The sequence below is a fragment of the Budvicia aquatica DSM 5075 = ATCC 35567 genome (assembly GCF_000427805.1).
Lineage (GTDB): Bacteria > Pseudomonadota > Gammaproteobacteria > Enterobacterales > Enterobacteriaceae > Budvicia > Budvicia aquatica.
The window spans coordinates 90,005-147,675 of record NZ_KE386592.1; the positions used below are offsets into that span (position 1 = coordinate 90,005).

Sequence of the window (57,671 nt, forward strand, 5' to 3'; positions counted from 1 at the left end):
CAATGTTCTCAATAAGCAGCGTTCCGCCCGCTGCGAAATCAAACAGCGTATCGTTAATGGCATCTTGCTGAGATATTGTGACTACTTTAGGCGACTTATCTGGCTGGGTAATAAATAACGTCATGGTCTCAGCATAAAGCGCCGCAAGCGGCTTATCAGGCTGATTGAATAACTGATGAATATGGTGAGCTAAGCGGGATTTACCGGTACCTTCCTCACCGTTAATGACTATCGGCTGATGGCTTTGAGATATTGCAGGCAATTGGCTCAGTAAGGCAGAAATAGGACTGTTCTGTGCGGCAATAAATCCGGGGGGCAGTAGCTCTTTCGGCTGAGAAGCATGATGTGAGGTATGAGAAGAGTAACGGGTATGCTTGTTCTCTTCACTAATCAGCCCCAGATGTAATAACGCACGGGATGCCAATAGCGAGAATGGGCCGCGCAGCGACTCAACCAGTGCCGCGTGCTGCGGCTGGAAGGCGTTGACCTGATAGCTAAAAAATACTACGGCACCTAAGCGGGTATCATCCACTTTAAGCCGCATGACAATAGCTGACTTCACTTTGCGAAAGTGAGTTTTAACCACGAAATCAGTCAATGGTTCATCGGATAAACGGTTCAGAATGACGGTAGTAAAGTTATCACTGACAATAAAATTAGACAGAACGTGTTGCGGGATAGAAAGAACGTCCAGCTTCAGGTGGCTGCGATTTTGCGTGGCGAGTGCTAAGAACTGAATGCTCTGGATATCATCGCGATAATAATTCAGGAATATTCCATCAATAGGAAAGCTTTTCGGTGCGGCTTTGACACAGGCCGAAATGGCTTTATCCAAATGAAGAGTACTGCACAACGCTTCATGCATAGTAAGTATCCCTGTTATTTAGCCATGCCTCATGGGTTGTTTATTAGACTAATATTCTTAAATGTAAACTTTTGTATAGAGGCATGCCCTGATTTATCTCAATCTAATTAGGGTATTCATATTTATTTAAATATCAGTTTGTTATCTAGATTAATCACAGTGTGTTAAATGGTTAAAATATTGGGTTAGATGTTTTATATTTTGAACCAATATGTTCTCAATAAATTGAAATCAGATAATTAAAATAGAAAACCCCTTTTATCGATAAACCGATAAAAGGGGTTGGATGACGGCTAATAAACAACTACGTTGTCATTCTAATCAGTGCTTATCACCTTTGCTTTTATAACGGTGATAACCATCAACCATACCTTTAAACAGTGCGCTCAAGCTATCACCGGTAGTGCAAAGATACAGATGCACCAGCAAGAATAGCAGGGAGATTGCCGCCAGCCCGTAGTGGGTATAAGCCACAACCAGCTTGCCCGGAAGGCCAAATAAAGTTGCTGGCGTATAGTCGGAATAGAGCATCAATAATCCGGTAACTATCAGTAGCGGCACGACCAAATACATGACGGCGACGTAGCCTAGCTGCTGTAATGGATTAAATTTATTGTTCGCCGTCGGGTGCTCGGGGTGCTCCGCGCCGGTGAATATGCCATACAGATAGTATCTGGTTTGTCGATATATTCTGCCCAATAGCCCTGAAATCCTGATGATATAATGGTGACCATTTCCTAGCAGGTTTATCAGGATAAACATTAGCCAGATAATGCAGAGCGCGATACCAACGAAATTATGCAGATCAACCCAGGTTGCAAGTTCTCCCTGAGCGAAATGCATGCCAACGCCAGAGACCAATAACAAAATAAAACACAGGGCATTCAGCCAGTGCCACACCCGGACCGGTAGGGTATACAGGTAGGTTTTATGCCATGACATTGCTGCGGTTAATGACCTGCGTTTCGAGGCCGTCACTAAACGAATCAGGCCGTGCCCGAACAGTAGTAAGAATAGCCCTCCGGTGAGGGTGATAATGGTTTTATCCCAACGAATATCGCCGTTAGCACCAATCATATAGCTGTTGGTAAATAGCGTACCCTTAACCCACTGGATCTGTTTTTCTGCCGGAATGCCGCCCAAAGCATTGAGCTTATCCTGAAGCGCTTTGTCATCAAACAGCCCCTGATTAAGCAGGCTGCCGGCCAGGTTCTGTTCTACCGGCGTGAAGTTTTGTCGCTGAATTAACAGTGACTCTTCGGAGTGGCATTGCTTACAGGTTAGGCTCTCTTTAGCCGGTGCAATATTATGCAGGGTGGTGTCCTGACTGCTGGCATGACAATCGATGCAGCGCAGTGAGCTTAAGTGCAGTGGCGGATTGGGTAATGACTGATGCGTCAGGTCTTGCTCAGTGACTTTCTTACCTCCGGACAGGGTTTTATATACCGTTGGTCGGGTATGGCAGTCGGTACACATCGCGTTCGATGCTGTGATTTGCTGTGCAGTTGGTTGAGTGATAATACCCGCCTGCATGGTATGAGCGTCATGACAGGATTCACAGGTGAACTTCCCCTGATCTATCTTGGTTGCATGTACGCTCTTTTTATAAGCATCGGTAATCTTATGCTGGATCAGTCCGTGGCAGCTTTCACAACTGTTGGATGCCACGGTGGTTTGAACATGAGGCAGGGCCTCAAATCCGGCATTGCCGTTGACACTTTGGTGGCATGCTACGCAGGGAACTTTTGCGTGGACGCTGTCCTGATAGCTTTCATCCGTAATCAACAGCTTAGCTCCGGACTTATCCGGCGTAACGGCATGAATATCACTGTCACTATGGCAGCGCTGGCACTGGGCGTTAATGTCTCCGGCGGCCTGAGTATAAAGAGCAAAGGTGAGTAAGCCCAATATCCCGGCGGCACGGAAGATATACCCCAGCCATTTTCCTATTGATACTGTCTTCATCATATCCTCATCATGGTTTCATATTGGGGTATTTGAACAGGTGACAGCTATTGCAATAGACCTTGGATGGTTGATGCTCGCTATGGCATACACTACAAGGCACATCTTTACCGTAGTGAATTGAGTTGTGCGGGTTTGGCTCTGGGTGTGCCTCATCCGATTTTGGCTCGGTCATAGCGGCTATCTGGTCAGTACTTCCGTGACAGGTCAGACAGTTATCGTCGTTAGGTGGCGTGGTTGGGGTTTTAGCGCCGTGGCAGAGCTGACAACTGGCCTGATTACCGGTTGCTTCCAGTGGTTTATGGTAAGGTTTAATAGTGATATCACTGAGCTTTTGCTGAAAGGCTTTACCGTCATTGGCTGGCTCAGCCGTATTCTGAGCCCAGACGGTAAAGCTGAACAGCGCAAGTAAAACAATAGCGATACGTTGATAAATAGACATAGCTTCTCCCGTTGCTTAGGCGTTGTCTGATGCTGACGTGTTAAACAAAGGGTCGGCAGGTCTGGTGGCAATATGCGCTCCGGCAATCCTCCCCAGCACTAGTCCATCGGCGACGGCACAGCTGCCCAATCGGCTGGCACCATGCGGCCCGCCGGTGACTTCTCCGGCGGCATATAAACCATTAATTGGTTGCCCTGAAATGGAATCGATAACCTGTGCGTTAACGTTGATTTGAACGCCACCCATGGTGTAATGCACCTTTGGCCAGACTCGGACGGCAACATAAGGTCCTTGCTCTATTGATATCGCCCGGCTCACATCTTTGCCCATCGGATCTCCGCTGCCTTTCTTTACCGCAGCGTTATAGACATCGACTTCTTTTTGCAGGTTTTCATAGGGAATAGCGAAGTGATCCGCCAGCTCTTTCAGGGTGTCGAACTGCCAGGCTACGTTATATTTGAGTGCACCGGGCAGGCTTTGAGCCTGCTTAGCGCCTTCAAGATTGGTAAAGCAGACCGGATAGACCGGTTTACCTTCAGCATCTCGTTGCGCAAGAATGGCATCTTCTCTGGCTTTGCGGTCAGCCAGTTCGTTAGTGAAACGCTTTCCGGTACGGACATCGACGATGATTCCCTGTGGGTAGCCGGCAATGGTATTAAATTGGGAAACGTATCCGAAGCCTTTTTCATCAGGAGAGGACCAAGGCCCCAGTTGGATCAGATCCAGCTGTACCGGGGTTGCGCCGATTTTTAACATGGCCAGCATGGCTTCTGCCGTTGCCCCTTCATGGTTAGTGGTATCGACATCGGTATTTAGCTGCGGGTCTTGCAGCATACGAAAGCGTAAGTCATTACCAAAACCACCGCTGCACATGATAACTCCGTGGCGGGCCGCATAGTTTCTGGATGTACCTGACGCTTCATCCGGGAAGCGGTAATCTTCCTTAACCTGAATGCCGATAACGGTTTGTTTGTTATCCTGAATAAAGGATTCAAACTTGCAGCGTGTTTTAAATATCACCCCTAATTTTTGAGCGGATTCACGCATTGGCATAATGATGCCAGCGCCAGAGCTCTCAACGGTTTGTAAGGTCCGAGGAACCGTATGCCCGCCAAAGTGTTGAACAAACGGCTTGTAACGTACGCCATGTTTTAAGGTGAATTCATAGGCCTCCAGCGTGCCATTAACTAATACGTGGAGGATATCCTGATGATTCAGCCCGCGTCCGGCCTTGAGCATATCTTTAAACATCAGTTCCGGTGAATCTTCAATGCCGGCCTCTTTTTGCAGCGGTGAACCGGCGACGGCAAATGCGCCGCCGTTAATAGTCGAGTTGCCACCGAATACTGGCATCTTATCAATCACCAGTACGCTCAACCCGTGTGATTTTGCCTCCAGTGCGGCGGCCAGACCGGCAAAACCACTGCCGACGATAATCACATCATAAATTTGATGAAAGCGGGTTCTTCCGCCGGACAGGGTTTCCGGTACATTAATTGTCACTGGAGCAGCATGCCCTGCCTGACTCATTGCCAGCGACATCATGCCACCGGTTGCTAACAAAGCACTTTTGGTTAAAAAGCGCCGGCGGGTCGGGCTATTAACTTCATCAGGTGGTAATACTTTTTTATCATTACTCATTATCATGTCCTTCAGATCTTTATTTCTGGCCGCGGTAACCGGCAACAATTTCTGCGCTGTGTTTGATGTCGTCAGTGTAAATTCGGTCCTGATCGACAAAAGGAACCACTTTGCGATAGGTCTGATAAAGAGCCTGAGTTTGCTTACTTTGAGCAAGTTGCGGCACTATCTCTTTACGTAAATCGATAGCTTGAGTTGAATGAAGCAGTTCAAGGCCATAAATCACGGCAATGTTATCGACGATGTGCTGTAAACGCTGAGAGGCATACAGATTGTTGGTGAAGGTATCTTCAATGGTACCGGCCATAACCTGACCATCCAGCGAGACCGGGTTAGCCAGATCAACGATTTCTGAGTGAAGTGCCACCTGAGGTTTTTGAATAGCGCCGAAAGCGTGCCCGGCGTTGTCTTTAGCGGTTAGAAAACGACTCAGGCCGGTAAAGTGATCGTCTGACAGGTGCAGTGTGCGTTGGACGCTGTTATGAGAAAGATGAGCTAACGACAGAGACAGATGTTCAACGGCCAGTGCCAGCGGTAACGGCTCAAAATTAGCACTCGGGTAAATGGCGCCTTTAATATCTTTGCCCTGTACGTAGTACTGTTTTACCTGACTGTTATCAGCATATTCCTGTGAGGCATCCAGAATAACCGCCGGGTTATCATCAGAGCTGTTCATCTGTATGGAGAGCATTTGCTGAGCGTTGGCCAGATCGCGTTTAGCTTCGTTTAAAGCAAAGACGGTGGTGCGGAAGGAGAGAGGATCCTGAAGCGGACGGGTATCATTTTTTTCCCACAGATAGGAGCCGGATAAGGTATCGCGAATATCTTTCGCGCTGTCAGCCAGACCGGGGAACGGGCGAACGGCAATGTTCTGTGGTAACACCGGAGAAATATTGCCGTTCAGTCCTTCGAGACTCATGGCGAACACGAGCGGAGTGATATCGATAATCTGCTGAGCATTCATAATCGCTTTAGCAGAATAGGCGGTCGATATAGCATTGGTCGATAGGATTGATAGCGCATCTTTGCCTATCGGATCCAGCGGTGTAATTCCTGCTTTGTTCAGGGCTTCGGCCGCGGGGATGACTTTGTCATTCACTATTACTCGCCATTCACCCATCATGGCATCACCAATATGAGAGGCCAGAGTAATATCGGCTTCACCGACAGAGCCACGGGAAGGGACTACCGGCGTGATACCTTGATTAAGGAACTTCTCATACAGTTCAGCCACGTAGGGTTGGGCTCCCGTCGCGCCAGTCAGCATGGTGTTTAAACGGATCACCATGGCTAAGCGCACCATATCAACCGGCATATCGGGTCCAACACCGGCACCGTGAGCGCGTAATGCATTACGGTTAAAGGCTTTTGACGCCTCCATCACTTCCGGGCTGAGCTTTCCATGGGCATCAAACAAGGATTTGTCTTTGTTTAAGCCAACGCCGACGGTTAATCCATACACCGGAACGCCTTGTTCAGCCGCCAGCATCAGCAGCTGATTTGATTTTTTCATCCGTTCCATTGCGGCCGGATCGATACGAACATGTTTCCCCTGTGACGCAACGGCCCACGCATCGGTAACGGTGAGATTGTGGCCGTTGAGGACCAGTGATTCCTGTGCCATTAGGCAGCCGCTAAATAACGAGCCGGCAATAAGTGTTATCGCTGTATAGTTTTTCATTTTTATTTCCCATAATAAAGTTATGGGTATTCTAAGTATTTATAGGTAGACGGACTTAGAAGCAGTGGGCACATCAGAGGGGCGGATTTTTGATATATCGTAAAAAAAAGATAAGGCTAAATAATCATCACATGTTTGTTAATGATTGTTGGCACAATGGTTATTGAGTATGAGGAAATGAGCGGGGGGCGATTTTGTTATTGCGTTATCCCGCTATGGTACGGGATAACGCAGACCATAATAAATGAGTTGAGGAAGAGTTACTCTTCTATATTCTCGGCTAACTCGCGCAGATAATGAAAAATCTGGCGATAGGTTTTTGGCGGTTTATTCGCCGAACGCTCTTTCTGAGCCTGACGCACCAGTGAACGTAATTGTTGACGGTCAGCGTGAGGATAAAGCTCCAGCACGGTGGTAATGGCATCATCTCCGCCATCCAGCAGGCGGTCGCGTAAATTTTCCAGTTTATGGAACAGGGAAATTTGCTGGTTATGGCGGTTATTTAGCTTATCCAATGCCGTCTGAATAGGTTCGACATCGCTGGAGCGCAGCATTTTACCAATCAGTTGAAGCTGACGACGGCGGCCTTCTTTTTTAATACGTTGGGCTAGTTCGACGGCAGCACGTAGATCTTCATCCAGCGGAATACGGTCCAGTGCATTTTTCCCCAGATCCACTAATTCAGCACCAAGATCTTTTAGGGCTTCAGCATCGCGTTTAATTTCACTTTTACTGACCCAAATAATCTCGTCATCTTCCTGTTCATCTTTAGGGAGATCGTTATCTTGCCATTCGCTGTCGCTATCGAATTTATTCATATGTTTACTTAACCTAAATAGGGTATACCTGTCATATTCCAAGTTGCAGGTGCGCTGGTCGCGTTCCTACAATGGGTATTAATTAATCTGTTTTTGTTCTATCCGTTATATCTTTCGTCTTTCACATTGTCGCTCTCTTACTGCAAATTCAATGACTTTGGATATACCATTAGACAGACAAGGCCTAAACAAGCTCAAGTTACTGCCAGAAGCCGTTATTTAGGATCGATATATTTACTATTAATCTTAACAGGTAGTTGGCTTTCTGCGAAATCATGTCTCTGATTCTCCGCATTCTGTTGCCTGCTGTAACGCCAATTACTTTAGCAGCAGATCCTGTTAAACTTTGTTCAATCTTTTTTATTGATGATGGCAGAACCCAAGACAATGAATATAGTTACCCAAGTTACAGAGCAACGCAAAATGCTTGAGCAGGCCGTTGCTCAGGCACTGGAGCTCGCAGGAGCCGCATCTGATGCTGCCGAAGTTGCAATTACTAAGTCTACCGGTATCGGCGTCACTACTCGTTTCGGCGAAGTTGAAAACGTGGAGTTTAACAGCGATGGTGCTTTAGGCATTACTGTTTATTATCAACAACGCAAAGGGAATGCGTCATCAACTGATTTAAGCCCCGATGCCATTGCCCGTGCGGTTCAGGCTGCGCTGGATATTGCCCGCTATACGTCACCGGATCCCTATTCAGGGCTTGGTGAGCGCGAACTGATGGCTTTTGAGGCTCCCGATCTGGATCTTTTCTATCCGACAGAGCTGGATGCTGAAAAATTTATCAAACAGGCATCTATTGCTGAGCAAACTGCGTTGCAGATTGATAAGCGTATTACTAACAGTGAAGGCGGCAGCTATAACAGCCATTATGGCATTAAAGTTTATGGTAACAGCCACGGTATGTTACAGAGCTATTGTTCCAGCCGTCATTCTCTCTCATGCTGCGTAATTGCTGAACATAACGGCGAGATGGAGCGTGATTATGCGTATACCATCGCCCGTGATGTGAATGATTTAGAGACCGCAGAGTGGGTCGGACAGGAGTGTGCCCGCCGTACGCTGTCCCGTTTAGATGCGCGTAAGTTACCGACAATGAAAGCGCCAATTATGTTTTCGTCTGAGGTAGCAACCGGGCTGTTTGGACATTTAGTTTCGGCTATCAGCGGCGGTAATATTTATCGTAAATCGTCCTTTTTACTTGACCACCTAGGTCAGCAGATTCTGCCCGACTGGCTGACGATTACTGAGTATCCCCATTTATTAAAGGGCCTGGCTTCAACTCCGTTTGATAGCGAAGGTATTCGTACTCAGCAGCGTGATATTGTCAAAGCCGGTGTTTTAGAAACCTACTTGCTGACCAGCTATTCTGCCCGCAAGCTGAATATGACAAATACCGGTCATGCCGGCGGTATTCATAACTGGCGGATCCCGGGGCAGGGTAATGACTTTAATGCGATGCTGAAGCAGATGGACCGCGGGCTGTTGGTTACGGAGCTTATGGGGCAGGGCGTGAGTACTGTGACGGGCGATTATTCTCGCGGCGCAGCCGGTTTCTGGGTTGAGAACGGTGAGATTCAATATCCGGTGAGTGAAGTGACCATTGCCGGTAATCTCAAAGAGATGTTACGAAACATTGTGACGATGGGTAATGATATTGAAACTCGCAGTAATATCCAATGTGGTTCGGTGCTGCTTGAAGAGATGAAGATAGCCGGTGAATAAAACGCTTTATTTTGGATAGGGTGTGAGTTATTTAAACGGTGAAATAAAAAACAGACTTCAATAACCGAAGTCTGTTTTTTTATGCTGAAATGAAAAGCATCTTTAGCTATCAAATATCCGTGTCAGGATAGATTAGCGATACTCACCGGCAGCTTCCGGCTGATACAGTAACTCCAGTACTTTAATCTTAGCAACGGTGTCATTTGGCAGATGCCAGCTGATATTGTCACCAACGCGCAGGCCAAGCAGCGCAGCACCAATGGGTGCCATAACTGAAATTTGTTCACTGCTGTCTTTCAGTGCATTAGGGAATACAAGAGTTCGCACGCGCTCTTCCTGATTACTCAGGTCAATAAAGCGCACTCGGCTGTTCATTGTGACGACATCAGCCGGAATTTTTTCAGGCGCAACGATTTCTGCCCGATCGATTTCTGAATTGAGCGCTTGTGCCACCGGTGATGAAGCGAATTCAGGGTGTTCAAGCAACATATCGATACGCTCTGCATCCAGTTCATTGATGATTATGGCGGGTTTAAGCATACATCACTCCGATATTATCTTTGATTAGAAGAATCCCATCTAATTTTGTTTTTCCACTCCGCCGATCTCCAACGCATTTGGCTATCAGCGGCTCATATAAAAAATCTATCGAACAAAACAAAACCCCCGCAGGTAAAATGCGGGGGCTTAAAAACGTTTATTGCCCGATATTAATAGAAATAATATAAAAGAAAGAGATCTGGATCACGACCTGCAATTTCTATTTTTCGACATTAAGTACAAATATCAGACTACATGTCGTCAATCATATCAGCAAAGTTACAGGATAGCCAATAGCCGGTCTCTATCCGTTATTAGCTGTTTTTACCGTCATTTTTTCGTTTTTCTAACGTACGGTGACGCGATTGCACGTTTTTACCCCGAGAACGGAAGTAGTCAGCCAGCTGTTCTGCAACGTAGACAGAACGGTGTTTACCGCCGGTACAGCCAATAGCCACGGTCAAATAGCTGCGGTTGTTGGTTTCCAGCATCGGTAGCCACTGTTCAAGGTAGCTTCTGGTCTGATAAATAAAGTTATGTACTTCAGTATGGCGATCGAGGAATGAAGCCACCGGTTTATCAAGGCCGGTCATCGGACGTAGTTTCGGATCCCAGTGCGGATTGGGCAGGAAACGTACGTCAAACACGTAGTCGGCATCAATAGGAATACCGTGTTTAAAACCGAAAGACTCAAACACCATCGTCAGTTCACGTTCGCGCTTACCTAACAGGCGAGTTCTTAGCATTTCAGCTAACTCATGAACCGACATCTCAGCGGTATCAATGATTAAGTCAGCCCGTGAACGCAGCGGTTCAAGCAACAGGTTTTCTTCATCAATCGCGCTTTCTAATGAGAGGTTTTTATTAGATAGCGGATGCAAACGCCGGGTGTCGCTATAGCGTCTGATTAAGGTATTACGGTCAGCATCAAGAAACAGTAACTGTGGAGAGAAGTTACTCGGTAAGTTATTGAGTACTTCTTCCAGAATTTCTGGTGTTTCAGGCAGATTACGTACGTCAACGCTGACCGCCGCTGAGATATTGCGCTCAGCTAAGGTTTCGGCCAATTGTGGCAATAAGACAACCGGTAAGTTGTCGACACAGTAGAAGCCCATGTCTTCTAATGCGCGTAATGCAACAGATTTTCCTGAGCCTGAACGGCCGCTGACAATCATCAGCACCATGTTGCTACTCCCCTTGATAATCGCTATACGATCTTAAATTCTAAATTCAATTTATGCTGGCAATGTTGGATTTCGGCTTATGTTATCAGGTTATGTCGATTCTAGTTATTACCAGCCTAATCAGCAGTCACAACAACGTCCATTGCGCGTTCATGTTCACAACATGGTAATGACGTTAACATGAACCTTAATTTTTAAACAGATTGATTTTCTGCTGTTTCACTTTCCGTGCCATTGGATGGTTCTTTGGTAATGAGCTGGTAAAGCTCATCGTCAGTCTTCGCCATTCTCAACTGGCGGCAAAGAGATTTATCGGCCAATCGTTGTGCAATGGCCGATAAGGTTTCTAAATAAGACTGACACTCTTCTGCCGGGACTAAAAGAGCAAACAGAATATCAACCGGTTGGTTATCGACGGCATCAAAATTTACCGGGTGTTCCAGGCAAATAAATACTCCCACGGCCCGGGTGGTATCTTCGATTAGCTTACCGTGGGGAATGGCAATTCCGGCACCAATGCCGGTGCTGCCCATACGTTCACGGTTGAGTATGGCCTCAAATACAACGGCTGTAGGAATATTCAGCTGGCTGGCAGCCAGTTCGCTGACGATTTCAAGAGCACGTTTTTTACTGGTGCAGTGAACGGCACTGCGCGTGCTTTCTAATTTTAAAATGGAGCTTAATTGCATAGTGGGTAGACTGTTCATCATGTAGATGCCATTGAATCAAATCAATTGTTTCCGTTGATTTGATGGGGGGATTGATAACGACTCCCTGTACTTTGCTACCGTCCGTCTGGCAACAATAATCCCTTGGTCGGTCAGCATGCTGGCAATTTTACTGTCGCTTAGCGGCTTCCCGGGGTTCTCTGCTGAAATCAATTTTTTAACTAAAGCCCGGATTGCGGTTGATGATGCTTCACCACCGGAATCTGTATTAACGTGGCTGGAGAAGAAGTATTTTAGCTCAAATATTCCCCGCGGGCTATGTAAGTACTTTTGTGTCGTTACCCGAGAGATAGTGGACTCATGCATATCTACCGCCTGAGCAATATCTGCCAGCACCATCGGGCGCATATATTCAGCGCCGAGCTCAAAGAACTCTTCCTGTCGCTCAACGATGCATTCAGTGACGCGCAGTAATGTATCGTTGCGGCTTTCGAGGCTTTTTATCAGCCACTTGGCATCTTGCAAATTAGTGCGGATATATTGGTTATCGTTGGCATTATGGGTATTAGTCATCGAGGCATAATGCTGGTTAATCTGCAGTCTGGGAATACTTTCTGTGTTTAATTCAACTGCCCACTTACCTTGGATTTTACGCACCAAAACATCAGGAATAACATACTCGGGTTCACCGGCATGAATAGACTGGCCGGGGCGAGGGTCTAAGCTTTGAATCAGTTGCATTGCTTCTTTTAGTGATTCTTCTTTAATGCGACTGAGTTTAAGCAGTGAACGGAAGTCGTGGCTACCGAGCAGCGCTAAGTGTTGGTCAACGATTTGCCGAGCTTCGGCTAAATAAGGCGTTTTTGTATCCAACTGAGAAAGCTGGACCAACAGGCATTCACGTAAATCTCGCGAGGCTACGCCAACCGGATCGAATCGCTGTATGCGTTTAAGAACGGCTTCAACTTCATCGAGGTCAATATTGTCGTGGCCCAGACCTTCTAATATCTCTTCAAGAGGAACCGTGAGATAGCCGGTCGTATCTACGGCATCAATAATGGATGTGGCAATGGCCTTATCAATATCAGAGAACGGGGTTAAATCCATCTGCCACATAAGATGGTCTTGCAGCGTTTGGATGGTTTCGCCCTGAAAGATCGGCAATTCATCACTACCGTAATCATTGCTGGTACCGGACGGTGTCCCGGCAGAGTAAATCTCATCCCAAGTCGCATCCAGCGGCAGGTCTTCAGGGATATCTGACTGTTGCAGCGCTTCACTGGTATCAAGTTGCTCATTGTTTTGTTCTTCTCGAGCATCGATCTCTTCATGAAGGTCTGTCTGTTCAAGCAGTGGGTTACTTTCCAGCGCGAGTTGAATCTCTTGCTGTAGCTCAAGCGTCGACAGTTGCAACAGGCGGATAGCCTGCTGTAACTGAGGTGTCATCGTCAATTGCTGACTTAACTTGAGTTGTAAACCTTGCTTCATAATGACGTATTACGCTTCTTTTATTAATTGTTGTTGCAGTTTGCCGATAAAAAGCGGCTACAGACGGAATTCATTGCCTAAATAAACCCGTTTTACGTGTTCATCTTCTAAAATTGATTCCGGCGTTCCGTGAGCAATCAGATGGCCTTGGCTGACGATATAGGCCCGTTCGCAGACGTCCAGCGTTTCACGGACGTTATGGTCGGTAATCAGTACACCAAGCCCGCTATCGCGAAGGTGTTCAATGATCTTTTTGATATCAATGACCGATATCGGGTCAACGCCGGCAAAGGGTTCATCCAGCAAAATAAATTTAGGGTTAGCCGCTAAGGCTCTGGCTATCTCTACGCGACGGCGCTCACCGCCTGAAAGAGACTGGCCCAGGTTTTTGCTTAAATGGCTGATATGAAACTCTTCAAGCAGCTCATTGGCACGATCTTCCCGTTGTTCACTCGTCAGATCTTTGCGAATTTGCAGTACCGCCATAAGATTGTCATAAACGCTAAGGCGGCGGAAGATAGACGCTTCCTGAGGAAGATAGCCGATTCCCCGACGTGCACGGGCATGAAGCGGTAGCAGGCTGATATCTTCATCATCGATGAAAATAGAACCGGCGTCCCGTTGGACAATGCCAACAACCATATAGAAAGTCGTTGTTTTTCCTGCGCCGTTTGGACCGAGTAAACCTACAATTTCACCCGAATTGACTGTCAGACTAACGTCTTCGACGACCCGACGGCCTTTATAGGCTTTAGCTAAATTCTCTGCTGTTAACGTTGCCATTCGCTGTTGTTTACTCTTTTGTATTTAGATTGCTATTTGAATTTGGGGTGAAGCTAGTTTTTTTTCTGTAATTGGGACGGTACTAATATTGTAGTAACTCGTTTTCCCTTGTCACTGAAAGCTTCCATTTTTTGTTGTTTCACCAGGTAGGTAATGCGGTCGCCCTTAACATTACTGTCCAACTGCTCCAGATATGCATTTCCGGTTAGATCAACAAAATCATTTGCCAGCTCATAGCGAAGTTTGGCCCCGTGACCTTTAACCGGCTTACCGCTGTCTTGCATTTGATAGAAGGTTACCGGGTTACCGAAGGCTTCAACCACTTCGTTACCTTTTTCTCCGGTACGGGTGACAATCACTTTATCTGCACGAATATCGATAGTGCCTTGCTTAACAATAACGTCACCGGTAAATGTGACAACATTGCCTTCCATATCTAAAGACTGTTGGGCTGAAGTGATATTAATCGGCTGATTAGTATCATCTTTCATTGAAAAAGCAGGGGCGCTACTAACCAGAAGAATACCGGCTATAACCGCGCCTGTAATAAGACTTTTAGAATTATTGATTGGTTTCATTGCCTGCTCTTGGTTGAACTTCATAATAGGTTTTTACCTTTTCAATCAGCTTCGCTGTTTTACTGCGCAGGTTACCACGCATCTTCATTCCTTCGGAGGTAAAGTTAGCCCCGTACAGAGTTACCTGATCATCGGAGCTAATGTCTTGTGTGATCAAATTGATCTCAGCATTATCCGTTTTGATCTTTTCCAGTTGTGACGTTGTCGTCAGGCTGTTTACTTCTACATTTTTATAAAGATACAACATCCGGCTTTTGGTCAGCTTTGCCGTATCGGCACGAACGGACCACGTTGCCGTGGCATCTTTATCAAACATAATCATCACCGGATTAGTAAACCAAGTCTCTTCCGATGCGTTGTAGTACTTAACATCATCTGCCGTCAGCTTATAGTTTAACTGACCTTCAGGATTGTACACTATCGTGACCATTTGTTGGCTTTGATAAGTCGGTTCTTTATCATCCGGCGGTATAGCCGCTTTCTGTTCGTCTACATCGGCCATATTCCAGCCAATCAGGGCGACGGCGATTAAGGTTAATAAGACGGTAAGGGTGAGTTTTGTTCTGCTCATATTGACAGCCCCTGTGCGCCTTCCAGTTTACCCTGAGCCTGTAATATTAAATCACATAGCTCACGAACTGCACCTCGACCGCCGGCGATACGCGTCACGTAGTGTGCTTTTGGTAACAGTAATGGGTGAGCATCGGCAACGGCAACGGATAAACCCACTTTCTCCATCACTGGCCAGTCAATCAGGTCATCACCGATATAAGCAACCTGACTCGGAGAGAGCGATAAGTCGCTGAGTATCTTTTCAAAGGCGACCAGTTTATTAGATTGCCCTTGATATAAATGGGTAATACCTAATGTCTTGGCCCGGTTCTCGACCAGTTTAGCGTTTCGTCCGGTAATAATTGCGACTTCAATATCTGACGTTATCAGACAGCGGATCCCATAACCATCACGTACATTAAATGCTTTTAACTCTTCGCCGTGATTACCCATATAAATCAGGCCATCAGACATCACGCCATCAACGTCGCAAATCAGCAGGCGGATATTTGCCGCTCGCTGAAAAACGTCTTTACTTACAGAGCCGTAGCACGTGTTAATCATGTTTATTACTCATCCAAAACTCTTAATTCGTTTATACCGGTCATACTTCAAGTGGCATCTTTGTTGGCCGCGCTCACTCACCCGAATCACTGACTTGAGTAAGCGCATCGGAACTCGCTCTCTTGCCGCCGCGATGCCACTTAAATTATTTTGGTATATTAAATGGTTGTGCCTTAAATAACACCTGCGCGCAGCATATCATGCATATGGACGATGCCATGTAATTGATCGCCTTCCGCAACCATAACCGCGGTAATATGGCGAGATTGCATTAAGTTTAATGCTTCCACTGCCAGCATGTTGGGCGGTACTCGGATGCCGCCTTTCGTCATTAGATCGGCAATTTTAGCGTCATTAAGTTCAATGCCTTGATCGAATACTCGACGTAAATCTCCGTCGGTGAAGATCCCCTGAATAATCAGGTCATCACCGCAAATAACGGTAAGACCAAGATTTTTACGGGTAATTTCAATCAGCGCTTCGCGCAATGAAGCCGTTTTCTTCACCCGAGGGATCTCATCACCAGTGTGCATGATATCACTGACTCTCAGCAGCAACTTGCGGCCCAGTGCGCCACCCGGATGGGAGAGGGCAAAATCGTCGGCGGTAAAGCCTTTGGCTTTCAATAGGGCAACGGCTAACGCATCGCCCATAACCAGCGTAGCCGTTGTGCTGGTTGTCGGGGCCAGGCCGAGAGGACAAGCTTCTTCCGGAACGTGGATACAAAGGTGAACGTTGGCGGCTTTTCCCATCGAGCTATTAGGATTACCCGTCATGCAGATTAATGGGATCTGTAGCCGCTTAATTACCGGGATAAGTGCCATAATCTCATTGGACTCGCCGGAGTAAGAGATGGCGATAACCACGTCATCTGCGGTAATCATACCTAAATCGCCATGGCTGGCTTCACCGGGATGAACAAAGAAAGACGGAGTACCGGTGCTGGCAAACGAAGCTGCCATTTTACAGCCAATATGCCCGGACTTTCCCATTCCCATAACGACAACTTTGCCTTTGCAATTGAATATCATATGGCAGGCTTGTTCAAAGTCCTGATTGATATATTGATAGAGTTGTTCAAGTCCTGCTCTTTCAATATCAAGTACTTGTTTACCTGCTTGTTGAAAATCAAAATTAGACATTACTTACTCTCACTCTATTCAATATGTGCTTAGCGCATTTTATGCACTCAGGCGAAAAAACCAACCCTTGAGCGTTTGAAGATTTCATCAACACGCCAATATAAGGATAAAATCGGTTAATAGTACGATCTTTTTATTGGGTACATATTACCGTTATTCTGGGGCTAACGCCCAGCATTACCTCGTTATCCATCAGTCGCAGTAGCACCAAAAACTAAACGTTTTGGGTGATAAACCAGCAAAATGGGCCTCTTGCGGAATAATATTAAGATGATTAATCTATTTTGCGCTTAAGTTAGATGAACTTTAGCCTTGTTCTGCCCGTCTTACCTCGGGTTAATCTAACACTAGGTTGTGATTGTATTGGCTTTGGCGTTACTGCATTATCACAATAGTTTCCCGCCGGATGTTGAACATTGACCCATTGATATGTGTTAATTTTGACTGGCGTAGGGTGAAAAGTAAAACGCTGGCTGAAATAGTGGCTTAGGCTACTTGGATAATGAACGGTTGAGCCGGAGTATCTAAATACTTATGATGGACGGAATAAGTATTTCATCCTGAATAGTTAAAGGACGTTATGAATAAAACGACAGATAATTTGGTCGAAGTACGGGATATGTCATTTTCCCGTAGCGGTCGTCCAATTTTTCAGGATATCAATATGACGGTACCCCGCGGTAAAGTCACCGCGATTATGGGGCCTTCGGGTATTGGTAAAACAACATTATTACGGCTTATCGGTGGTCAATTGGCTCCGGATAGCGGTGATATCTTTTTTGACGGCGATAATATCCCGACGCTTTCCCGCCGACGTTTATATGAAGTACGTAAGAAGATGAGCATGTTATTCCAATCCGGAGCGCTGTTCACCGACTTAACCGTATTTGAAAATGTGGCCTATCCCTTAAGAGAGCATGCTCGACTGCCGGAGAATTTACTCCGCAGCACGGTCTTGATGAAGCTTGAGGCCGTCGGTCTGCGAGGTGCGGCAGAATTGATGCCCAATGAGCTTTCTGGCGGAATGGCGAGGCGGGCGGCATTGGCTCGGGCTATCGCTTTAGAACCAGACCTCATTATGTTTGATGAACCCTTTGTCGGGCAGGATCCAATTACCATGGGCGTTCTGGTTAAGCTGATTGATGAGCTTAACAGTTCACTCGGCATTACCTGTATTGTGGTTTCCCATGATGTGCCGGAAGTCTTAAGTATCGCCGACTATGCTTATATTGTTGCGGATCACCGAGTCATAGCAGAAGGTACCCCCGAAGCACTACGAGCGAATCCCGATCCCCGTGCCAGACAATTTTTAGACGGCGTTGCTGATGGACCGGTACCTTTCCGTTTCCCCGCGGGCGATTATAAAACGGAGTTATTAAGTTAATGTTGCTACAGGCATTGGCGTCTTTAGGGCGTCGTGGTATCCACTTCACTGTCTCTTTCGGGCGGGCAGGAATGATGCTTTACGGAGCGGTGGTTGGAAAACCAGATTTCCGCAGGCAGTGGCCGTTACTGATCAAGCAACTGTATGTTGTCGGAGTACAATCCTTATTGATTATTATGGTCTCCGGATTATTTATTGGCATGGTACTGGGCTTACAGGGTTATATCATTCTGACAACCTATAGCGCCGAGGCCAGCCTTGGTATGATGGTGGCGCTATCGTTGTTGCGGGAGCTGGGGCCGGTTGTTACCGCCCTGTTGTTTGCCGGCCGGGCGGGTTCGGCACTAACCGCAGAACTTGGTTTGATGAAAGCCACCGAACAGCTCTCCAGCTTAGAAATGATGGCGATAGACCCATTACGGCGAGTGATTACCCCGCGTTTTTGGGCTGGTATTATCAGCATGCCATTACTGACGGCCATTTTTGTTGCGGTTGGTATTTTGGGTGGTGCCATGGTCGGGGTTGACTGGAAGGGGATCGATGACGGTTTCTTCTGGGCTGCGATGCAGGATTCTGTTAGCTGGCACACCGATTTACTGAATGGTTTAATTAAAAGTATTGTATTTGCAATCACGGTGACTTGGATTGCTCTTTATAACGGCTATGACTGCATTCCGACCTCTGAAGGAATTAGCCAGGCGACTACTCGTACCGTCGTACATGCATCTCTCGCCGTACTCGGCGTGGATTTTGTGCTGACAGCAATGATGTTTGGGAATTAAACCGATGCAAAGTAAAAAAACGGAAATCTGGGTAGGGATATTTATGGTCATAGGATTATGCTCGCTTTTATTCCTATGTTTGAAGGTTGCTGATGTAAAATCGTTAGGCAGCGAGCCGACTTACCGGCTTTACGCCAGCTTTGACAATATCGGCGGTTTAAAAGAGCGTTCTCCGGTCAGGGTCGGCGGAGTCTTAGTCGGACGAGTTGCTGAAATATCTCTCGATCCGAAAAGTTACTACCCTCGGGTAACGATCGATATGCAACAGCGCTATAACCATATTCCGGATACAAGTTCCCTCTCAATCAGAACGTCAGGCCTGTTAGGGGAGCAGTTTTTAGCCCTGAATATTGGCTTTGAAGATGAAGATATGGGCACCAAAATTTTAGCGGACGGTGATACGATTAAAGATACTAAGTCTGCGATGGTGCTTGAGGATCTTATCGGCCAGTTTTTATATAAAAGCGGTGGTGATGAGAAAGAGCCAACGCCTGCACCTAATGAAGTTGCTCCAGCAGCACATTAATTTCACGTTACGAATTGAAGTTAGATAAGAGGAATACCTATGTTTAAGCGATTCATTATGGCGGCATTGTTGGTGATTACGCCTCTGGCAGCTAATGCCGCGGACGCGTCTAATCCTTATAAGGAAATGCAAATTGCAGCGGATAAAGTATTTACCCGACTGAAAGATGAGCAGCCTAAGATCAGGCAGGATCCTAACTATTTACGCACCATTGTTAAGCAAGAATTATTGCCTTACGTCCAGATTAAATATGCCGGTGCGCTGGTGCTAGGCCGTTATTATCGTGACACCACTCCGGCACAGCGTGATGCTTATATGCCTGCATTTGAAGCCTATTTAGAGCAGGCTTATGGTCAGGCATTAGCCATGTATAATGGTCAAAGCTACACCATTTCACCAGAGCAGCCGCTGGATGGAAAAGATAATATTGCTATCCGTATTACCATTAACGATCCTAATGGCCGCCCTCCGATTCGTTTAGATTTCCAGTGGCGTAAAAATAGTAAAACCGGTGAATGGCAAGCTTACGATATGATTGCTGAAGGTATTAGCATGATTACGACCAAGCAAAATGAGTGGGCAGAAACGTTGCGTCGCGATGGTGTTGATGGTTTGACTAAACAACTTATCGCTGCGGCTAACCAGCCGATTAAACTGGACGATAAAAAATAATGTCCGATTCTCTGAATTGGCGTATTGAGAACGGAACGGTGGCTTTCGATGGCGATTTGAATCGTGAGACGCTGTTGCCGTTTTGGAAGCAAAGGCAGCAAATTTTAACGTCAGATATTCATACGCTGAACGTTGCTCATTTAGTTCGGGTAGATTCGGCCGGTTTAGCGATGTTAATTCACCTGTTGGCTGACGTTACGCAGCGACCGCAGTCGCTAAAGCTTGCGGGTATGACGGAAAAACTGCAAACCCTTGCCGCATTATATAATCTGCAACAAATAATTGAACCTTATCTGGTGAGTCCTCCTGATGTGGTGTGATAATATTGTTAGCAGACTGATTTGATATAAGTCGCGGAGGTGTGAATACATCTCCGCGATATTTTTATCTGGTATAGAGGGCGATGTCCTGAGGGCACAGCCACAACTTTTGACTCTCTGGGGTTAAAATACGACTGTTTTCTATCAGTAATAGAAAGCGGATATTCACGTTTTAGTTAAATGAAGACTTTGAAAACCATGGATAATAGTGAAATTCAACAAATCTTAATCAGTGCACTGAATCTGCAAGATGCGCACGTCACCGGTGATGGTAGCCATTTTCAGGTCATTGCGATTGGCGATGTCTTTGCCGGCATGAGCCGTGTTAAACAGCAGCAAACTGTTTATGCTCCTTTAATGGAATATATTTCAGATAATCGCATTCATGCTCTTTCCATTAAAGTGTATACGCCCGAAGAGTGGCAGCGAGATCGTAAACTTAACGGTTTTTGATCCTGAGTTATAACGGCCCGGTATGCTTATAAGCGTATTGCTATTTGCTGGATCGAACTCAAATAAAAATCCCCACTGGCTGAAGCAATATCATCATTTACTTGTTGTTTTTAAGAGAGATTAGGTTATGGATAAATTTCGTGTACAGGGCCCGACGACGTTAAGTGGTGAAGTCACCATTTCCGGGGCTAAAAATGCAGCGCTCCCGATCCTTTTTGCTGCTCTTTTAGCAGAAGAGACCGTCGAGCTGCAAAATGTTCCAAAACTAAAAGATATCGATACCACCATTAAGCTGCTCAGTCAGCTAGGTGTGAAAATTGAACGCAATGGCTCTATTTTTGTTGATGCCAGCAATGTGACTGAACTTTGTGCACCTTACGACTTAGTGAAGACCATGAGAGCATCTATTTGGGCGCTTGGTCCGTTGGTTGCACGCTTTGGCTACGGTCAGGTTTCATTACCGGGCGGTTGTGCTATCGGTGCCCGTCCTGTTGATTTACATATCAGCGGCTTAGAGCAGCTAGGCGCAGAAATTAAGCTGGAAGAGGGCTATGTTAAAGCCTCGGTTAATGGTCGCCTGAAAGGCGCCAATATCGTGATGGATAAAGTCAGCGTCGGTGCGACTGTGACCATTATGAGCGCGGCAACGTTAGCCGAAGGGACGACAGTGATTGAAAATGCTGCCCGTGAGCCAGAAATTGTTGATACCGCTAACTTCCTGAATACTTTAGGCGCTAAAATTACCGGAGCCGGTAGTGACCAAATTACTATCGAAGGCGTTAAGCGCTTAGGCGGCGGGGTTTATCGCGTACTGCCTGACCGTATTGAAACCGGTACTTTCTTAGTCGCAGCAGCCGTTTCCGGTGGTAAAGTTACCTGCCGTAATACTCGCCCGGAGACATTAGATGCGGTATTGGCTAAGCTACGCGAAGCCGGGGCTGAGATTGAAGTCGGTAGCGATTGGATCACGCTTGATATGAAAGGTAAGCGTCCTCACAGTGTGAATATCAGAACGGCTCCGCATCCGGGTTTCCCTACTGATATGCAGGCTCAGTTCTCTCTGCTTAATTTAGTGGCAGAAGGAACCGGCGTGATTACTGAAACCATCTTCGAAAATCGCTTCATGCATATTCCTGAGCTTATTCGCATGGGGGCTCATGCTGAAATTGAAGGTAATACGGTAATTTGCCACAGCGTTGATCATTTATCTCCGGCTCAGGTTATGGCAACCGATCTTCGTGCATCAGCCAGCTTAGTCTTGGCGGGGTGTATTGCGAATGGCGTGACAACGGTAGATCGTATTTATCATATCGATCGTGGCTATGAGCGTATCGAAGAAAAGCTGAATGCATTGGGTGCCAACATCCAGCGAGTGAAAGACGAATAAAGATTTGACCATCTTTAACGCAATAAAAAAGGATGCTATGCATCCTTTTTTATTGGCCACCATTGTGAAGCTAGTTAATCGGGGTTTCTTGTGCTGCCGGATATTCGCTGACCGTTAAGGTCATATTTAGCCTCTGGCCCTGACGCAATACGGTTATCGGGATGCTGGTTCCTGGCCTGATTTCGGCGACCTGATCCATCACTTCAATCGCAGAAGTTGCCGGCTTATTGTTGACGTTAACCAGGATATCACCGACTAACAGTCCTGCATGTTCCGCAGGGCCATCGGGGGTAACTGCGCCAACTAATATGCCCTGCATACGATCGAAAGGACTACCCTGATTCTGCATTTGGCTAAACTCCCGGCCTTCAATGCCCATATAGCCACGAATAACCCGGCCATCACGAATTAATTTATCCATGATCTTAGTGGCTAATTCCGCAGGAATCGCAAAGCCAATGCCTTCAGGCGTGTCACCGTCAGTTCGTTTATCGAGTGAAAGCGTATTGATACCCACCAACTCGCCCAGCGAATTGATTAAGGCTCCGCCGGAGTTACCGTTATTAATTGATGCGTCTGTTTGCAGCAGGTTTTGTCGGCCATAAGGGCTGAGCCCGATACGACCAGTAGCACTGATAATTCCTTGGGTGACGGTTTGACCCAAATTATAAGGATTACCAATAGCCAGAACGACGTCACCAATATGTGGTGTACGCTTTGAATTAATCGGGATGGTCGGTAGATTATTATCTTGAATTTTTAATACGGCCAGATCGGTTAAGGTATCAGCGCCGACCAATAATGCTTCATATACCTGGCCATTTTGTAGGGTAATAATAATTTGGTCAGCGTTAACAATAACGTGTTTATTAGTCAGGATATAACCTTTCTTGTTCATAATAACGCCTGAACCTAAAGTGTTAATTCCTAAACTTTGGCGGGAAGAACCGGATGCGCTACGGTTATATACATTAACGACTGCGGGCGCAGCTCGTCTTACGGCACTGTTATAGCTAACCGGAGAGTCAGTCAGCGGTAAACTTAGGGAATCCTCAAATAGCCCGGTCGCCGAGCGTAACGACGGGAATACGAGTAATAAGCCTGAGGCAATAATTAAGCCAATAATTATTGAGCGTAACAGTTTGGCAAGCATGCATATGGTCAGTTAAAAATAAAGGTTAGTAAGGATAGCATGACTTGAACGGATACGGCACATTACCGTATCCGTTTTTGCGATCGGGATTAACGTAAGATCAGATAGATATTATCATCACCACGTAAGATGTTGAGTGCCATCACATTTGGCTTGCCATCAAGAATTTTACGCAGCTCACCAATATTCTGAATGCGCTCACTGTTCACACCGATAATCATATCGCCGTTCTGCAGGCCATTTTGTGCCGCAGGTGAACCTTTAGTCACTTCGTTAATGATGACGCCTTTAGTGCCTTTGACTTCGCCATTATTGAAGGTTGCGCCTTGAAGCGACGGCAATAGTGATTCAGCATTTGTTGATGCCTGATCGCTGTTTTGTAGTTCAACCTGAACTTCAAGTGGTTTGCCTTCACGTAGCAGGCCCATCTTCACTTTTTTACCCGCACCGGCAGTGGCAACTTTAGCCCGTAATTCGGCAAAGCTGTTAATGTCTTTACCATCAATCGAGGTGATGACGTCACCGGCTTTAATGCCCGCCTGTGCTGCGGCACTCTTCGGCATGACTTCGCTAACAAATGCGCCGCGTTGAGCATCAACTTTAAAGGCTTTTGCCATTTCGGCGGTCATTTCGCTACCTTTGATACCTAACATGCCACGTTTAACTTCACCAAACTGAATCAGCTGGTCAGTAAGGCTTTGTACCATGTTGCTAGGAATAGCGAAGCCGATACCTACGTTACCACCGCTTGGCGCCAGGATCGCGGTGTTGATACCAATAAGCTCACCATTTAGGTTGATCAAGGCACCACCGGAGTTACCGCGGTTAATTGATGCATCGGTCTGAATGAAGTTTTCAAGGCCTTCCAGATTTAAGCCACTGCGACCCAACGCAGAGACAATACCTGAAGTGGCTGTTTGACCCAGGCCAAACGGGTTACCAACTGCAACGGCGAAATCACCAACGCGAAGTTTATCTGAATCAGTCATTTTAATGGCCGTCAGGTCTTTCGGATTCGCGTCAATTAACTGCAGCAGTGCGATGTCTGATTGCTCATCGCGGCCAAGCAGCTTAGCCTGATACTCACGGCCATTGTTCAGTTGGACTCGAATTTTATCCGCATTGTTGATCACGTGATTATTGGTGACGACATAGCCTTTTTCGGCATTAATAATAACGCCAGAACCCAGACCTTCAAATGGTCGGGTGCTTTGTTGTTCTGTCGGTGCGTTAGGGCCGAAGAAGAATTTGAATTCTTCAGGGAGCCGTTGACGCTGGACCTGTGTGCCTTCAACGTAAACGCTGACAACAGCAGGCAGAACTTTTTCTAACATAGGTGCCAGACTAGGAACTTGTTCACCGGCTACAGTGACAGGTAAAGCCGCATTGGCAGCCGGTACTGAGGAAAAAGTTAATCCTAAACTGACGGTTAATGCGCTTAATAAAAGTGTTGTTTTCTTCATGGGTAATTCGCTCTCAATACCAACAGGTTACTCGGTTTGTTTACAATAATAGAGTGTAGCTAATCTAAGACTGCCCGAGATTATAAAAAGTTCATGCATAGAGGGGGCCACTACGGGCAAAACAAGGGATGGTGGTGATGAATATAGACATCAAACCCAGCTGTGACGCTGATAACAAAACAACGTAAAGAAAGGTAATGTTAGGAAAAGGCAAAATAAGCAGTGCCACCATGGGGTGGCACTGAGTGTTATTTAGCTTCTGCGGTCAGGGCGGAACAGTCCTGAAGCACCTTCGGAATAATCGCGAGGAGGTGCATCGGCAGTCAGTTGCTCGGTATCGGAATCAGAGGATACTGGCTTATAATTAATGTAGCTGAATGGATTGTCACTGGTGGCCATATCCGGTAGTAACGTGGTCGAACTTTTAATCATATGCTTTTGGAACTGGCGGTAATCCTGAGCCATTTTCTCTAATAGCTCCGCACTATGAGAAAAGTGACTGACTAACTCCTGCCGATAGGCTTCCAATTCCTCTTTATTCTTATTCAGCTCCTGCTGTAATGCAGACTGCTGGCGTAGTTTACGATTACCAAAACGCATCGCAACGGCACCGATGATAAGGCCAACGACTAAGCCAACAATAAGTGCATACTCCCAAGTCATACAGACTCCTTTTTATTGTCATAAATTACAGAGGGCAATCCCGGATAGCGGTGTCTAAAGCCATCTTTGACGCAGATTTCTTCATAACCTAAACGATTAAACCACTATCAATACCGGACAACTATACCTGCTAATAGCTGCCCAGTGGAACTTCGTTCGCCATTACTTTACATCGTACCACAATAAAAGGCATTTTTTATCTCTTACCTGCCAATCAGCCATTTCTAGTTACAAACTATAATGATATGAAAAATAGGTCTTATTCGGCATGTTCAGAGGGTTGTCGGCGGTAAATCCGTTGAGGTCTGCCCACTTTGCCATAAATGATTTCAGCCAGTAAAAAGCGCTCTTTAGTACAGAATTCCAGATAGCGTCTGGCCGTTGTGCGACTGAGGCCTAATTTTTTAGCAATGTCTTCAGCCGTATAGCTGGTATCGAGATCGTTAAAGGCTTCTTGTACTACTTTCAGCGTGATTTCATCAATGCCAATCGGCATGCTTGGCTTGGCCTGAATACGGGCAAAAGTATTAAACATTTCGTCGACCTGCCATTGGCTGACGTCTTCGGTTTGCTTGCGTACCCGATGGAGATAATTAAGACGCTCCAGCGTTTGCTCCAGTCTTTCATAGGCAACCGGTTTTAGAAGGTAATCGAAAACGCCACACCGAATAGCTTCTGATACCGTATCGATATCGCTGGCAGCGGTAATGAAAATAATCTCACCCTGATATTTATTGGCTGATAATTCTTGTAATAGTTCAATGCCTCTTCCATCGGGAAGATAGTTATCGAGAATAATTAAATCAGGCTTAAATGAGTTAATCATCATTCGGCCTTGTTCGAGGTTGCCGGCCAGCCAGACTTGACGACATGCACTATGACGTTTAATAAATTCAGCGTGCATTTCAGCCAGTGGGGTTTCATCCTCAATAATCAAAATATTAAGATATTTCATCTTTCATTCCGTCCTTTCCTTTGGGAATAAATATAGAGAATATGGTTCCGCACGGTTCATTGTCACCCAGCATTACAGTACCGTGATATTGGTCTACGTAGGTTTTGACCAGATATAATCCAATTCCATGGTCACCACCGTTGTTCTTTGAGGTCACACCACGGGTAAATATGCGTTCACTAATATGAGGTTCGATTCCAAGTCCATTATCGGACACTTCGATAACCAGCTCCTGGCCTTCGTCTGAAATATAACATTCAATAATCTTGTTACTGTCAGGATTTTTTAGCGTAGCTTCGAATGCATTATCCAGCAGGTTGCCCAGTATGCTTGCCAGCTCATTTTCATTGATAGGCTTTGGCTGAGCGCTAAGCGAACAGCCCGGAGTAAAGCACATTTCTAAACCTAATTCTTTAGCCCGGTGAAATTTTCCAAACAGCAACCCTGCAATAAGCCGGTTTTTAAACATGCTGCTGATACTATCGATAAGTGATTGCTGATTGGATGACTCAGACTGTACCATTTTGAGCGCCCGATCGTATTCTTTCATCTGTAGTAGGCCGCCGATGGTCGAGATCCAGTTTAAATGCTCATGACGTAAGGTGCGTAAGTTCTCAACATATTGCTGAATTTGAGAAAGCTGGGCGCTTAAAATATGAATTTCATCATGGCGACGGAAGCTGATTACCCAACCTTGAAACTCACCGTCAATCCATATACCGACCCGGTTGGCGATAATTTTTAAGCCATTAATCATTAGCAGGTCATCAACCCTGTTGGTTCCGCTCGCCTCCAGAAAATAGTCAGCCGGGGTTATCAGGTCTTGAACCAGGCTACCGACCAGATTCTTTTGCGGGCCATCTAGCTTTAACATCTTCTGAGCGTTCTGATTAATTGCGGTAATCTGACCTTGGGTATTGACGGCGAGTAAGCCTTCAAATACGGCGCCAAACAGGGCGTCCTGCTGTCGTTGGACTCGGGCTATTTCGGCGGGCTCCATGCCCATCATTTGTTTCTTAATATGGGCTGAGAACTGCCATGAGAAGAAGATCAGCATAAACAGAATAATTAATAACACGCTGGTTAGCGGAAAGATTTGGCTTGAACGCCACATATCGATTTTGCTATTGAGGTAGCCGAGGGAGATAACGCCGATAACTTTATTATTTTTATCCCAGATTGGCGTTTTTGCCCGCATTGCCAGCCCCATCGACCCTTCGCTGGAGATAATGTAGCTTTCCCCCCGCTCCATGGCCCCGGGCTTGTTCCATTGCATGGTATAGCCGAGCTTGGCCGGATTCGGATGATAGAGCCGAACAGATTTTTCATCGCCGATAACTAAATAGCTAAAGTTAGACTCCATGCTGATTTTGTCAGCAATTTTTTTTAGCTTTTCGGTATCTCTCTGTTCTACGCCTTCAACAATGCCATCCATTGATGCGATGATTTTTGCCTGATTCATCGCAATTTCGGCTACTTTATCAGTGATATAATTGTTAATGCGATGAGTGACAAACTCATTCAATGCCCCCATTATCAGAGTAAACACAATAAGTAATAATAGAAATACGCGCCATTGGAATGACATGTTTTTTAACATATTCTTCATATATTTCTCATATGTTCTTATTATTGATAATATACATTTAACATTGTCATTTTTTATTATTTATATTTGAGTCAATAAATATAATTAATTTATTTATAAAAGCTATTTAATTAATTAAAAAAATTAAAACCATTAAGTCGTTAATGTTTATTAGGCTAACTGTGAAGCAGATCAATTAACTCAAATAGGGTAATTACTATGATGTGATTCAGTAGCTTGTTGGTCAATGGACTCGTTTCTCGTGCTAATAATAAAGTTTATTTACTAATATTAGCTGAGTTAATTGATATTTTCTAATTACCCCCCGTTTGAATTGGGGTGACAGAGTATTTTCTTTTTACATAGAATACGCATAGAGAATGAAATATGTATAACTCAACAATATTCAGTCAGGTAAAACGCTCGGACTATAAGAAGATAGCTGAAATTACGAAGTTTCTTCGTAAGAACGATCTGAATATTGATACCTCGGTAGAAATTTTTATTACCGTCACGCGAGATAATCAAATAATTGCCTGTGGTGGCATTGCCGACAACATTATTAAGTGTGTTGCGATTAATGAAAATGTGAGGGGAGAAGGAATTGCACTTTCATTAGCAACTGAACTTGTCAATTTGGCTTATGAAAATCACCATACCCATCTATTTATTTATACCAAAACTCAGAATGAAGTTTTGTTCCGCCAGTGTGGTTTTTTTCCAATAGCCTCTGTTCCCGGAATTGTTGTTTTGATGGAAAACAGCAGTTGTCGATTACGCCGTTATAGCGAGCAATTATCGAAGAGCCGTCAGGCTGGCGCTAAGATTGGTTGTATTGTGATGAATGCGAATCCCTTTACTTTAGGGCATCAGTTTTTGGTGCAACAGGCAGCGGCACAGTGTGACTGGCTACACCTGTTTCTGGTCAAGGAAAATACCTCAACATTCCCTTATGTAGACCGCTTACGACTGGTTACTGAAGGAACCTCAGGTATTCATAACTTAACGGTGCACCCGGGGTCTGAATATATGATCTCCCGTGCGACATTCCCATGTTATTTCATTAAAGATCAGGGTATTGCTGATAACTGTTATACCGAGATTGATCTAAAAATATTCCGCCAATATTTGGCGCCGGCATTAGGCGTTACCCATCGTTTTGTGGGTAATGAACCTTTTTGCGAAGTGACCAGTAAATACAATGAAGATATGCAGTATTGGCTGAGCACCCCCGAATTAGCTTTCCCACCGATTGAATTGGTTGAAATAGAACGGACCCAGTATGAAGGAACCGCTATTTCAGCCTCATGGGTACGCCGGCTACTAGCCAAGAAGCAGATGGACGTTATTTCCCATCTGGTGCCGGACTGTACGTACAACTATCTGATATCTAACCCTAATATACGTCAGAAGAGTGCGTCTTTACCCTCAGAAGAATCTGTAATTACTGTAGGTGAACTATGAAAATTATCAAAGAAGCCGTTGCCGGCACGCTTGAATCAAGCGATGTCATGATACGGATAGCCCCGCTAGATGGTTCTGAAATCGATTTACAGCTGAACAGCAGCGTAGAAAAGCAGTTTGGTGATGCAATTCGCCAGACTGTTTTCGATACGTTAGCGCAATTGGGTGTAACCGGTGTTCAGCTGATTATCGATGATAAGGGGGCTTTGGAGTGCATTTTACGTGCCCGCTTGCAAACCGTGTTGCTCAGAGCAAGTGACAGTAAAGAATTACCTTGGGGGGCATTGAAATGAATGTTGAACTCAAGCAGCGGGTACGCCGCAGCATGTTATTTGTTCCCGGGGCGAATGCCGCCATGGTCAGTAACTCTTTTATCTACTCTGCTGATGCAATCATGTTTGATCTTGAAGATTCAGTTGCACTGAGAGAGAAAGATGCAGCGCGTCTGTTAGTTTTTCATGCACTACAGCATCCGATGTATCAGACCATAGAAACCATCGTTCGGGTTAATGCGCTGGATTCAGAATTTGGTATTAACGACCTTGAAGCCGTTGTTCGCGCTGGCGTTGATATTGTTCGGTTACCTAAAACCGATAGTGCTCAGGATGTGATCGATATGGAGAAACATATCGCACGTATTGAAGCTGAATGTGGTCGTGAAGTCGGAAGTACCGGCATGTTAGCCGCAATTGAGTCCGCTGAAGGTATTAATAATGCGGTCGATATTGCTCGCTCATCTCCTCGTTTAATTGGTATTGCTCTCGGCGCTGAGGACTATGTCCGTAACTTACGTACCGAACGTTCTCCCGAAGGCATTGAATTGCTGTTTGCCCGTTGTTCAATTCTTCAGGCCGCTCGCGCCGCGGGGATTGCTGCTTTTGATACCGTCTATTCAGATGCAAACAATGAGCAAGGCTTTTTAAATGAAGCCGCACATATTAAACAGTTAGGTTTTGACGGTAAGTCCCTGATAAATCCTCGCCAGATAGAGCTTCTCCACAACCTTTATGCACCAACCAGTAAAGAGCTTGAGCACGCCCAACGCGTGATTGAGGCTGCTGAAGCTGCGGCGCTTGAAGGTTTAGGCGTAGTTTCTCTCAACGGAAAAATGATTGACGGCCCGATTATTGAACGTGCTCGTCTGGTATTGCAGCGCGCTGCGCTTTCCGGCATTCGTGAAGAATAAAAGGGTGAGGTAAATACGATGGCTCGTCAAAAACGTGTATTAAATTTATGTAATAGTATCCAAAACATCGGTGAAGAGAACGAAGGTGAATCTCAACAGAAATCTTTGGTATTAACACCTTATAAAGATACTTCTAAGGCTAATCTCCAGTCTAAAAAACCTCGGGATAAAAAGCTCTGTTCTTCACTGGAAGATGCTATCCGCCGCTCAGGTTTGCAAGACGGTATGACTATCTCGTTTCACCATGCTTTCCGCGGCGGTGATTTGACCGTCAACTTAGTGATGGCGCAGATTGCGCAGATGGGGTTCAAAAACTTAACGCTGGCTTCGAGCTCACTCGCTGATTGCCATACCCCGTTAATTGAGCATATTCGTAACGGCGTAGTGACCAATATTTATACCTCGGGTTTACGCGGCCCTTTAGCGGAAGCAATATCACGTGGTCTGCTCAAACAGCCGGTGCAGGTTCACTCTCACGGCGGTCGGGTTAATCTGGTTGAGTCTGGTGAACTGTCGATTGATGTGGCTTTCTTAGGGGTTCCTTGCTGCGATGAGTTCGGTAATGCTAACGGATTCACCGGCAAAGCCTGCTGTGGTTCATTAGGCTATGCCAAGGTCGACGCTGAGTACGCTAAAAATGTGGTCATGCTGACGGAAGAGCTCCGCCCATATCCTCATAATCCGATCAGTATTTCTCAGGATCAGGTCGATTTAATTGTTCAGGTAGACCGGGTTGGTGATGCCGCCAAGATTGGCGCTGATGCTACCCGAATGACAACCAACCCACGCGAGCTGTTAATTGCCAGACGCGCTGCCGAGGTTATTGTCCATTCAGGCTATTTCAAGCAGGGTTTCTCTTTGCAAACCGGGACCGGTGGCGCCTCTTTGGCGGTGACTCGTTTTCTTGAAAGTAAAATGCGCAGTAAAAATATTACCGCCGGATTTGCTCTGGGTGGCATTACAACGGCAATGGTTGATCTGCATGAGAAGGGATTGATCGACAAATTACTCGATGTTCAGAGCTTTGATAGCGGAGCTGCTGCATCTCTGGCGCGCAACCCTAATCATATCGAAATCAGTGCTAACCAATATGCCAACTTTAGCTCTAAAGGGGCATCGGTCGATCATCTGGATGTGGTTATTCTGAGCGCATTAGAGATTGATACTCAGTTCAATATCAACGTATTAACCGGTTCTGATGGCGTATTGCGTGGTGCATCCGGTGGTCACTGTGATACCGCTGCGGCTTCTAAATTATCCATCATCGTTGCACCGCTAGTCAGAGGTCGGATCCCGACGATTGTTGAGAATGTCACAACCTTAGTCACGCCGGGAACCAGTATCGATATTTTAGTTACCGACCATGGTATTGCCGTTAACCCGGCCCGACCAGAGCTGGCTGAAAGACTACAAAACGCTGGCGTTAAGGTTGTCAGTATCGACGACTTATACCAACGTGCGCTGGTGTTAACCGGAAAGCCTAAACCTATCGAGTTCACTGACCGCGTGGTTGCTGTCGTTCGCTATCGTGATGGTTCGGTCATCGACGTGGTTAATCAGATAAAAGAGTAAAAACATTATGCTGCTTCCCCCGGAACGGGCTACCAATCATAAAGTGACGCTGCACGAGATTCTTTTTAGCAGGGAATCCCGACAGCAGCGTCAGCACCTTTGGCGAGCCAATCATCAATCAACGATTATTTCTTTGACGATGGTGGTTCCGGGGGAAGTTAAAGACAGCGTCTTGTCTCGCAAAGCGTTTAATCAGGCCTGGAGTGAGATCAATCAACTTTGTCATCAGCAAGGCTGGGCAATTGAAAGTAGCGAAGTGTTTAATTTACCGACCGGGCCGGAAGGGTTATTAGCTATCCGGCAACCGGCGCAGGTAGTTAAACAAGCTTGTGTCGTTCTTGAGCAAAATAATGCATTGGGCCGACTGTGGGACATCGATGTTATCGGTGAACAGGGCATTATTTCCCGCAGAGATATTGGCATGCCGTCACGTAAATGTTTTATCTGCGATCTGGATGCCCGAATTTGTGCCCGTCAGCGGACGCATTCTATTCAGGCGCTACATGATGCAATGGAGGCTTTGTTTAATCATGCTGACATCATTTGATTCTGATAGCGCCACATTCAGGTTAGAAATACACCGGCTGCCATGGGTCACTCGTTATGCCCGACTGGCTAAGAATGCCATGCTGAATGAAGTGAACCTGACTCCGAAGCCCGGTTTAGTGGATACGCACAATAGCGGAGCTCATAAAGATATGGACCTGACGGATTTTTATCGCAGCTCTGAAGCGATAAGCATCTGGATTCCTTATTTTATTGAATACGGTATGACCACACATTTACAACCTGCCAGCGATATTCTGTATGGAATTCGCCCGCTAGGTCTGGCCTGTGAAGCCTCTATGTATAAGGCCACATCAGGCGTAAATACCCATAAAGGCACGGTTTTCTCTTTAGGCCTTGTGGCGACGGCGATTGGGCGTTTGGTCTCTAGTCAAAAAGCAGTTACCCAGCAGGCCGTTTGCCGGGAAGTTGCCGCAATAAGCCGGGGTTTAGTCGCGCGCGAGCTGGAAGCTAATAACCAAGGGCAGACCGCTGGCCAGCGATTATTCCGTGAGTTTGGTCTTTCTGGCGCAAGAGGGGAAGCCGAGTCGGGTTTTCAGTCTGTTTTGCAGGTGTCATTACCGGTTTATCAACGGTTGATTGCGCAGGGAATTTCCCAAGATCGGGCCTTACTTCAAGCGCTATTAAGTTTAATGGCGGTAAATGGCGATACCAATGTTGCCTCGCGTGGCGGCATTGAGGGATTGATTTGGTTACAGGAAAGCGCCCAAAAGTTTTTAACCGCTGGCGGTGTGTTTCAGTCGGACTACATCACAAAGCTACAGGCGCTTGATCGCCAGTGTATCGGGCTTAATTTAAGCCCGGGTGGCAGCGCTGACCTATTAATTGTTACTTGGTTTTTGGCTCAATTACCTGAAGGCCAACATAAGAATGTTAATTAACTATTGATATAGGTATTCATCATGCAAAGTATTCCGTGTTTTTGGATGCGTGGCGGAACCAGTAAGGCAGGTAGCTTTATTGAGTCTGACCTTCCCGAGAGTATTGTTGAACAGAACAATATTTTATGCCGCGTATATGGTAGCGATGACCCGACAGGCCGTCAGATTAATGGGATGGGCGGGGGAACTTCAACAACCAGTAAGGCGATGATTGTTGGTAAACGTTCGAACGAAGTGAACGGTATTAATTACACTTTTTGTCAGGTTGATGTGTCAGCTAATCAGGTTGATCGCAAAGGTAACTGCGGCAATATCTCTTCAGCCGTCGGACCGTTCGCCATAGAAGCCGGCCTGGTTGATGAAATTACAGAGCCGGTTACTCAAGTTAGAATCTTTAATACCAATACCAATAAAACCATTGTGTCTCACGTTCCGGTAAAAAACGGAAAGGTTGTTTATAACGGCGATTTTTCAATTTCAGGCGTTCCGGGAACCGGTGCCAGAATACGGTTAGACTTCCTGTCTCCGGGGGGAGCCGTTACCGGAAAGTTATTACCGACCGGCAATGTAAAAGATTTAATTGCGGTACCGGGATACGGAACCGTTGAAGTATCTATCGTCGATGCCGCTAACCCGCTGGTATTTGTCAGGGCGGCAGACCTCGGAATCACCGGGCAAGAAATGCCAAAGGATATCGATGGTAATGCAGAACTACTCAACCATATGTTAGCCATCAGAGAGGCGGCAGCCGTGCTTATCGGTCTGGCTAAAAATAGGGAAGATGCAAAAATAAATAGCCAGGCGGTACCTAAGTTTTGTTTTATTTCGCCTGCTGATGATTATATTAGCCTTCCCGGAGAGAAGGTGGCTAAGCAGGATATTGATTTACAGGCAAGAATGTTATCTATGGGTAAGTTACATCCGGTGTTAGCTATCACTGGCGGCATTTGCATTGGGGTTGCGGCCAAGATTCCGGGAACCTTAGTTAATGAAGTTGTTGGGCATGCCGCCGAGAAAGACGAGTTAAATATTGGTCACTGTAGTGGGGTTCTGTCGGTTGGCGCTAAAGTGAATATCCATGACGGTGATATTCAGGTCGAGAACGGGACGGTTTATCGTACGGCCAGAGTGCTGATGAAAGGGAATGTTGAGCTTAATTAAGAAATAGGTTTCTTATTTTTCATCACCGTTATAAATTTTAATGTTAAAAATAATGCTAGTTTTTATCAGAGATGACGTTGCTTTATATTTAAAGTAATGGCTGAGCTTTTTTTGGTGCTTATTAAAACCTTGGTAAGCACCCTTTTTTTATCAATTAATTGGCTATTGGCTAATAAGGTTTAAAAGAATAATAAAAAACATTAAATTTATAATTTCTATTCATCCTACATCACATAATTATATATTTATTGGGTGCATTATCTGAAATCACTAGAGATAGATAACTGAGTCTATTTAACTGGATGCCACAAACATAAAATATAAATATATCTGGTGCTGGAATAATTTTTATACCGAATTTTAATGCTTATATCTGAATGATAAGCATTGACGCCATTCTGTTTTTGTCTTAAGGAGAATGTAAGTAATGAGTAAAGATAAGATGTTGAAATTGTTACTATTATTAGCAATTCCGATAATAGTAGCATTAATTCCAACACCGGCAGGATTACCGCAGATAGCTTGGCTATTATTCGGTTTATATTTGTCGGCTATTGTTGGTTTAGTGTTAAAACCTTATTCCGAGCCGGTTATATTATTAGGCACAATAGCAGCGTCTGCCGTTGTGATTGGTAATTTTGGTGGTGATGCAATAAAGGTTTCTGAAGTACTTAAAGGTTATTCTTCTGGTACAACATGGTTAGTATTTGCCGCGTTTACCTTAAGTGCTGCCTTTGTTATTACCGGATTAGGAAAACGTATTTCTTACATTCTGATTGGCAAATTGGGTAATACTACGCTCGGTTTAGGTTATGTAACGGCCATTCTGGATTTATTAATTGCGCCGGCAACGCCGTCAAATACCGCACGTGCTGGTGGTATTGTTTTCCCCATCATTAACAGTGTTTCAGTGGCTTTAGGTTCAGATCCAAACGAAAGTCCGCGTAAAGCAGGCCATTATTTAATGGTTAACATATATATGGTAACTAAAACTACCAGCTATATGTTCCTGACGGCAATGGCGCCGAATGCGTTAGCGCTTGAGATGATGTCGAAGATCTTAAATATTCAGATCAGTTGGGCCGGCTGGGCATTGGCTGCCGCAGTACCAGGACTGATTATGTTGGCACTGACTCCGTACATTATCTATAAAATGTATCCGCCGGAGTTAAAGAAGGTTGATAATAAAAAGATTGCCGTTGAAGGTCTGAAAGCGCTTGGACCGATGACATTGCGCGAGAAGCTACTTGGTGTGATTTTCTGTTTGGCCCTGTTAGGCTGGGTTGGCGCTGATTTCCTTAATATTGATGCATCAACCGTTGCTATTTGCGTTATGGCTGTAACATTGGTGCTTGGCGTTGTGACTTGGGACGACGTCCTGAAGAACAAAGGCGGCTGGAATACTCTGATTTGGTACGGCGGTATTATCGGTATGTCCGGTGTACTGACCAAAGCAGGGTTCTTCAAGTGGTTAGCGATCGTTCTCGGTGACAACTTATCCTTCGGTGACCACGCAATGGTTGCGCTGTTTGTGATTATGTTTATCAGCGTGGCAATTCGTTATCTGTTTGCTTCCGGCGGTGCATACGTTGCTGCAATGGTGCCGGTGTTTGCTACCGTTGGCCTAGTCGCTGGTGCACCTCCTATGCTGTTGGCATTAGGCTTACTGTTCTCGAACTCCTACGGCGGTGCATTAACCCATTATGGTGGTGCTGCAGCTCCAATCGTGTTCGGTGCCGGTTATAACGATATCCGCTCTTGGTGGATTATCGGAGGGGTTATGGCCTTCCTAAGCCTGTTCGTTCATATGACTATCGGCCTCGGCTGGTGGGAGATGTTAATCAGCATGGGTATTATCTAAGCATTTAGGATAATTCTCTCTGTGATACAGCGATGCGCCCGAGAGCATATTTAAGTTCTCGGGCGTATTTTTTATATCAAGAGTGGTTGAACGTTTTGTGTTAGCCTTGGTGATTATTGATAGTTTGACTGGTTTTCTTCCTATTTATAGGTGAATTGCCCCTAGAATTCAGGGTAAGCGCTTATCTCTTGAGCTAAATCGTTAATAAATGGTTTTAGCTGCAAAAACAGGTCGATCTTTGAGGCCGACTTCCCTATAATCTTGCGACCCCACGTTACAACAAAGTTTTTTTCCCAAAAACTTTATGGTGCCGGCATTGACTGCTCGAAGGGGTAGGTTTGCTGGACTCGATGGTCGTGTGAGCCTCAATAATGTTTCTTAACGTTTTGGTGTTCGCCAACGTGTAACTTTAGATTGGGTAAGTTATTTAAATGAAAACTTTTTCAGCTAAGCCAGAAACAGTAAAACGTGACTGGTATGTTGTAGATGCGACTGGCAAAACGCTGGGCCGCCTCGCTACTGAACTGGCTCGTCGCCTGCGCGGCAAGCATAAAGCGGAATATACTCCGCACGTTGATACTGGTGATTACATCATCGTTCTGAACGCAGAAAAAGTTGCTGTAACCGGCAACAAGCGTTCTGACAAGATTTATTACCATCACACCGGTTTTGTCGGTGGTATCAAACAAGCGACCTTTGAAGAGATGATTGCCCGCCACCCTGAGCGCGTGATTGAGATCGCGGTAAAAGGCATGTTGCCTAAGGGCCCGCTGGGTCGTGCAATGTATCGTAAACTGAAGGTTTACGCAGGTACTGAGCACAACCATGCGGCACAGCAACCGCAAGTTCTGGACATTTAATCGGGATTATAGGCAATGGCAGAGAATCAATACTACGGCACTGGTCGCCGCAAAAGCTCTTCCGCACGCGTCTTTATTAAGCCGGGTAGCGGTAACATCGTTATTAACCAGCGTAGTCTGGATCAGTACTTCGGTCGTGAAACTGCCCGCATGGTAGTTCGTCAGCCGTTAGAACTAGTCGACATGGTTGGTAAATTTGACCTGTACATCACTGTTAAAGGTGGTGGTATTTCTGGTCAAGCTGGTGCTATCCGTCACGGTATTACACGTGCGCTGATGGAATACGACGAATCACTTCGTGCAGAACTGCGTAAAGCAGGATTTGTTACTCGTGATGCGCGTAAAGTTGAACGTAAGAAAGTCGGCCTGCGTAAAGCACGTCGTCGTCCTCAGTTCTCCAAGCGTTAATTTATTGCCTTTTTGGCAACACGTTAATGTCAAAAACCCGGTTTATACCGGGTTTTTTTATGTCACAAAGAATTAGCTAGAGTGCTTATAATTTATACAATGATAGTTGTTGAATCATAATAGTTGAATAAATCGTCAACACCCCCTGAACAAGATGGCTAAAATCTGCTAGACTAGCGGGCGCTTCTTATGTTTTATCGATTCAAATATTAAATCAGACTGTTCTGGTAATTCATTGTGGCAAGTAAAAAAATTAAGGTAGGTCGCTACTGTTGACGATCTCCCATCATTGGTCATTATTTAGATAAACTTGGAGGTTTTCATGGCTGTCGCTGCCAATAAACGTTCGGTCATGACGCTATTTTCCGGCCCAACTGACATTTTTAGTCATCAGGTTCGTATTGTTTTGGCTGAGAAAGGTGTGAGCGTCGAGATTGAACAGGTCGACATGGATAACCTGCCTCAGGATTTAGTTGATCTGAATCCTTATGGTTCCGTACCGACACTGGTTGACCGTGAACTGACGCTATACAAATCCCACATTATTATGGAGTATTTAGATGAGCGTTTTCCTCATCCTCCATTAATGCCGGTTTATCCAGTTGCTCGCGGAACTAGCCGTCTGATGATGCACCGTATCGAACAAGATTGGTATTCACTGTTGAATACCATCCTGACGGGTAACTCACAGGATGCAGAAGCTGCACGTAAACAACTACGTGAAGAGCTGTTAGCCGTTGCTCCGGTATTCAATGAAGCGCCTTACTTTATGAGTGAAGAGTTCAGCCTGGTTGATTGCTACTTAGCTCCACTGTTATGGCGCTTGCCGCAAATGGGCATTGAGCTTTCAGGTGCCGGTTCTAAAGAGCTTAAGCTTTATATGAATCGCGTGTTTGAGCGTGAAGCATTCCTGGCATCACTGACTGAAACTGAGCGTGAAATGCGCCTGCACATGAGAGGCTAAGGCTGATGGAGCCTACGCAAATGACACCGCGTCGCCCCTATCTGTTACGTGCTTTCTATGACTGGTTACTTGATAACCAGTTAACGCCTCATCTTGTTGTTGATGTTTCGGTTCCGGGTATTTCGGTCCCGATGGAATTTGCTCGTGATGGTCAGATTATTTTAAACATCGCCCCTCACGCCGTGGGTAATCTTGAACTGGGTAATGATGAAGTTCGCTTTAGTGCTCGCTTCGCAGGTATTCCTCGTCAGGTTCAAGTCCCTATGGCGGCGGTTATGGCCATTTACGCCCGAGAAAACGGTTCTGGCACCATGTTTGAGCCTGAGTCAGATTATCTGGACAGGGATGAAGATTTTGTTGAATCACCGGATGACGAGGCGGCAGATAAGCATGAGTCATCTATTCATTTAGTTTCGTCAGAAGAAGTTGAAGCTGCGGAACCTTCTGATGATAATGGTGATGACGAACCTCCTCAACCGCCGCGTGGTCGCCCGGCGTTACGGGTAGTAAAGTAATAAACTGAGTGACATTAGCGTATAAAAAAGGCGGATATCTTATCCGCCTTTTTGTTGTTCACTATCCAGGACTAGCACCTGATACTAGCCAATTAGTGGCGGCCTCTGGAGAGTTTTATTCCCCAGGCAATGGTCATAACGATTAAAATAGCAAGGCATACCGCAAACGCTAAGAAGCAGGCCTGAGCCATATTCATAAACTTCCATGCCGGAATTAAATACCATCCCTCTGACTGTACATATAAATCGACAAACCACTGTTGAAAGCTACTCAGCGTTACGCTGTCCGGAACGATAGGGGCATCGTAACCACAATCTCCCGTTGGCTTAAACCATTCAGGTGACCACTCAGCCAGCGGCAGATTAAACGGAAAGGTTGGATCGGTAGAGCATCCCTGCACGCCAAACAGCGAATCGGGGTCTGGATTGTGTACGGCATGATGTATCCCGTTAAGTTTAATCGAGTAGCCTATTCCGATTATTGAGCCGTAAAATGCAGAGATACAGCCGATCAATTTCAATATGATATTTTTGGGATTAATTGCCGCAATCAGCCCGCCAATGACCATCACAAACATAGCGTAGCGAATATAAACACACTGTTCGCAGGGAGCCATATAAAGATAGATTTGGAAGAATGAGTGCGCGAGGATGATGAGTCCTCCCATAACAAATGCCATCAACAGCCATAGAAAACGCTGCTCTTGCCATCTGACCAGTGTATCAACCGGAGTGGTGCGTAAGTCTTTCCAGAGTCTGTTAAATAAGCCCATCATGTGCCACCTTTATTTGCCAGCCAGCTCTTTAACTAAGTCAGCCAATGAATCGATAGACTTGATGTTTTTGGTATAAATAAGATATTTGCCGTTAACTACGTAGGCCGGAACGCCTTGAATTTTTGCTACGTCGTAGCTGGCTTTCCATTGCTCATATATGGCTTGAACTTTGGGATCTTTCACCGCTTCATCAAACTGTGCTTTAGTCATGCCAACGGCGTCGAGACCCGTTTTAAGGAAATCGTCAGCCCCGCCATCCCAACGCTCTTTTTTGTCGTGATAAGCATTGTAATAAGCAAATTTCGCCTTTTTAAACAGTGATTTTTCGTCAATAAGAGGAACGCCAGCGGCTTGATCTTTAAGTATCAGAATGGCGAACAGTTCACTGGCTAACTTACCGTATTTGCCTTTAGTTTCTAAATGATAAGGCTCGAATGTAACGATGCCTTTGACTTTTTCAACTACCGGACCGGTTACGGATTTATCGTACTTATAGCAAAACGGGCAGTCATAGCTGAAAACTTTAATCAGGGTTTTTTCTGCGTTAGGAATGGGCTTTTCCAGAACCATATAGTCAGTGCCTTCAGTAAAAGCAGAAGCCATTAGTGAGGTTGCCAGCAGCGTTGAGCCCATCATCAGGTTAAGTAAGTTTTTAAACCATTTAGCGTTCATATCAGTTCCTTCAAGATGTTAATATTTTTTTATTATGCGGTTCAGGCTGAGGGGCTACCTGAACCGCGTTGACATATTTAATGTCAGTAATATGGCGATTACTTAAACAGGTTCTGAGGGCGAATGAGCACCGCGCGGTAATGTGGCTGATTGGCTTTATCTGACAGAATATCGATTTCGACTTTAACTTCTTTGGTCTTATAGTCGATCTCGTTTAGCTTACCGACAGTCGGTTGCCCAACGTCAAACAGATGAATCGAGCCACCAAAACCAAACATGGTGTCGCGGTCTTTTTGGTATTCAACAACCGATGTGATCGGGCTATACCAGTCGTAACCACGCTCTTTGCCGTACTCCCACAACTGCTGGACAGTCATGTTTTTCTCATCGATCTTATACTCGACATAACGGGTATATTTCATGGTTGGCAGAGCCGGTTGCTCTAAATAGCGGCCGTCACCGTTATCAAGAACGGTTAGCGTGCCTTTACTTGATAGCCAGGCGGTGTGCTGAGTGTAAGTGAAGTCGAAATCGGTATTTTCACATTGACCATTTTCATTACAGCTCAGCGCCTTACCATTGGTATCAACCGGTTTTAGCACTTTCTTCGCCAGCTTTTCATTCCAGCCTTTTGACGGCGCTAAAATCCATTTAACTTCTTTATCTCGGCCTATTTTGACCACGCCCTGATGGCGTGAAGAGAGAATGATTGAGTCATCTTTGCCGTCGTAAGCAATCGAGTTGACGTGCGCCCAGTTACGGCCCGGTCCAACGCCTAACGCATCTCCGTATGGCGTGTCAGGCTCAAGCTTCGCCTGTTGTCCTGCATGAGCCAGATCGACGTTGACGCATACCGCTCCGGCATCTAATGCACCTAATAGGCTATCGCGTAGTGGGTCGAGAATGATATTAAGATCCCATACGTCAAGTACTCGGCCGGATTTATCGACCTCAATGATATGGTCACGAATGGTATGAACGTGCAGGCCGTCATCGCGGGTATAGTTACGTTTTCCTACTCGCAGCAGCATTGTACCTTTCGATGTTTCCACTGACTCATGAGAGGCATCCAGAAATCCGCGCGGTAGCTTATGATTGACTAAAATCTGGCCCATCATATCGAATTCATACCAGTGCTGGCCTTGAACGGCAGTAAAGGTACCGCGCGGCGTTTCACGAATCCCCATTAAATAGCCGCGTTTATTAACATCCACGTCAAAGCCGTTATACAGGGCATCTTGATCCAGCCACCAACGGTATTCACCTTCGGTATCGACAATAAATGTATAAGGTGCAACGTCAAAAGGAAGTGCTCCTCCGGCCGGGCCTGCGTCTAGAATTCCGGCATTTTTATCTTTCTCGCCGTGCCAGTGCAGGTCGGAACCCTGTCCGGTAAACGTATGGGTATTGACTAAATAGAGACGGTCTTCAAATCCGGGGGCAACTTTAACAACCTGGGTTGTTTGCAGATCGCTCAGTGAGCGGTTATCCATATATTTATTAGCGATAGCGGAGGTTTTGACCAGGTACTCATCTTTTAGCTGTTTGCCGTTTTCTTTATATTCAACGGTCACTTTATTATCGTGTTTTTGATAGAGGCCAAAGATAGGTATACCGTCGTAGTTTTTAAGGGACTCAATACCGACAAGGTAACTTACCGGAACACCTTTATCGCCTTTGCCATGCACCGTGACTTTTACGTCAGAGATTTTATGTCCATTCAGCCCCACTAATGCAGTGAGGGGCGCGTTTCCGTATGGGTCAACAATAACTGAACCTAGGTTTCCAGCCGGCGGGGCCGGTTGAAATCCTGCCGACATGACGCTAAAGCTTGATAGGCCAAGCGTTAGTGCAATAGTCCCGGCAACCAGCGTTTTTCGAGTTCGACCAAACATAGTTATCTCCTGATTTGCAATGTTATATTTCGGTGTCTTAGGTATTCACATCTGTAGGTAATGTGGATTTCCTCTAACAATTTCGATTTAAAAATTTTTAAGTATTTCGATGAAATTACAGTTGCTTACTTATACTTGTGTTCGGTTTGTGTTCGGTGATTTTTAGCTTTATCGAGTAAATAGAACCATGTTAACTCCTTAGAGCAGGCTCTCATTTTCTGAATATGAAATAGCCTAAAATGGTTTTTCAGCCACGGTTAAGAGTGGTAATAAATAACCTACCTCCAAAGAATCGGATCCGTGTTTTTATAAAAAGAAAATAGCCAGTAAAATTATTTTGTCTGTTTTTTGTAAGTAAAAATCTCACCGTTAATTATTTTTTAAAGTTATAAAATAAGTAAAATCAATGTAATGAATCTATTTTGTCTAATATTTTCTGTTCTTGTTTTTTACATTTATTTACTTTTAATCGATAGTAGGTTATCTATTAAAAGAGATAAATACTCCTTTCCGGATAACTATTATGCGAAAAGTGGAAAACATTCCTCTCGACACGGAGTTGTTGGGGTTATTTCAGGCTTTGTCTGAAACTCAGTCTTTAACACTGGCGGCTAACCGTCAGGGTATGAGTCAGGCGGGGGCTAGCAGAGCGTTGTCAAAGTTACGTACTATTTTTAATGACAACTTGTTTAATAAATCAGGTTATGGAATGCAATCGACGTCGAGGGCAAAAGCCTTAGCGCCAAGAGTTATTGCGATATTGCATGAGTTAGAACGCTTAACTGAACCTGATGAATTTAAACCGGCGGGCTTGACCCGAACTTTATATATTGGTGCGGTTGATAACGGCGTATTTAGTATACTGTCTTGTGTCTTAAAAGAGTTATTCAGACAGGCTCCTAATGCCCGGCTGGAAATATTACCTATCGGCGATGATCTTTGTTCTAATCTGAAATATGGGCGAATGGATTTAGCCATATTTCCGTTATTAACCATGCCGCCGGATTTTCATGAGATAAATTTATTCGAGACCACTTATGCCTGCGTGGTACGCAAGGGGCATCCACTTTCTCATTATGCTGACAAAGGACAAGCGCCTACTTTTGAAGAAATTAATCAGTACCGGCGAATGCAAATTACGGTGCACGACGGTAAGCAAGAGCAGGGATATGCGATTGATGAAGGTGCTTATGCGCATCCGTTAGCGCAAGATATTGCAATGTCAGTACCTTATTTTCTTGCCGCCCCGTTTATTCTGGCGGAAACCGATTTCGTATTAACGCTTCCGAGACAGACCGCGCTGCGTTTTGCTGAACTTGCCCAACTGGTTGTTTTACCTTATCCGTGTGATTCAACCAGCTTTCACACCCGGCTTATCTGGCACCATCGTGTTCATTACGATCCGGCGATCCAGTGGCTGCGAGGGCTGTTTACTCAGTGTGCGGAAAAGATGGCAGAAAAACATAAGCAGCAGTTAGATAGAGAAACCGCCGTAGCACTAGAATAGACTTCGAGGTGGTGATGTCATAAAAAAAGCGGCCTGAGCAGGCCGCTTTAAACGATGGTAATCGGTCAGTAATTTAAACCTTATACTTCGAGATAGGTCATGATGCCTTCGGCGGCTTTACGTCCTTCAGCGATGGCAGTCACCACGAGATCTGAACCGCGAACGGCATCTCCTCCGGCAAAGATTTTAGGGTTACTGGTCTGATACTGAATCTCTGCATGAGAAGGGGCAGTAATTCTTCCCTGCTTATCCAGCGCCACTTCATGTTTGGCCAGCCACGGCATGCTATGAGGCTTAAAGCCAAAGGCCATAATCACTGCGTCAGCGTTTAGCGTATGTTCAGATCCGACAATAGCTTGAGGGCTACGACGGCCCTGAGCATCCGCAGAACCCAGCTCTGTACGCACGACTTTGACGCCGCTGACATTACCGGCTGCATTGATTTCAATGCTGACCGGCTGTAGGTTAAACAGAAACTCGACGCCTTCTTCCCGCGCATTTTTCACTTCACGGCGTGAGCCCGGCATGTTTTCTTCATCCCGGCGATAGGCGCAGCTGACCTGGGTAGCGCCCTGGCGGATAGCCGTTCTGACACAGTCCATTGCCGTATCACCGCCGCCTAAAACCACCACCCGCTTACCTTCAAGATTGATATAAGGTTGATCGTTACTTTCCTGATAGCCCATCAGATGCTTGGTATTAGCGATTAAGTAGGGCAGGGCATTAAAAACTCCCGGCGCTTGTTCATTGGCTAAACCTCCGGCCATCGATTGGTAGGTACCCACCCCTAAGAAGACGCTGTCAAACTCGGCCAGAAGATCGCTCATCTGAATATCCTGACCTATTTCAACATTCAGGCGGAATTCAATCCCCATATCGCTGAATATTTTGCGGCGCTTAACCATCACCTCTTTATCCAGTTTAAAAGAGGGGATACCAAAAGTCAGTAATCCGCCAATTTCAGGGTGACGATCGAAGACGACGGCCTGAACGCCATTACGGGCGAGTACATCGGCACAGGCCAGACCCGCAGGACCGGCACCAATAATGGCAACCCGTTTACCGGTTGGATGAACCTGCGACATATCCGGTTTCCAGCCCATCTCCAGCGCTTTATCGGTAATGTAGCGTTCAATATTCCCGATGGTTACCGCACCAAACTCATCATTTAAGGTACAGGAACCTTCACACAGGCGATCCTGAGGGCAAACCCGACCGCAGACCTCTGGCAGGCTGTTAGTCTGGTGAGCGAGGTCTGCAGCTTCCATAATCCGGCCTTCATTAGCCAGCTTCAGCCAGTTCGGAATGTAGTTATGTATCGGACACTTCCACTCACAGTAAGGATTGCCGCATGACAGGCAGCGATCGGCCTGAGATTTAGCCTGGGTATCCAAAAAGGGTTCATAGATTTCAATGAACTGAACCTTACGGATATTCAGCGGTTTCTTTGGCGGATCAACGCGCTGTAGGTCGATAAATTGATAAACATTTTCACTCATGGCTTATCTTCCTCTCACTGCGCCTGAATCCGCAACTCGGACGCAGAACGACTGCGGTGTCCGAGTAGCGCTTTGATATCGCTGGATTTTGGTTTGACTAAGGTAAATTTAGCTGCCCATTGTGACCAGTTTGCCAGAATCTCTTCGGCCCGGTCTGAACCGGTATTCTGGACGTGCTCGGTTAACAGTCCGCGTAAGTGCTCTTCATGAATTGCTAATTGATCAACGGCCAGTACCTCAACCAGTTCCGCGTTGACGCGCTTGCGGAACTCATTATCTTCATCAAGGACGTAGGCAAAGCCACCGGTCATACCGGCACCAAAGTTGATGCCTGTCCGGCCAAGAATACACACAATGCCGCCGGTCATATATTCGCAACCGTTATCGCCAATACCTTCAACCACGGTAATAGCGCCTGAGTTACGCACCGCAAAACGTTCACCTGCGCGGCCTGCTGCAAACAGTTTACCGCCGGTTGCACCATATAAGCAGGTGTTGCCGATAATAGTGGCTTCATGACTGCGGAAGGCTGAGCCAACCGGTGGCCGGATGATAATAGTTCCGCCCGCCATTCCTTTGCCAACGTAGTCATTTGCGTCGCCGGTCAGCGTGAGTTCAACTCCTCCCGCATTCCATACGCCAAAACTTTGGCCGGCGGTACCGGAGAAGTGAACTTTGATCGGATCGCTGGCTAAGCCTTGATCGCCATGTTTTTCGGCAATCGCGCCGGACAGCGATGCGCCAACGGAACGGTCAGTGTTGCGGATATCAAAGTAGAACGCCTTACTCTGCTTAGATTTAATATAAGGCAGCGCCTGAGTCAGCAGGCTGTGGTTCAGAATGCCTTTATCAAACGGTGGATTATTTTCAGTACAATACAGCGCCTTACCCGGATGTGGTTGAGCACAGGCTAACAGGCCGGAAAGATCCAGCCGATGCTGTTTAGCCGAGAACCCATCCAGCTCGGTTAACAGGTCGGTTCGGCCAATCAGGTCGATAAGCTGAGGTATGCCCAGTTCGGCCATAATCTGGCGGGTTTCCTGAGCAATAAAGTTGAAGTAGTTAATCACTCTTTCAGGCAGGCCGTGATAGTGGTCCGCCCGCAGTTTTTCATCCTGAGTTGCCACCCCGGTAGCACAGTTATTCAGATGGCAAATACGCAGGTATTTACAGCCCAGAGCAACCATAGGGCCGGTGCCGAAGCCGAAGCTTTCTGCCCCTAAAATGGCGGCTTTCACAATGTCTAAACCGGTTTTTAAGCCGCCGTCGACCTGTAGACGAATCTTATGGCGTAGGCCGTTAGCCACCAGTGCCTGTTGAGTTTCTGCCAGGCCCAGTTCCCACGGGCTTCCTGCATACTTCACTGAACTCAGCGGGCTGGCCCCGGTACCGCCGTCGTAGCCGGCAATGGTAATCAGGTCGGCATAAGCTTTAGCCACCCCGGTGGCAATGGTGCCGACACCGGGCTCTGAAACCAGTTTGACGGAAATCATCGCCTTATGGTTGACCTGCTTAAGGTCAAAAATCAGCTGGGCCAAGTCTTCGATAGAATAAATATCGTGATGAGGCGGTGGTGAAATTAAGGTCACGCCGGGAACCGAATAGCGCAGTTTGGCAATATACGGGGTGACTTTATCACCCGGTAGCTGGCCACCTTCGCCGGGTTTAGCGCCCTGAGCGACTTTAATCTGGATAACATCGGCATTAACCAAATAGGCTGGCGTAACGCCAAAGCGCCCTGATGCGACCTGCTTAATTCGCGATACTTTATTGGTTTTGTAACGTACAGGATCCTCGCCGCCTTCACCGGAATTAGAGCGCCCGCCAATGGTATTCATGGCAATTGCCAGTGACTCATGGGCATCCGGGCTTAAGGCCCCGATAGACATAGCGGCGGTATCAAAGCGGGTAAATAGCGATTCCGCTGATTCGACGGTGTCGATAGCAATAGCGTTAGCCGGATCTTGTGGTTTTAGCGCCAGTAAATCACGCAGGGTGGTCACCGGGCGATTATTCACCAGATCTGAGTAGATCTTATAATCTTTTTGATCGCCGCTTTTCACTGCGGTTTGTAATGTGGTCACCACGTCAGGGTTATAGGCGTGATATTCACCACCGTAGACAAACTTGAGTAAACCGCCTTGCTCTAACGTCTTGCGCTTTAACCATGCGCGCTTAGACAGATTTTGCAGATCCTGCTGGAAGTCACTAAAGTGGGCACCGCCGATTCGGCTGGTTGCACCTTTAAAGCATAATGCCATCAGCTCGGAGTGCAGCCCTACCGCTTCAAACAGCTGAGAGCAACGATAAGAAGCAACGGTCGATATGCCCATCTTGGACATAATCTTGTACAGGCCTTTATTGATACCGTTACGGTAGTTGAGCATAACGGTGCGCTGATTTTTCTCGATGACGTCAGCATCAACCATTTTAGCCAATGTCTCATAGGCTAAGTATGGATAGATAGCGGTGGCACCAAAGCCCAGTAAAACGGCGAAATGGTGCGGGTCTCTGGCGCTGGCAGTCTCAACAATAATGTTGGCATCGCAGCGTAGGTTACGTTCTACCAGACGGGTTTGCAGTGCGCCTACGGCCATTGGTGCCGGTATCGGTAAACGGTCGGGGGCGATATTACGATCGGATAGAACCAGCAATACCGTGCCCTGACGGACCTTGTTTTCCGCTTCATTGCACATGGCAATAATCGCGGCTTCAAGGTCGTATTTCTCCGGACTGTAAGTGATATCAATAGTATCAGCCCGATAGTGCTCAGCCTCTAAGGTGGTCAACTGTATAAAATCGGAATAGAGCAGAACCGGCGAGGTAAAGCTTAAGCGGTGAGCCTGTCCTTCAGCTTCGCAAAATACGTTCATCTCACGGCCAATATTGGTGGCCAAAGACATCACGTGTGCTTCACGCAATGGGTCGATTGGCGGGTTGGTCACCTGAGCAAACTGTTGGCGGAAATAGTCATAGATAATCCGCGGGCGGCTGGAGAGTACGGCAAACGGTGTATCGTCTCCCATTGAGCCGGTAGCTTCCTGACCCATTTCACCCAGAACTCGGATAACCTGCTCCAGCTCTTCATTGGTATAGGCAAACTGCTTCTGATAGGTTTCCAGTAAAGCGTCATTAAATTCACGGCTACCGACTTGGTCATCCGGCAGGTCTTCGAACGGTGTCAGGCTGCGAACGTTTTTTCCCATCCAGCTTAGATAAGGATGGCGGCTTTTTAAATCGTTATCCGTTTCGCTGGAGTGAAGGATTTTTCCCATACGGGTATCAATCACCATCAGTTCGCCCGGGCCGACCCGGCCTTTTTCGACGACTTCATCGGGCTGATAATCCCAGATACCGACTTCGGAGGCGCAGGTAATCAGTTTATCTTTGGTAATAACATAGCGGGCAGGGCGCAGTCCGTTGCGGTCAAGGTTACAGGCTGCGTAGCGGCCATCAGACATGACTATGCCGGCAGGGCCATCCCAGGGCTCCATATGCATGGAGTTAAAATCAAAGAAGGCTCGCAGTTCTTCATCCATATCCGGATTGTTCTGCCATGCCGGCGGAACTAGCAGGCGCATCGCCCGTACTAAGTCCATGCCGCCGCTGAGGAACAGTTCCAGCATGTTATCTAAGGAGCTTGAGTCAGAACCGGTCTCATTGACGAACGGAGATGCATCCTGCAGATCGGGGATCAGCGGCGTTTTAAATTTATAAGAGCGGGCTCTGGCCCATTGACGGTTACCCGTAATGGTATTGATTTCACCGTTATGCGCTAAGTAGCGGAAAGGCTGAGCTAACTGCCAGCGCGGAACCGTGTTAGTAGAGAAACGCTGGTGGAATAGGCAGATAGATGATTCTAAACGTAAGTCGGCCAGGTCGAGATAGAAACGAGGCAGGTCAACGGGCATACACAGCCCTTTATAGATACTGACAACGTTTGACAGGCTACAGACGTAGAAGGTGTCATCCAGTACGCGTTTTTCAATACGGCGGCGCGCCATAAATAGGCGGCGTTCCATATCTAATGAACGCCAGCCCGCCGGGGCGTTAACAAAAATTTGTTCAATACGCGGCAGGGATGACAGGGCTATTTCACCCAGCATATCCGGGTTGGTCGGTACTTCACGCCAGCCGATAATCGACAGGGTTTCCCGCTGTAACTCTTCTTCAACAATTTTACGACTGGCTTCAGCTTCTTGCTTATCCTGACTTAAAAACAGCATGCCAACGGCATAGTTTTTTGCCAGTCTCCAGCCTTGCTCTTCGGCGACCAGGCGAAAGAATCGGTCAGGTTTTTGTAGCAATAGGCCGCAGCCGTCACCGGTTTTTCCATCGGATAGAATAGCGCCGCGGTGTTGCATTCGTGACAGCCCATGAATCGCTGTTCTGACGACTTTATGACTCGGCTCGCCTTCTATATGAGCGATAAGGCCAAAGCCACAGTTATCACGTTCTTTCGACGCGTCGTATAGCATAATATTGCTCCCAATTGCCCCGGTTTATTCGCCAATTAGACCCGTCATATTTCAAGCTGTAGGTGCGTTGCCTGCCTGCACCTCGAATTATTTTGGGTATATCACTGTTGTAAATTTTATTATTTTCTTAAAGCATCAGTATCTGCGAGAGGCTTACGGGCACCGTTCACCCACGCGGATATGTCGCGTTAACGCTTTCAATCATTATCCAAAAATTAACTAGTTCAGAGAGGAGTGTATTAGTGCGATATATTCCCATCATACTTCAAGCTGCATCTTTGTTGGCTGCGCTCGCTCAGCCGAATCACTTACCTGAGTAAGCTCATCGGGACTCGCTTTCTTGCCGCCGCGATGCAACTCGAATTATTTTGGGCATACATGATGCACAGCTTCTGACTATAAGAGATCCCTTGAATGTCCAACTTATATATAAAGAGAATTAAGGTCAAATATGAGCCAAAAAGTATGGGTATTGTTGATTTTTAAATTAACATATTGAAATTAATGATTTTTAATCAATATTTTTCACTAAAGGATTCATTTTTTGCTGGTATAAAATGTGAGCTAAGTCACTATGTTATCGGGGCTGAATTATGTTCATGTTCTTTGAATTTTGATAAGTACAGGGAGATATTCTGAGTTTTATTCTATATTTGAAGTTTAATGGTGTTATTTGTTGTGAATATGTTATCAGTCAGTAGCTCCTAAGTATAAAAAGAAATCATAAACTCTGCGGGATCTTCATTTTGCCTAATACCGACGAGTTATTTGTCCCCTCGCCCTGAATTAGCTTGATCTCAGTCACCCTGTGTTAAGGTGGTTACCGTTAGTCTTAACTTCCTAATTTATGTTCAGCGAATGGAAAAATAGTCAGAGTAAGCATGCAATTACATCAACGGGTCAATATGTTCGGTGCAGATTTGCAACGCCGGTACGGTGAGAAAATTCATAAGCTGACGCTGCATGGTGGTTTTGATTGCCCGAACAGAGACGGCACTTTAGGCCGGGGTGGCTGCACTTTTTGCAATGTCGCTTCCTTTTCAGATGAGCACAAGCAGTATCAGCCGATTGCCGAACAGCTTATTCAACAGGCTGAGCGAGCCGATCGGGCTAAACGCTATTTAGCCTACTTTCAGGCCTATACCAGTACCTATGCTGAGGTCAGCCTGCTGCGTAATATGTATCAGCAGGCGCTAACGCAGGCGGATATCGTTGGTATTTGTATCGGAACTCGACCAGATTGTGTACCTGATGCGGTGTTGGATCTGCTGTCAGCATATGACCAACAAGGCTATGAAGTATGGTTAGAGCTGGGGTTGCAGAGCGCCAGTGACCGAACGTTGAAAAAGATTAACCGGGGCCATGATTTTGCCTGCTATCAAACGGCGGTTAAAGCGGCGCGGCGGCGCGGTATTAAAGTATGTACGCATCTGATTGTCGGTTTACCGGATGAGACCAGGGAAACCAATCTGTCTACTTTAGAGCAGGTGATTGATTGCGGCGTTGATGGACTAAAACTTCATCCGTTGCATATTGTCGACGGTAGCATTATGGCTAAAGCGTGGCAGGCCGGGCGTTTAGCTGAACTCTCATTAGATGACTATATTCATACTGCGGGTGAGTTGATCAGGCATACACCGGTAGATGTTATATATCATCGGGTTTCGGCTACAGCTAAAAGGCCGGTTTTATTGGCTCCATTATGGTGTGAGAATCACTGGACGGCGATGAATGAAATAGATAAGAACTTAGTGTGTTTCGGCGCACAGGGCGCGGCCTTGGGGCAGGTTTTTATTCCGTAGCTGTCAGCGTAAGTATGGCTTAACGGCAACGATATCCAGGCCTGTCATACCTCAAACTGCCTCTTTGTTGGCTATGTTCGCTATGCAATTTGAATTATTTTGGGTATATAAGATTCTGAATTAATTTAGTTTAGCTATATTATTTAATGTATATATTGTCTGTCCTTGATAAAGGATTCGTGTTTGTTCAGATTTAACATGCATTATTGTCTACTTGAGTCATATTTACGGTATTATTCAGGCGATAAAACCTTCCGGGAGTTACAATGAAGCAGTTGCGCAAACTAGCCCAATATTATGTAGACGTCATGGTTAAACTGGGCCTTGTACGCTTCTCTATTCTTTTAGCCTCCATTCTTATTGTTCTTGCCTTCACCGTTCAAATCTCAGTTACAGCCGCTTTACACGGTGAAATCGAACGTATCGATGTTATCCGGTCGGTTTTTTTTGGTTTACTGGTTACCCCGTGGGCGGTTTACTTTCTTTCGATTGTGGTCGAACAGCTTGAAGAGTCTCGCCAGCGCCTGGCCCGCTTGGTGAAAAAACTGCAGGAAATGCGCGATCGGGATTTAGAGCTCAACCATAAGCTGCAGCAAAATATTGAACGTCTCAACCAAGAAATTAATGAGCGTATCAAAGCCGAAGAGGCCAGAGAAAAAGCGATTGATGAGCTCCATATAGAAATTGCCCAGCGCCAGCAGGCGCAGATTGAATATGAACAACAGTCGGTTTTCCTCCGTTCCTTCCTTGATTCCTCTCCCGATCTGGTTTACTACCGCGATGAAAATGGCAAATTCTCCGGCTGTAACCGGGCAATGGAGTTACTGACCGGCAGAAGTGAAAAACAGCTGATCGGCCTGACGGCCAGTGATATTTATCCTACTGATGTTGCCGAGAAAGTGGTTGAAACCGACGACAAAGTGTTCCGCCATAATGTTTCTCTGACCTATGAACAGTGGCTGGTGTATCCGGATGGGCGCAAGGCCTGTTTTGAAGTGAGAAAAGTGCCGTTTTATGCCCTTGATGGTAAGCGACACGGGCTGATGGGTTTTGGTCGTGATATCACTGAGCGTAAGCGCTATCAAGATGCGTTAGAAAAAGCCAGCCGTGACAAGACGACCTTTATTTCGACCATCAGCCACGAGTTAAGAACCCCGCTTAATGGCATCGTCGGTCTTAGCCGCATTCTGTTGGATACTGAGTTAAATGATGAACAACTCAAATACTTAAGAACCATTTATGTCAGCGCAACCACGTTAGGTTATATTTTTAATGATGTGATTGAGCTCGATAAGCTAGAGCGCAGGAAAACCCAGCTAGACGTTAACCCGGTTGATTTCCTGGATTTCCTCTGTGATTTAGAAAATCTCTCAGGACTCTTAGTTGAGCCCAAAGGGCTGACGTTTACGCTCGAATATGAAAAAGATTTGCCTGCCTATATCCTGACTGATGGCACGCGCCTAAGACAGATTCTATGGAATCTGATTGGTAACGCGGTTAAATTTACCAGCCAGGGTGGGATCGTTGTGCGTATCAGGCGTGAAGGCGAAAGCCGGTTCTACTTTGACGTTGAAGACTCCGGCATAGGGATTCCGCCTGAAGAGATCGATAAGATTTTCGCCATGTATTATCAGGTTCCGAGTAAGCACGGCGGCCGACCGGCTACAGGTACCGGTATTGGATTGGCGATCTCCCGGCGCCTGGCTCAGGCGATGGGCGGCGATATTTTTGTTAAGAGTGAAGTGGGTAAAGGTACGCTATTTACCGTGTTCATCAATGCGCCGGTAGCGGTAAAAGAGATCCCTCAGAAAGAAGAGTCGCCTTCGGCCTCGTTAAAGGTTTTATTAGTTGAGGATATCGAGCTGAATGTTATTGTAGCTCGCTCGGTACTTGAAAAATTAGGGCATACTGTTGATGTCGCGATGACAGGAACTGCCGCTTTGGAGCTGTTTAAACCTCATCGCTATGACTTGGTTTTACTGGATATTCAACTGCCGGATATGACCGGGTTTGATATTGCTAAACAGCTTCGGGAAACTTTTGCAGCAGCTGAGTTACCGCCGTTGGTTGCCCTTACCGCCAATGTGTTAAAAGATAAGCAAGAATATTTAGATTCAGGGATGGATGATGTGTTAAGTAAGCCACTTTCAGTGCCTGACTTGACGGAAATAATAAAGAAAATCGGAAGCGCTCAGTCTAAAATTTTACCCAAATCACAGGAGCAAGGTGCTATGAAATCCAATGAGTCTATACTCGATTTAACAATGTTAGAGCAATACATGGAGCTAGTTGGCCCTCAGCTTATACTTCAGGGGCTGGCAATGTATGAACAGGTGATGCCTAGCTATCTGGCAGTATTAGAATCGAATATGACGGCTAAGGATCAAAAAGGCATCACTGAAGAAGCTCATAAAATTAAGGGCGCCTCAGGTTCAGTTGGTTTGCGTCATCTTCAGCAGCTGGCGCAACAAATTCAGACTCCGACTCTGCCTGCATGGTGGGATAACGTTGAAGACTGGATTGATGAATTGAAAGTTGAATGGCGTAACGATGTGAAGGTGCTGCATGATTGGGTTGAAGCCCAAGAGAAAAAAACAGTATCCTGACCTCATGCCCGTCAGTTAAGGGCAATCAATAAACTTAACACAATGATTAGTCTAGTTATCACTGAACTATCTCCCTCGTCACCCCGGCTTTCACTAGGATGACGAAGGAGTGGGTCACATAATATAGTCATGCGGCAGGCTGAAGAGTATGCCGCTTTGTTGTTCATAGCCTTCAGGATTATGATATGCCTGCGTTTGGCTCAGCCAGATAAAGTCAGTTAACAATAACGTAGAGTTTGTAAAAGGAGTGGATCATGAAACGGGTTGCAGTGGTTTTAAGTGGATGTGGATTTTTAGACGGCGCAGAAATTCATGAGTCGGTATTAACCCTTCTCGCGTTAGATCGCGCAGGAACAGAGGTGACCTGTTTTGCTCCGGATCAACCTCAGGCCCAAGTGGTAAACCACTTTACCGGCCAACCTGCATCTGAAAGTCGCAATGTTTTAACCGAATCTGCACGTATTGCCCGAGGTAAGATTCAGCCACTTTCACAGGCCGATGCCTCACTATTTGATGCATTGATTGTTCCCGGTGGGTTTGGTGCAGCCAAGAACCTGAGTAACTTTGCGATTCAGGGCGCTGAATGTGACATTAATCCTGACCTGACTCGCTTGGTTAAAGCGATGCATCAGGCAGGAAAACCGATGGGCTTTATCTGTATTGCTCCCGCATTACTGCCTAAAATATTAGGTGTTCCTGTGCGGTTAACTATTGGTAATGATATTGATACCGCCGAAGTTATTGACAGCATGGGCGGCGAGCATGTGACCTGCCCGGTTGATGATATTGTGGTTGATGCGGACCAAAAAGTAGTGACAACACCGGCTTATATGTTGGCTCAGCGTATTTCTGAGGCCGCTCTTGGCATCGATAAATTGGTTGCACGGGTGCTGGTACTTTGTGAATGAGTAAAAGTGCGCTCTCTCGAATGAAGGGGCGCCTGTTCTTTTGGTTTAAACGGTTCTGTCTGACCGTTTTACTGATCTGGGGAGCGGGCATTGTGCTTTTTTCATTCTTACCGGTGCCGTTCTCTGCCGTTATGGTGCAAAAGCAGTTTGGTGCCTGGCTAACCGGGAATTTTTCCTATGTTGCCCGCCATGAGTGGGTTTCTATGGATGAAATCTCACCGTATATGGCGTTGGCGGTCATTGCTTCAGAAGATCAGAAGTTTCTGACCCATTGGGGGTTTGATCTTCATGCCATTGAGTCTGCCCTGACTCATAACGAGCGCAAACCTAACCGAATCAGAGGGGGCTCAACCCTCTCACAGCAAACGGCGAAAAATTTATTTCTCTGGAACGGCCGTAGTTGGGTACGAAAAGGCTTAGAGGCGGGTCTGACGACCGGCATTGAGCTGGTTTGGACTAAACGCAGAATTCTGACGGTTTATCTCAATATTGCTGAATTTGGTGAAGGTGTTTTTGGCGTAGAGCAGGCGGCTCAACAATACTTTGGTAAATCGGCTAAAAATCTGACTCAGTCTGAAGCCGCTCGCCTGGCCGCGGTATTACCTAACCCGATTCGTTTTAAGGCAAACAGGCCATCAGGCTACGTTATCCAGCGCCAGAATGCGATTATGAGACAGATGAATTTATTGGGCGGAACAGGATTTATTAAGGAATTGTAGGGCGTTGGATGCTGTTCACTTGGTTATCATCCCGGCTTTCACCGGGATGACTGTATAGCAGGGTTACTTCACGTACTGGAAGACGGTAATAACGCGTTTTACGCCGCTGACCGTACTGGCAACTTTTGCCGCTTCCTGACCTTGCGCTTCGGTCACCAGTCCCATTAAGAAAACTTCACCGTTCTCGGTGACAACCTTAACGTTGCTTGATTTCACTTTATCGCTGGTCAATAGCTGTGAGCGAATCTTGGTGGTAATCCAGCTATCGCTAGATGCGGTACCAAGATCGACAGGGGTTCCCTGACGAACCGCATTGTGAACGGTTTCAACGCCATCTACGCCGACGGCGATATTTCTGGCACGTTCAGAAAGCTCAGCCTTTGGCGTTTGGCCCGTGAGCAATATGCTACCGTGATAAGCCGTAGTAATAATTCGAGCTTCTTGTTTGATTTGTTGGTCTTTACTGATAGCGCTGCTGACACGGGCTTCTAATGTAACATCATCCACCTGAGTGCCCACTGTGCGCGGATCGGTTGCCGTTTTTGTCGCAACGGCTGCGCCACCGGCCACAACGGCAACACATCCTTGTAACATGGCGGTACTAAGTAAAATAGCTACGGCCGTTAGGGTACGAATTTTCATTAAAAACTCCTTCAGTCATCCTGGTGAGGGAATAGGGTAAAATCAATTAGATCGCAAAGACAGTTTACAATCAGCATGTGCATTTCTTGTATTCGAGCTCCCCGATGAGAGGGGATGCGCACTTCAACGTCTTGCTGACCTAATAAGCCAGCCAGCTCTCCGCCATCGCAGCCAGTCAGCGCAATAATCGTCATATCACGGGTGACCGCGGCCTCAACGGCCTTGATAATATCTCGGCTATTGCCCCGGCTTGAGATTGCCAGCAATACGTCTCCGGCTTGACCTAATGCCCTAACCTGTTTTGCATAGACCTCATCTTTTATGCCGTCGTTGCTGATGGCCGTCAGCGTGATGCTGTCTGCACTCAGCGCAATGGCCGGTAAGCTTGGGCGTTCAGTTTCATAACGGTTAATTAAGCTGGCCGAAAAATGCTGCGCATTCGCGGCAGAGGCACCGTTTCCACAGGTCAGTATTTTATTACCATTAAGCAGTGATTGCACAATGGTGGTTGCGGCGCGAGAGATGGAGTCGGGTAATGCTTCTGCTGCGGCAATTTGTGTTTGAATACTTTCTGTAAAACAGCCTTTGATTCTTTCCAACATAGTATGAGTTCTACTTACGTATCTGCTTATTGTGACCTATTGCACCGGGAAAAACTAAGCTTCACCCTCGGCACCAAAGGCATTTGGCAACCATTGTAACTGATTACCGGTGATCGCTAAAACGTCAAATCGACAGTTTGT

The 57,671-nt window shown here is 46.2% G+C and carries 52 protein-coding genes and 1 pseudogene (2 of these 53 running past the window's edge); 25 read left to right on the plus strand and 28 right to left on the minus strand.

Features of this window, described 5'->3' with window-relative positions; all coding sequences use genetic code 11:
- The 6 genes from YWE_RS0125845 to yjgA all read right to left on the minus strand — a co-directional run.
- Nucleotides 1-865, minus strand: the 5' portion of a protein-coding gene (locus YWE_RS0125845) for an AAA-type ATPase lid domain-containing protein (protein WP_029097028.1). It extends 617 nt beyond the left edge of the window; 865 of the gene's 1,482 nt are visible here — the first part of the coding sequence; its start codon is at nucleotides 863-865; the stop codon falls past the left edge of the window.
- A 321-nt stretch (nucleotides 866-1,186) separates the two neighbouring features.
- Nucleotides 1,187-2,830 carry a thiosulfate reductase cytochrome B subunit gene (gene phsC / locus YWE_RS29325; RefSeq protein WP_051323602.1) on the minus strand — a complete coding sequence of 548 codons (1,644 nt, stop codon included), beginning with the start codon at nucleotides 2,828-2,830 and terminating at the stop codon, nucleotides 1,187-1,189.
- 10 nt (nucleotides 2,831-2,840) lie between these two features.
- Nucleotides 2,841-3,272 carry a cytochrome c3 family protein gene (locus tag YWE_RS0125855; protein ID WP_029097029.1) on the minus strand — a complete coding sequence of 144 codons (432 nt, stop codon included), beginning with the start codon at nucleotides 3,270-3,272 and terminating at the stop codon, nucleotides 2,841-2,843.
- Nucleotides 3,273-3,287: 15 nt separating this feature from the next.
- A complete protein-coding gene (locus YWE_RS0125860) occupies nucleotides 3,288-4,913 on the minus strand; it encodes a flavocytochrome c (protein ID WP_029097030.1) in 1,626 nt (541 codons plus the stop codon).
- A 19-nt stretch (nucleotides 4,914-4,932) separates the two neighbouring features.
- The gene (locus YWE_RS0125865; protein WP_036017177.1) at nucleotides 4,933-6,594 is read right to left on the minus strand and encodes an HAL/PAL/TAL family ammonia-lyase; all 1,662 of its coding nucleotides are present in this window, start codon (nucleotides 6,592-6,594) and stop codon (nucleotides 4,933-4,935) included.
- Nucleotides 6,595-6,854: 260 nt separating this feature from the next.
- Nucleotides 6,855-7,412, minus strand: coding sequence for a ribosome biogenesis factor YjgA (gene yjgA / locus YWE_RS0125870; protein WP_029097032.1), 558 nt, complete (start codon nucleotides 7,410-7,412; stop codon nucleotides 6,855-6,857).
- A 387-nt stretch (nucleotides 7,413-7,799) separates the two neighbouring features.
- On the opposite strand from yjgA, the gene pmbA reads away from it, so the two are divergent.
- A complete protein-coding gene (gene pmbA / locus YWE_RS0125875) occupies nucleotides 7,800-9,140 on the plus strand; it encodes a metalloprotease PmbA (protein ID WP_029097033.1) in 1,341 nt (446 codons plus the stop codon).
- Between the two features lie 132 nt (nucleotides 9,141-9,272).
- On the opposite strand, the gene rnk is transcribed toward pmbA, so the two are convergent.
- The 9 genes from rnk to kdsD all read right to left on the minus strand — a co-directional run bounded on the left by rnk (nucleotide 9,273) and on the right by kdsD (nucleotide 16,639).
- Nucleotides 9,273-9,680, minus strand: coding sequence for a nucleoside diphosphate kinase regulator (rnk, locus tag YWE_RS0125880; protein ID WP_029097034.1), 408 nt, complete (start codon nucleotides 9,678-9,680; stop codon nucleotides 9,273-9,275).
- Nucleotides 9,681-9,994: 314 nt separating this feature from the next.
- The gene (gene rapZ / locus YWE_RS0125885; protein WP_029097035.1) at nucleotides 9,995-10,864 is read right to left on the minus strand and encodes an RNase adapter RapZ; all 870 of its coding nucleotides are present in this window, start codon (nucleotides 10,862-10,864) and stop codon (nucleotides 9,995-9,997) included.
- Between the two features lie 194 nt (nucleotides 10,865-11,058).
- On the minus strand, nucleotides 11,059-11,574 hold the full coding sequence (gene ptsN, locus YWE_RS0125890; protein WP_029097036.1) for a PTS IIA-like nitrogen regulatory protein PtsN: 516 nt from the start codon (nucleotides 11,572-11,574) through the stop codon (nucleotides 11,059-11,061).
- 15 nt (nucleotides 11,575-11,589) lie between these two features.
- The gene (rpoN, locus tag YWE_RS0125895) at nucleotides 11,590-13,020 is read right to left on the minus strand and encodes an RNA polymerase factor sigma-54 (protein WP_029097037.1); all 1,431 of its coding nucleotides are present in this window, start codon (nucleotides 13,018-13,020) and stop codon (nucleotides 11,590-11,592) included.
- 57 nt (nucleotides 13,021-13,077) lie between these two features.
- A complete protein-coding gene (lptB, locus tag YWE_RS0125900; protein WP_029097038.1) occupies nucleotides 13,078-13,803 on the minus strand; it encodes an LPS export ABC transporter ATP-binding protein in 726 nt (241 codons plus the stop codon).
- A 53-nt stretch (nucleotides 13,804-13,856) separates the two neighbouring features.
- Nucleotides 13,857-14,381 (minus strand): lipopolysaccharide ABC transporter substrate-binding protein LptA, encoded by a 525-nt coding sequence (lptA, locus tag YWE_RS0125905; RefSeq protein WP_029097039.1) that lies wholly within the window; start codon nucleotides 14,379-14,381, stop codon nucleotides 13,857-13,859.
- Nucleotides 14,365-14,952, minus strand: a complete 588-nt coding sequence (gene lptC, locus YWE_RS0125910) for an LPS export ABC transporter periplasmic protein LptC (protein ID WP_029097040.1) — start codon at nucleotides 14,950-14,952, stop codon at nucleotides 14,365-14,367. The genes lptA and lptC overlap by 17 nt, the downstream gene beginning before the upstream one ends.
- Nucleotides 14,949-15,497, minus strand: coding sequence for a 3-deoxy-manno-octulosonate-8-phosphatase KdsC (gene kdsC / locus YWE_RS0125915; protein WP_029097041.1), 549 nt, complete (start codon nucleotides 15,495-15,497; stop codon nucleotides 14,949-14,951). Before kdsC ends, lptC begins: the two co-directional genes overlap by 4 nt.
- A gap of 173 nt (nucleotides 15,498-15,670) precedes the next feature.
- On the minus strand, nucleotides 15,671-16,639 hold the full coding sequence (kdsD, locus tag YWE_RS0125920) for an arabinose-5-phosphate isomerase KdsD (protein ID WP_029097042.1): 969 nt from the start codon (nucleotides 16,637-16,639) through the stop codon (nucleotides 15,671-15,673).
- Between the two features lie 580 nt (nucleotides 16,640-17,219).
- On the opposite strand from kdsD, the gene mlaF reads away from it, so the two are divergent.
- The 7 genes from mlaF (at nucleotide 17,220) to murA (ending at nucleotide 22,163) form a co-directional block, all read left to right on the plus strand.
- Complete coding sequence (gene mlaF / locus YWE_RS0125925) at nucleotides 17,220-18,023, plus strand: phospholipid ABC transporter ATP-binding protein MlaF (RefSeq protein WP_029097043.1); 804 nt, start codon at nucleotides 17,220-17,222, stop codon at nucleotides 18,021-18,023.
- Nucleotides 18,023-18,805, plus strand: coding sequence for a lipid asymmetry maintenance ABC transporter permease subunit MlaE (gene mlaE, locus YWE_RS0125930; RefSeq protein ID WP_029097044.1), 783 nt, complete (start codon nucleotides 18,023-18,025; stop codon nucleotides 18,803-18,805). The genes mlaF and mlaE overlap by 1 nt, the downstream gene beginning before the upstream one ends.
- A 4-nt stretch (nucleotides 18,806-18,809) precedes the next feature.
- The gene (gene mlaD, locus YWE_RS0125935) at nucleotides 18,810-19,331 is read left to right on the plus strand and encodes an outer membrane lipid asymmetry maintenance protein MlaD (protein ID WP_029097045.1); all 522 of its coding nucleotides are present in this window, start codon (nucleotides 18,810-18,812) and stop codon (nucleotides 19,329-19,331) included.
- 39 nt (nucleotides 19,332-19,370) lie between these two features.
- Nucleotides 19,371-20,003 (plus strand): phospholipid-binding protein MlaC, encoded by a 633-nt coding sequence (gene mlaC, locus YWE_RS0125940; protein ID WP_029097046.1) that lies wholly within the window; start codon nucleotides 19,371-19,373, stop codon nucleotides 20,001-20,003.
- Nucleotides 20,003-20,323, plus strand: a complete 321-nt coding sequence (mlaB, locus tag YWE_RS0125945; protein ID WP_029097047.1) for a lipid asymmetry maintenance protein MlaB — start codon at nucleotides 20,003-20,005, stop codon at nucleotides 20,321-20,323. The genes mlaC and mlaB overlap by 1 nt, the downstream gene beginning before the upstream one ends.
- Before the next feature lie 198 nt (nucleotides 20,324-20,521).
- On the plus strand, nucleotides 20,522-20,776 hold the full coding sequence (ibaG, locus tag YWE_RS0125950) for a BolA family iron metabolism protein IbaG (protein ID WP_029097048.1): 255 nt from the start codon (nucleotides 20,522-20,524) through the stop codon (nucleotides 20,774-20,776).
- Nucleotides 20,777-20,903: 127 nt separating this feature from the next.
- Nucleotides 20,904-22,163 (plus strand): UDP-N-acetylglucosamine 1-carboxyvinyltransferase, encoded by a 1,260-nt coding sequence (gene murA / locus YWE_RS0125955; protein WP_029097049.1) that lies wholly within the window; start codon nucleotides 20,904-20,906, stop codon nucleotides 22,161-22,163.
- 70 nt (nucleotides 22,164-22,233) lie between these two features.
- On the opposite strand, the gene degS is transcribed toward murA, so the two are convergent.
- The 5 genes from degS to dpiB all read right to left on the minus strand — a co-directional run bounded on the left by degS (nucleotide 22,234) and on the right by dpiB (nucleotide 28,006).
- Complete coding sequence (gene degS / locus YWE_RS0125960) at nucleotides 22,234-23,316, minus strand: outer membrane-stress sensor serine endopeptidase DegS (protein ID WP_029097050.1); 1,083 nt, start codon at nucleotides 23,314-23,316, stop codon at nucleotides 22,234-22,236.
- An 89-nt stretch (nucleotides 23,317-23,405) separates the two neighbouring features.
- The gene (degQ, locus tag YWE_RS0125965; protein WP_029097051.1) at nucleotides 23,406-24,779 is read right to left on the minus strand and encodes a serine endoprotease DegQ; all 1,374 of its coding nucleotides are present in this window, start codon (nucleotides 24,777-24,779) and stop codon (nucleotides 23,406-23,408) included.
- A gap of 252 nt (nucleotides 24,780-25,031) precedes the next feature.
- Nucleotides 25,032-25,442 carry a Z-ring associated protein ZapG gene (zapG, locus tag YWE_RS0125970; protein ID WP_029097052.1) on the minus strand — a complete coding sequence of 137 codons (411 nt, stop codon included), beginning with the start codon at nucleotides 25,440-25,442 and terminating at the stop codon, nucleotides 25,032-25,034.
- A 259-nt stretch (nucleotides 25,443-25,701) separates the two neighbouring features.
- Nucleotides 25,702-26,397, minus strand: a complete 696-nt coding sequence (dpiA, locus tag YWE_RS0125975; RefSeq protein WP_029097053.1) for a two-component response regulator DpiA — start codon at nucleotides 26,395-26,397, stop codon at nucleotides 25,702-25,704.
- Nucleotides 26,384-28,006, minus strand: coding sequence for a sensor histidine kinase DpiB (dpiB, locus tag YWE_RS0125980; protein ID WP_036017179.1), 1,623 nt, complete (start codon nucleotides 28,004-28,006; stop codon nucleotides 26,384-26,386). The genes dpiA and dpiB overlap by 14 nt, the downstream gene beginning before the upstream one ends.
- Nucleotides 28,007-28,372: 366 nt before the next feature.
- Between dpiB and citC the strand changes: the two genes are divergently transcribed.
- The 12 genes and pseudogenes from citC (at nucleotide 28,373) to sspB (ending at nucleotide 39,424) form a co-directional block, all read left to right on the plus strand.
- Complete coding sequence (gene citC, locus YWE_RS0125985; protein ID WP_029097055.1) at nucleotides 28,373-29,449, plus strand: [citrate (pro-3S)-lyase] ligase; 1,077 nt, start codon at nucleotides 28,373-28,375, stop codon at nucleotides 29,447-29,449.
- A complete protein-coding gene (citD, locus tag YWE_RS0125990; protein WP_029097056.1) occupies nucleotides 29,446-29,742 on the plus strand; it encodes a citrate lyase acyl carrier protein in 297 nt (98 codons plus the stop codon). Before citC ends, citD begins: the two co-directional genes overlap by 4 nt.
- On the plus strand, nucleotides 29,739-30,635 hold the full coding sequence (citE, locus tag YWE_RS0125995) for a citrate (pro-3S)-lyase subunit beta (RefSeq protein ID WP_029097057.1): 897 nt from the start codon (nucleotides 29,739-29,741) through the stop codon (nucleotides 30,633-30,635). Before citD ends, citE begins: the two co-directional genes overlap by 4 nt.
- Nucleotides 30,636-30,746: 111 nt before the next feature.
- Nucleotides 30,747-32,207, plus strand: a pseudogene (citF, locus tag YWE_RS0126000) (citrate lyase subunit alpha); the annotation flags it as partial.
- Between the two features lie 7 nt (nucleotides 32,208-32,214).
- Entirely contained in the window at nucleotides 32,215-32,754 is a 540-nt protein-coding gene (gene citX, locus YWE_RS0126005) for a citrate lyase holo-[acyl-carrier protein] synthase (protein WP_036017181.1), read from the plus strand.
- Nucleotides 32,738-33,655: a triphosphoribosyl-dephospho-CoA synthase CitG gene (gene citG / locus YWE_RS0126010; RefSeq protein WP_099044303.1), complete on the plus strand. Its 918-nt coding sequence runs from the start codon at nucleotides 32,738-32,740 to the stop codon at nucleotides 33,653-33,655. Before citX ends, citG begins: the two co-directional genes overlap by 17 nt.
- A 21-nt stretch (nucleotides 33,656-33,676) precedes the next feature.
- Entirely contained in the window at nucleotides 33,677-34,816 is a 1,140-nt protein-coding gene (locus tag YWE_RS0126015; protein ID WP_036017184.1) for a 2-methylaconitate cis-trans isomerase PrpF family protein, read from the plus strand.
- 427 nt (nucleotides 34,817-35,243) lie between these two features.
- Nucleotides 35,244-36,677 (plus strand): anion permease, encoded by a 1,434-nt coding sequence (locus YWE_RS0126020; RefSeq protein ID WP_029097062.1) that lies wholly within the window; start codon nucleotides 35,244-35,246, stop codon nucleotides 36,675-36,677.
- Nucleotides 36,678-37,108: 431 nt separating this feature from the next.
- The gene (rplM, locus tag YWE_RS0126025; protein ID WP_029097063.1) at nucleotides 37,109-37,537 is read left to right on the plus strand and encodes a 50S ribosomal protein L13; all 429 of its coding nucleotides are present in this window, start codon (nucleotides 37,109-37,111) and stop codon (nucleotides 37,535-37,537) included.
- A gap of 15 nt (nucleotides 37,538-37,552) precedes the next feature.
- Complete coding sequence (rpsI, locus tag YWE_RS0126030) at nucleotides 37,553-37,945, plus strand: 30S ribosomal protein S9 (RefSeq protein ID WP_029097064.1); 393 nt, start codon at nucleotides 37,553-37,555, stop codon at nucleotides 37,943-37,945.
- Between the two features lie 322 nt (nucleotides 37,946-38,267).
- Nucleotides 38,268-38,909, plus strand: coding sequence for a stringent starvation protein SspA (sspA, locus tag YWE_RS0126035; RefSeq protein WP_029097065.1), 642 nt, complete (start codon nucleotides 38,268-38,270; stop codon nucleotides 38,907-38,909).
- Nucleotides 38,910-38,929: 20 nt separating this feature from the next.
- Entirely contained in the window at nucleotides 38,930-39,424 is a 495-nt protein-coding gene (sspB, locus tag YWE_RS0126040; protein WP_428829313.1) for a ClpXP protease specificity-enhancing factor, read from the plus strand.
- A gap of 92 nt (nucleotides 39,425-39,516) precedes the next feature.
- On the opposite strand, the gene dsbI is transcribed toward sspB, so the two are convergent.
- From dsbI to YWE_RS0126055, 3 genes are all read right to left on the minus strand, one after another.
- Nucleotides 39,517-40,197: a protein-disulfide oxidoreductase DsbI gene (gene dsbI / locus YWE_RS0126045; RefSeq protein WP_029097067.1), complete on the minus strand. Its 681-nt coding sequence runs from the start codon at nucleotides 40,195-40,197 to the stop codon at nucleotides 39,517-39,519.
- 12 nt (nucleotides 40,198-40,209) lie between these two features.
- Nucleotides 40,210-40,872 carry a thiol:disulfide interchange protein DsbA/DsbL gene (locus YWE_RS0126050; RefSeq protein WP_029097068.1) on the minus strand — a complete coding sequence of 221 codons (663 nt, stop codon included), beginning with the start codon at nucleotides 40,870-40,872 and terminating at the stop codon, nucleotides 40,210-40,212.
- A gap of 98 nt (nucleotides 40,873-40,970) precedes the next feature.
- A complete protein-coding gene (locus tag YWE_RS0126055; protein ID WP_029097069.1) occupies nucleotides 40,971-42,767 on the minus strand; it encodes an aryl-sulfate sulfotransferase in 1,797 nt (598 codons plus the stop codon).
- Nucleotides 42,768-43,290: 523 nt separating this feature from the next.
- On the opposite strand from YWE_RS0126055, the gene YWE_RS28825 reads away from it, so the two are divergent.
- The gene (locus YWE_RS28825) at nucleotides 43,291-44,274 is read left to right on the plus strand and encodes a LysR family transcriptional regulator (RefSeq protein WP_051323603.1); all 984 of its coding nucleotides are present in this window, start codon (nucleotides 43,291-43,293) and stop codon (nucleotides 44,272-44,274) included.
- An 80-nt stretch (nucleotides 44,275-44,354) separates the two neighbouring features.
- On the opposite strand, the gene YWE_RS0126065 is transcribed toward YWE_RS28825, so the two are convergent.
- Together YWE_RS0126065 and gltB are read right to left on the minus strand one after the other, a co-directional pair.
- Entirely contained in the window at nucleotides 44,355-45,773 is a 1,419-nt protein-coding gene (locus YWE_RS0126065; protein ID WP_029097070.1) for a glutamate synthase small subunit, read from the minus strand.
- 14 nt (nucleotides 45,774-45,787) lie between these two features.
- A complete protein-coding gene (gene gltB, locus YWE_RS0126070; RefSeq protein ID WP_029097071.1) occupies nucleotides 45,788-50,251 on the minus strand; it encodes a glutamate synthase large subunit in 4,464 nt (1,487 codons plus the stop codon).
- A gap of 881 nt (nucleotides 50,252-51,132) precedes the next feature.
- Between gltB and mnmL the strand changes: the two genes are divergently transcribed.
- From mnmL to mtgA, 4 genes are all read left to right on the plus strand, one after another.
- A complete protein-coding gene (mnmL, locus tag YWE_RS0126075; protein ID WP_029097072.1) occupies nucleotides 51,133-52,053 on the plus strand; it encodes a tRNA modification radical SAM protein MnmL/YtqA in 921 nt (306 codons plus the stop codon).
- Between the two features lie 266 nt (nucleotides 52,054-52,319).
- Nucleotides 52,320-54,659, plus strand: a complete 2,340-nt coding sequence (arcB, locus tag YWE_RS0126080) for an aerobic respiration two-component sensor histidine kinase ArcB (protein WP_029097073.1) — start codon at nucleotides 52,320-52,322, stop codon at nucleotides 54,657-54,659.
- Nucleotides 54,660-54,913: 254 nt separating this feature from the next.
- The gene (gene elbB / locus YWE_RS0126085; RefSeq protein WP_029097074.1) at nucleotides 54,914-55,567 is read left to right on the plus strand and encodes an isoprenoid biosynthesis glyoxalase ElbB; all 654 of its coding nucleotides are present in this window, start codon (nucleotides 54,914-54,916) and stop codon (nucleotides 55,565-55,567) included.
- The gene (mtgA, locus tag YWE_RS0126090; protein ID WP_036017186.1) at nucleotides 55,564-56,286 is read left to right on the plus strand and encodes a monofunctional biosynthetic peptidoglycan transglycosylase; all 723 of its coding nucleotides are present in this window, start codon (nucleotides 55,564-55,566) and stop codon (nucleotides 56,284-56,286) included. Before elbB ends, mtgA begins: the two co-directional genes overlap by 4 nt.
- A 63-nt stretch (nucleotides 56,287-56,349) precedes the next feature.
- Here the strand turns inward: mtgA and dolP are convergent, their stop codons facing one another.
- The 3 genes in view from dolP to YWE_RS0126105 are tightly spaced (at most 54 nt apart) and all read right to left on the minus strand, a layout consistent with a single transcriptional unit that may run on beyond the window.
- On the minus strand, nucleotides 56,350-56,922 hold the full coding sequence (gene dolP / locus YWE_RS0126095) for a division/outer membrane stress-associated lipid-binding lipoprotein (protein WP_029097076.1): 573 nt from the start codon (nucleotides 56,920-56,922) through the stop codon (nucleotides 56,350-56,352).
- Between the two features lie 17 nt (nucleotides 56,923-56,939).
- The gene (gene diaA, locus YWE_RS0126100) at nucleotides 56,940-57,530 is read right to left on the minus strand and encodes a DnaA initiator-associating protein DiaA (RefSeq protein ID WP_029097077.1); all 591 of its coding nucleotides are present in this window, start codon (nucleotides 57,528-57,530) and stop codon (nucleotides 56,940-56,942) included.
- 54 nt (nucleotides 57,531-57,584) lie between these two features.
- On the minus strand, nucleotides 57,585-57,671 hold the end of the coding sequence (locus tag YWE_RS0126105) for a YraN family protein (protein WP_036017187.1). The gene runs 315 nt beyond the window's last position; the window shows 87 of its 402 coding nt (coding positions 316-402); its start codon lies beyond the right edge, outside the window; its stop codon occupies nucleotides 57,585-57,587.

Coding starts and splice junctions, on each gene's coding strand:
- phsC (WP_051323602.1), bottom strand. CDS start 2,830: ATGAAGACAGTATCAATAGGAAAATGGCTGGGGTATATCTTCCGTGCC.
- YWE_RS0125855 (WP_029097029.1), bottom strand. CDS start 3,272: ATGTCTATTTATCAACGTATCGCTATTGTTTTACTTGCGCTGTTCAGC.
- YWE_RS0125860 (WP_029097030.1), bottom strand. CDS start 4,913: ATGAGTAATGATAAAAAAGTATTACCACCTGATGAAGTTAATAGCCCG.
- YWE_RS0125865 (WP_036017177.1), bottom strand. CDS start 6,594: ATGAAAAACTATACAGCGATAACACTTATTGCCGGCTCGTTATTTAGC.
- yjgA (WP_029097032.1), bottom strand. CDS start 7,412: ATGAATAAATTCGATAGCGACAGCGAATGGCAAGATAACGATCTCCCT.
- pmbA (WP_029097033.1), top strand. CDS start 7,800: ATGAATATAGTTACCCAAGTTACAGAGCAACGCAAAATGCTTGAGCAG.
- rnk (WP_029097034.1), bottom strand. CDS start 9,680: ATGCTTAAACCCGCCATAATCATCAATGAACTGGATGCAGAGCGTATC.
- rapZ (WP_029097035.1), bottom strand. CDS start 10,864: ATGGTGCTGATGATTGTCAGCGGCCGTTCAGGCTCAGGAAAATCTGTT.
- ptsN (WP_029097036.1), bottom strand. CDS start 11,574: ATGATGAACAGTCTACCCACTATGCAATTAAGCTCCATTTTAAAATTA.
- rpoN (WP_029097037.1), bottom strand. CDS start 13,020: ATGAAGCAAGGTTTACAACTCAAGTTAAGTCAGCAATTGACGATGACA.
- lptB (WP_029097038.1), bottom strand. CDS start 13,803: ATGGCAACGTTAACAGCAGAGAATTTAGCTAAAGCCTATAAAGGCCGT.
- lptA (WP_029097039.1), bottom strand. CDS start 14,381: ATGAAACCAATCAATAATTCTAAAAGTCTTATTACAGGCGCGGTTATA.
- lptC (WP_029097040.1), bottom strand. CDS start 14,952: ATGAGCAGAACAAAACTCACCCTTACCGTCTTATTAACCTTAATCGCC.
- kdsC (WP_029097041.1), bottom strand. CDS start 15,497: ATGATTAACACGTGCTACGGCTCTGTAAGTAAAGACGTTTTTCAGCGA.
- kdsD (WP_029097042.1), bottom strand. CDS start 16,639: ATGTCTAATTTTGATTTTCAACAAGCAGGTAAACAAGTACTTGATATT.
- mlaF (WP_029097043.1), top strand. CDS start 17,220: ATGAATAAAACGACAGATAATTTGGTCGAAGTACGGGATATGTCATTT.
- mlaE (WP_029097044.1), top strand. CDS start 18,023: ATGTTGCTACAGGCATTGGCGTCTTTAGGGCGTCGTGGTATCCACTTC.
- mlaD (WP_029097045.1), top strand. CDS start 18,810: ATGCAAAGTAAAAAAACGGAAATCTGGGTAGGGATATTTATGGTCATA.
- mlaC (WP_029097046.1), top strand. CDS start 19,371: ATGTTTAAGCGATTCATTATGGCGGCATTGTTGGTGATTACGCCTCTG.
- mlaB (WP_029097047.1), top strand. CDS start 20,003: ATGTCCGATTCTCTGAATTGGCGTATTGAGAACGGAACGGTGGCTTTC.
- ibaG (WP_029097048.1), top strand. CDS start 20,522: ATGGATAATAGTGAAATTCAACAAATCTTAATCAGTGCACTGAATCTG.
- murA (WP_029097049.1), top strand. CDS start 20,904: ATGGATAAATTTCGTGTACAGGGCCCGACGACGTTAAGTGGTGAAGTC.
- degS (WP_029097050.1), bottom strand. CDS start 23,316: ATGCTTGCCAAACTGTTACGCTCAATAATTATTGGCTTAATTATTGCC.
- degQ (WP_029097051.1), bottom strand. CDS start 24,779: ATGAAGAAAACAACACTTTTATTAAGCGCATTAACCGTCAGTTTAGGA.
- zapG (WP_029097052.1), bottom strand. CDS start 25,442: ATGACTTGGGAGTATGCACTTATTGTTGGCTTAGTCGTTGGCCTTATC.
- dpiA (WP_029097053.1), bottom strand. CDS start 26,397: ATGAAATATCTTAATATTTTGATTATTGAGGATGAAACCCCACTGGCT.
- dpiB (WP_036017179.1), bottom strand. CDS start 28,006: ATGAAGAATATGTTAAAAAACATGTCATTCCAATGGCGCGTATTTCTA.
- citC (WP_029097055.1), top strand. CDS start 28,373: ATGTATAACTCAACAATATTCAGTCAGGTAAAACGCTCGGACTATAAG.
- citD (WP_029097056.1), top strand. CDS start 29,446: ATGAAAATTATCAAAGAAGCCGTTGCCGGCACGCTTGAATCAAGCGAT.
- citE (WP_029097057.1), top strand. CDS start 29,739: ATGAATGTTGAACTCAAGCAGCGGGTACGCCGCAGCATGTTATTTGTT.
- citX (WP_036017181.1), top strand. CDS start 32,215: ATGCTGCTTCCCCCGGAACGGGCTACCAATCATAAAGTGACGCTGCAC.
- citG (WP_099044303.1), top strand. CDS start 32,738: ATGCTGACATCATTTGATTCTGATAGCGCCACATTCAGGTTAGAAATA.
- YWE_RS0126015 (WP_036017184.1), top strand. CDS start 33,677: ATGCAAAGTATTCCGTGTTTTTGGATGCGTGGCGGAACCAGTAAGGCA.
- YWE_RS0126020 (WP_029097062.1), top strand. CDS start 35,244: ATGAGTAAAGATAAGATGTTGAAATTGTTACTATTATTAGCAATTCCG.
- rplM (WP_029097063.1), top strand. CDS start 37,109: ATGAAAACTTTTTCAGCTAAGCCAGAAACAGTAAAACGTGACTGGTAT.
- rpsI (WP_029097064.1), top strand. CDS start 37,553: ATGGCAGAGAATCAATACTACGGCACTGGTCGCCGCAAAAGCTCTTCC.
- sspA (WP_029097065.1), top strand. CDS start 38,268: ATGGCTGTCGCTGCCAATAAACGTTCGGTCATGACGCTATTTTCCGGC.
- sspB (WP_428829313.1), top strand. CDS start 38,930: ATGACACCGCGTCGCCCCTATCTGTTACGTGCTTTCTATGACTGGTTA.
- dsbI (WP_029097067.1), bottom strand. CDS start 40,197: ATGGGCTTATTTAACAGACTCTGGAAAGACTTACGCACCACTCCGGTT.
- YWE_RS0126050 (WP_029097068.1), bottom strand. CDS start 40,872: ATGAACGCTAAATGGTTTAAAAACTTACTTAACCTGATGATGGGCTCA.
- YWE_RS0126055 (WP_029097069.1), bottom strand. CDS start 42,767: ATGTTTGGTCGAACTCGAAAAACGCTGGTTGCCGGGACTATTGCACTA.
- YWE_RS28825 (WP_051323603.1), top strand. CDS start 43,291: ATGCGAAAAGTGGAAAACATTCCTCTCGACACGGAGTTGTTGGGGTTA.
- YWE_RS0126065 (WP_029097070.1), bottom strand. CDS start 45,773: ATGAGTGAAAATGTTTATCAATTTATCGACCTACAGCGCGTTGATCCG.
- gltB (WP_029097071.1), bottom strand. CDS start 50,251: ATGCTATACGACGCGTCGAAAGAACGTGATAACTGTGGCTTTGGCCTT.
- mnmL (WP_029097072.1), top strand. CDS start 51,133: ATGCAATTACATCAACGGGTCAATATGTTCGGTGCAGATTTGCAACGC.
- arcB (WP_029097073.1), top strand. CDS start 52,320: ATGAAGCAGTTGCGCAAACTAGCCCAATATTATGTAGACGTCATGGTT.
- elbB (WP_029097074.1), top strand. CDS start 54,914: ATGAAACGGGTTGCAGTGGTTTTAAGTGGATGTGGATTTTTAGACGGC.
- mtgA (WP_036017186.1), top strand. CDS start 55,564: ATGAGTAAAAGTGCGCTCTCTCGAATGAAGGGGCGCCTGTTCTTTTGG.
- diaA (WP_029097077.1), bottom strand. CDS start 57,530: ATGTTGGAAAGAATCAAAGGCTGTTTTACAGAAAGTATTCAAACACAA.